Source organism: Leptolyngbya subtilissima AS-A7, assembly GCF_039962255.1.
Lineage (GTDB): Bacteria > Cyanobacteriota > Cyanobacteriia > Phormidesmidales > Phormidesmidaceae > Nodosilinea.
On record NZ_JAMPKY010000001.1, the window covers coordinates 56678 to 111311 of the forward strand.

The 54634-nt window shown below is 54.9% G+C and carries 67 protein-coding genes, 1 tRNA gene and 1 other annotated feature (2 of these 69 cut by a window edge); of the genes, 44 read left to right on the plus strand and 24 right to left on the minus strand.

Features of this window, described 5'->3' with window-relative positions; all coding sequences use genetic code 11:
- Together ldpA and ndhN are read right to left on the minus strand one after the other, a co-directional pair.
- Positions 1-921, minus strand: the 5' portion of a protein-coding gene (ldpA, locus tag NC979_RS00270; RefSeq protein ID WP_190522660.1) for a circadian clock protein LdpA. The gene continues 396 nt to the left of window position 1, outside the view; only the first 921 of its 1317 coding nucleotides appear in the window; it begins with the start codon at positions 919-921; its stop codon lies beyond the left edge, outside the window.
- 72 nt (positions 922-993) lie between these two features.
- Positions 994-1461 (minus strand): NAD(P)H-quinone oxidoreductase subunit N, encoded by a 468-nt coding sequence (gene ndhN / locus NC979_RS00275; protein ID WP_190522662.1) that lies wholly within the window; start codon positions 1459-1461, stop codon positions 994-996.
- Between the two features lie 468 nt (positions 1462-1929).
- Here ndhN and rplC point away from each other — a divergent pair, with 468 nt between their 5' ends.
- The 21 genes from rplC to infA all read left to right on the plus strand — a co-directional run bounded on the left by rplC (position 1930) and on the right by infA (position 13092).
- Positions 1930-2565, plus strand: coding sequence for a 50S ribosomal protein L3 (gene rplC, locus NC979_RS00280; protein ID WP_190522664.1), 636 nt, complete (start codon positions 1930-1932; stop codon positions 2563-2565).
- 78 nt (positions 2566-2643) lie between these two features.
- Positions 2644-3276, plus strand: a complete 633-nt coding sequence (gene rplD / locus NC979_RS00285) for a 50S ribosomal protein L4 (RefSeq protein WP_190522666.1) — start codon at positions 2644-2646, stop codon at positions 3274-3276.
- A complete protein-coding gene (locus NC979_RS00290; protein ID WP_313887162.1) occupies positions 3269-3574 on the plus strand; it encodes a 50S ribosomal protein L23 in 306 nt (101 codons plus the stop codon). The genes rplD and NC979_RS00290 overlap by 8 nt, the downstream gene beginning before the upstream one ends.
- A gap of 53 nt (positions 3575-3627) precedes the next feature.
- A complete protein-coding gene (rplB, locus tag NC979_RS00295; protein WP_190522668.1) occupies positions 3628-4491 on the plus strand; it encodes a 50S ribosomal protein L2 in 864 nt (287 codons plus the stop codon).
- 48 nt (positions 4492-4539) lie between these two features.
- Positions 4540-4818: a 30S ribosomal protein S19 gene (rpsS, locus tag NC979_RS00300; protein ID WP_190522670.1), complete on the plus strand. Its 279-nt coding sequence runs from the start codon at positions 4540-4542 to the stop codon at positions 4816-4818.
- Between the two features lie 24 nt (positions 4819-4842).
- Positions 4843-5199 (plus strand): 50S ribosomal protein L22, encoded by a 357-nt coding sequence (gene rplV, locus NC979_RS00305; RefSeq protein WP_190522672.1) that lies wholly within the window; start codon positions 4843-4845, stop codon positions 5197-5199.
- 66 nt (positions 5200-5265) lie between these two features.
- The gene (gene rpsC, locus NC979_RS00310) at positions 5266-6000 is read left to right on the plus strand and encodes a 30S ribosomal protein S3 (RefSeq protein WP_190522674.1); all 735 of its coding nucleotides are present in this window, start codon (positions 5266-5268) and stop codon (positions 5998-6000) included.
- A 55-nt stretch (positions 6001-6055) separates the two neighbouring features.
- On the plus strand, positions 6056-6475 hold the full coding sequence (gene rplP, locus NC979_RS00315) for a 50S ribosomal protein L16 (protein ID WP_190522676.1): 420 nt from the start codon (positions 6056-6058) through the stop codon (positions 6473-6475).
- A gap of 4 nt (positions 6476-6479) precedes the next feature.
- Positions 6480-6752: a 50S ribosomal protein L29 gene (rpmC, locus tag NC979_RS00320; RefSeq protein WP_190522678.1), complete on the plus strand. Its 273-nt coding sequence runs from the start codon at positions 6480-6482 to the stop codon at positions 6750-6752.
- Between the two features lie 16 nt (positions 6753-6768).
- Positions 6769-7020, plus strand: coding sequence for a 30S ribosomal protein S17 (gene rpsQ / locus NC979_RS00325; RefSeq protein WP_190522681.1), 252 nt, complete (start codon positions 6769-6771; stop codon positions 7018-7020).
- 8 nt (positions 7021-7028) lie between these two features.
- A complete protein-coding gene (gene rplN, locus NC979_RS00330) occupies positions 7029-7394 on the plus strand; it encodes a 50S ribosomal protein L14 (protein ID WP_073609625.1) in 366 nt (121 codons plus the stop codon).
- Positions 7394-7741 carry a 50S ribosomal protein L24 gene (rplX, locus tag NC979_RS00335; RefSeq protein ID WP_199308986.1) on the plus strand — a complete coding sequence of 116 codons (348 nt, stop codon included), beginning with the start codon at positions 7394-7396 and terminating at the stop codon, positions 7739-7741. Before rplN ends, rplX begins: the two co-directional genes overlap by 1 nt.
- Before the next feature lie 64 nt (positions 7742-7805).
- Positions 7806-8351 carry a 50S ribosomal protein L5 gene (gene rplE / locus NC979_RS00340; protein ID WP_190522683.1) on the plus strand — a complete coding sequence of 182 codons (546 nt, stop codon included), beginning with the start codon at positions 7806-7808 and terminating at the stop codon, positions 8349-8351.
- A gap of 26 nt (positions 8352-8377) precedes the next feature.
- Positions 8378-8779: a 30S ribosomal protein S8 gene (gene rpsH, locus NC979_RS00345; RefSeq protein WP_190522685.1), complete on the plus strand. Its 402-nt coding sequence runs from the start codon at positions 8378-8380 to the stop codon at positions 8777-8779.
- 81 nt (positions 8780-8860) lie between these two features.
- Entirely contained in the window at positions 8861-9400 is a 540-nt protein-coding gene (rplF, locus tag NC979_RS00350; RefSeq protein WP_190522687.1) for a 50S ribosomal protein L6, read from the plus strand.
- Between the two features lie 3 nt (positions 9401-9403).
- Positions 9404-9763 carry a 50S ribosomal protein L18 gene (gene rplR / locus NC979_RS00355; protein WP_190522689.1) on the plus strand — a complete coding sequence of 120 codons (360 nt, stop codon included), beginning with the start codon at positions 9404-9406 and terminating at the stop codon, positions 9761-9763.
- 66 nt (positions 9764-9829) lie between these two features.
- A complete protein-coding gene (gene rpsE / locus NC979_RS00360) occupies positions 9830-10351 on the plus strand; it encodes a 30S ribosomal protein S5 (protein ID WP_073609619.1) in 522 nt (173 codons plus the stop codon).
- 36 nt (positions 10352-10387) lie between these two features.
- On the plus strand, positions 10388-10834 hold the full coding sequence (rplO, locus tag NC979_RS00365; RefSeq protein ID WP_190522691.1) for a 50S ribosomal protein L15: 447 nt from the start codon (positions 10388-10390) through the stop codon (positions 10832-10834).
- A 153-nt stretch (positions 10835-10987) separates the two neighbouring features.
- The gene (secY, locus tag NC979_RS00370) at positions 10988-12256 is read left to right on the plus strand and encodes a preprotein translocase subunit SecY (RefSeq protein ID WP_313887163.1); all 1269 of its coding nucleotides are present in this window, start codon (positions 10988-10990) and stop codon (positions 12254-12256) included.
- Complete coding sequence (locus NC979_RS00375) at positions 12256-12810, plus strand: adenylate kinase (RefSeq protein WP_190522693.1); 555 nt, start codon at positions 12256-12258, stop codon at positions 12808-12810. Before secY ends, NC979_RS00375 begins: the two co-directional genes overlap by 1 nt.
- A 57-nt stretch (positions 12811-12867) precedes the next feature.
- Positions 12868-13092, plus strand: a complete 225-nt coding sequence (gene infA, locus NC979_RS00380) for a translation initiation factor IF-1 (RefSeq protein WP_017297627.1) — start codon at positions 12868-12870, stop codon at positions 13090-13092.
- A gap of 5 nt (positions 13093-13097) precedes the next feature.
- Here infA and NC979_RS00385 read toward each other — a convergent pair whose 3' ends face one another.
- Both NC979_RS00385 and NC979_RS00390 read right to left on the minus strand, forming a co-directional pair.
- Entirely contained in the window at positions 13098-14141 is a 1044-nt protein-coding gene (locus tag NC979_RS00385; protein ID WP_190522695.1) for an N-acetyltransferase DgcN family protein, read from the minus strand.
- On the minus strand, positions 14122-15207 hold the full coding sequence (locus NC979_RS00390; RefSeq protein WP_242024164.1) for a dipeptide epimerase: 1086 nt from the start codon (positions 15205-15207) through the stop codon (positions 14122-14124). The genes NC979_RS00385 and NC979_RS00390 overlap by 20 nt, the downstream gene beginning before the upstream one ends.
- A 197-nt stretch (positions 15208-15404) precedes the next feature.
- Between NC979_RS00390 and NC979_RS00395 the strand changes: the two genes are divergently transcribed.
- The 8 genes from NC979_RS00395 (at position 15405) to NC979_RS00430 (ending at position 21475) form a co-directional block, all read left to right on the plus strand.
- Positions 15405-16064, plus strand: coding sequence for a CHRD domain-containing protein (locus NC979_RS00395; protein ID WP_190522697.1), 660 nt, complete (start codon positions 15405-15407; stop codon positions 16062-16064).
- A gap of 159 nt (positions 16065-16223) precedes the next feature.
- Positions 16224-16805, plus strand: coding sequence for a sigma-70 family RNA polymerase sigma factor (locus NC979_RS00400; RefSeq protein ID WP_190522699.1), 582 nt, complete (start codon positions 16224-16226; stop codon positions 16803-16805).
- A 4-nt stretch (positions 16806-16809) separates the two neighbouring features.
- Entirely contained in the window at positions 16810-17580 is a 771-nt protein-coding gene (locus NC979_RS00405) for an anti-sigma factor (protein WP_190522701.1), read from the plus strand.
- Positions 17581-17655: 75 nt separating this feature from the next.
- On the plus strand, positions 17656-19092 hold the full coding sequence (locus tag NC979_RS00410) for a pyridoxal phosphate-dependent decarboxylase family protein (RefSeq protein ID WP_190522703.1): 1437 nt from the start codon (positions 17656-17658) through the stop codon (positions 19090-19092).
- Positions 19093-19541: 449 nt separating this feature from the next.
- Positions 19542-20189 carry a DUF3386 domain-containing protein gene (locus NC979_RS00415; RefSeq protein WP_190522705.1) on the plus strand — a complete coding sequence of 216 codons (648 nt, stop codon included), beginning with the start codon at positions 19542-19544 and terminating at the stop codon, positions 20187-20189.
- A 112-nt stretch (positions 20190-20301) separates the two neighbouring features.
- Positions 20302-20835: a TrmH family RNA methyltransferase gene (locus NC979_RS00420; protein ID WP_190522708.1), complete on the plus strand. Its 534-nt coding sequence runs from the start codon at positions 20302-20304 to the stop codon at positions 20833-20835.
- A gap of 30 nt (positions 20836-20865) precedes the next feature.
- Positions 20866-21150 carry a 2TM domain-containing protein gene (locus tag NC979_RS00425; RefSeq protein WP_190522710.1) on the plus strand — a complete coding sequence of 95 codons (285 nt, stop codon included), beginning with the start codon at positions 20866-20868 and terminating at the stop codon, positions 21148-21150.
- 16 nt (positions 21151-21166) lie between these two features.
- Positions 21167-21475 carry a DUF3181 family protein gene (locus NC979_RS00430; RefSeq protein WP_073609609.1) on the plus strand — a complete coding sequence of 103 codons (309 nt, stop codon included), beginning with the start codon at positions 21167-21169 and terminating at the stop codon, positions 21473-21475.
- Here NC979_RS00430 and NC979_RS00435 read toward each other — a convergent pair whose 3' ends face one another.
- Together NC979_RS00435 and NC979_RS00440 are read right to left on the minus strand one after the other, a co-directional pair.
- Positions 21476-22420 (minus strand): hypothetical protein, encoded by a 945-nt coding sequence (locus tag NC979_RS00435; protein ID WP_190522712.1) that lies wholly within the window; start codon positions 22418-22420, stop codon positions 21476-21478.
- 124 nt (positions 22421-22544) lie between these two features.
- The gene (locus tag NC979_RS00440; RefSeq protein ID WP_190522714.1) at positions 22545-22952 is read right to left on the minus strand and encodes a DUF6713 family protein; all 408 of its coding nucleotides are present in this window, start codon (positions 22950-22952) and stop codon (positions 22545-22547) included.
- A gap of 210 nt (positions 22953-23162) precedes the next feature.
- Here NC979_RS00440 and NC979_RS00445 point away from each other — a divergent pair, with 210 nt between their 5' ends.
- A complete protein-coding gene (locus NC979_RS00445) occupies positions 23163-23861 on the plus strand; it encodes a response regulator transcription factor (protein ID WP_190522716.1) in 699 nt (232 codons plus the stop codon).
- Positions 23862-23882: 21 nt separating this feature from the next.
- Here NC979_RS00445 and chrA read toward each other — a convergent pair whose 3' ends face one another.
- A complete protein-coding gene (gene chrA / locus NC979_RS00450) occupies positions 23883-25157 on the minus strand; it encodes a chromate efflux transporter (RefSeq protein ID WP_190522718.1) in 1275 nt (424 codons plus the stop codon).
- A 470-nt stretch (positions 25158-25627) separates the two neighbouring features.
- On the opposite strand from chrA, the gene NC979_RS00460 reads away from it, so the two are divergent.
- Positions 25628-26353 (plus strand): M15 family metallopeptidase, encoded by a 726-nt coding sequence (locus NC979_RS00460; RefSeq protein WP_190522720.1) that lies wholly within the window; start codon positions 25628-25630, stop codon positions 26351-26353.
- A 168-nt stretch (positions 26354-26521) separates the two neighbouring features.
- Positions 26522-27280, plus strand: a complete 759-nt coding sequence (locus NC979_RS00465) for a pre-peptidase C-terminal domain-containing protein (protein ID WP_190522722.1) — start codon at positions 26522-26524, stop codon at positions 27278-27280.
- Between the two features lie 103 nt (positions 27281-27383).
- On the opposite strand, the gene NC979_RS00470 is transcribed toward NC979_RS00465, so the two are convergent.
- Positions 27384-28634: an FIST signal transduction protein gene (locus tag NC979_RS00470; RefSeq protein WP_190522724.1), complete on the minus strand. Its 1251-nt coding sequence runs from the start codon at positions 28632-28634 to the stop codon at positions 27384-27386.
- A 338-nt stretch (positions 28635-28972) separates the two neighbouring features.
- Between NC979_RS00470 and NC979_RS00475 the strand changes: the two genes are divergently transcribed.
- Together NC979_RS00475 and NC979_RS00480 are read left to right on the plus strand one after the other, a co-directional pair.
- Positions 28973-29200, plus strand: a complete 228-nt coding sequence (locus tag NC979_RS00475; RefSeq protein ID WP_190522726.1) for a Calvin cycle protein CP12 — start codon at positions 28973-28975, stop codon at positions 29198-29200.
- 135 nt (positions 29201-29335) lie between these two features.
- Entirely contained in the window at positions 29336-29689 is a 354-nt protein-coding gene (locus tag NC979_RS00480) for a Spx/MgsR family RNA polymerase-binding regulatory protein (protein ID WP_190522728.1), read from the plus strand.
- 157 nt (positions 29690-29846) lie between these two features.
- On the opposite strand, the gene NC979_RS00485 is transcribed toward NC979_RS00480, so the two are convergent.
- Positions 29847-30029, minus strand: a complete 183-nt coding sequence (locus NC979_RS00485) for a CsbD family protein (protein ID WP_190522730.1) — start codon at positions 30027-30029, stop codon at positions 29847-29849.
- A gap of 236 nt (positions 30030-30265) precedes the next feature.
- Here NC979_RS00485 and NC979_RS00490 point away from each other — a divergent pair, with 236 nt between their 5' ends.
- On the plus strand, positions 30266-32293 hold the full coding sequence (locus tag NC979_RS00490) for a hypothetical protein (RefSeq protein ID WP_190522732.1): 2028 nt from the start codon (positions 30266-30268) through the stop codon (positions 32291-32293).
- A gap of 414 nt (positions 32294-32707) precedes the next feature.
- Positions 32708-34045 (plus strand): DUF3747 domain-containing protein, encoded by a 1338-nt coding sequence (locus NC979_RS00495; protein WP_190522734.1) that lies wholly within the window; start codon positions 32708-32710, stop codon positions 34043-34045.
- A 78-nt stretch (positions 34046-34123) separates the two neighbouring features.
- Here the strand turns inward: NC979_RS00495 and NC979_RS00500 are convergent, their stop codons facing one another.
- Positions 34124-34984 (minus strand): methyltransferase domain-containing protein, encoded by an 861-nt coding sequence (locus tag NC979_RS00500; RefSeq protein WP_190522737.1) that lies wholly within the window; start codon positions 34982-34984, stop codon positions 34124-34126.
- Positions 34985-35116: 132 nt separating this feature from the next.
- Between NC979_RS00500 and NC979_RS00505 the strand changes: the two genes are divergently transcribed.
- On the plus strand, positions 35117-36451 hold the full coding sequence (locus NC979_RS00505) for a TrkH family potassium uptake protein (RefSeq protein WP_190524374.1): 1335 nt from the start codon (positions 35117-35119) through the stop codon (positions 36449-36451).
- Between the two features lie 4 nt (positions 36452-36455).
- Here NC979_RS00505 and NC979_RS00510 read toward each other — a convergent pair whose 3' ends face one another.
- The 9 genes from NC979_RS00510 to rplS all read right to left on the minus strand — a co-directional run bounded on the left by NC979_RS00510 (position 36456) and on the right by rplS (position 41020).
- The gene (locus NC979_RS00510) at positions 36456-36665 is read right to left on the minus strand and encodes a hypothetical protein (RefSeq protein WP_190524567.1); all 210 of its coding nucleotides are present in this window, start codon (positions 36663-36665) and stop codon (positions 36456-36458) included.
- A gap of 177 nt (positions 36666-36842) precedes the next feature.
- Complete coding sequence (gene rplL, locus NC979_RS00515) at positions 36843-37250, minus strand: 50S ribosomal protein L7/L12 (RefSeq protein ID WP_190522738.1); 408 nt, start codon at positions 37248-37250, stop codon at positions 36843-36845.
- A 61-nt stretch (positions 37251-37311) separates the two neighbouring features.
- Positions 37312-37872, minus strand: coding sequence for a 50S ribosomal protein L10 (gene rplJ / locus NC979_RS00520; protein WP_190522740.1), 561 nt, complete (start codon positions 37870-37872; stop codon positions 37312-37314).
- Between the two features lie 67 nt (positions 37873-37939).
- Positions 37940-38097: a sequence feature (ribosomal protein L10 leader region), on the minus strand.
- Between the two features lie 54 nt (positions 38098-38151).
- Positions 38152-38865, minus strand: coding sequence for a 50S ribosomal protein L1 (gene rplA / locus NC979_RS00525; protein WP_190522742.1), 714 nt, complete (start codon positions 38863-38865; stop codon positions 38152-38154).
- Between the two features lie 92 nt (positions 38866-38957).
- Positions 38958-39383: a 50S ribosomal protein L11 gene (gene rplK / locus NC979_RS00530; RefSeq protein WP_190522744.1), complete on the minus strand. Its 426-nt coding sequence runs from the start codon at positions 39381-39383 to the stop codon at positions 38958-38960.
- A gap of 3 nt (positions 39384-39386) precedes the next feature.
- Positions 39387-40085 carry a transcription termination/antitermination protein NusG gene (gene nusG, locus NC979_RS00535; RefSeq protein ID WP_190522746.1) on the minus strand — a complete coding sequence of 233 codons (699 nt, stop codon included), beginning with the start codon at positions 40083-40085 and terminating at the stop codon, positions 39387-39389.
- The gene (gene secE, locus NC979_RS00540; RefSeq protein WP_190522747.1) at positions 40085-40330 is read right to left on the minus strand and encodes a preprotein translocase subunit SecE; all 246 of its coding nucleotides are present in this window, start codon (positions 40328-40330) and stop codon (positions 40085-40087) included. Before secE ends, nusG begins: the two co-directional genes overlap by 1 nt.
- A 204-nt stretch (positions 40331-40534) precedes the next feature.
- Positions 40535-40607, minus strand: a tRNA-Trp gene (locus NC979_RS00545).
- Positions 40608-40654: 47 nt separating this feature from the next.
- On the minus strand, positions 40655-41020 hold the full coding sequence (rplS, locus tag NC979_RS00550; protein WP_073609590.1) for a 50S ribosomal protein L19: 366 nt from the start codon (positions 41018-41020) through the stop codon (positions 40655-40657).
- Between the two features lie 200 nt (positions 41021-41220).
- On the opposite strand from rplS, the gene NC979_RS00555 reads away from it, so the two are divergent.
- The 5 genes from NC979_RS00555 to NC979_RS00575 all read left to right on the plus strand — a co-directional run bounded on the left by NC979_RS00555 (position 41221) and on the right by NC979_RS00575 (position 48439).
- Positions 41221-43467, plus strand: coding sequence for a GAF domain-containing sensor histidine kinase (locus NC979_RS00555; protein WP_242024165.1), 2247 nt, complete (start codon positions 41221-41223; stop codon positions 43465-43467).
- Between the two features lie 59 nt (positions 43468-43526).
- Positions 43527-44189 (plus strand): DUF2301 domain-containing membrane protein, encoded by a 663-nt coding sequence (locus tag NC979_RS00560; RefSeq protein WP_190522749.1) that lies wholly within the window; start codon positions 43527-43529, stop codon positions 44187-44189.
- Between the two features lie 499 nt (positions 44190-44688).
- Positions 44689-44862: a hypothetical protein gene (locus tag NC979_RS00565; protein WP_199308988.1), complete on the plus strand. Its 174-nt coding sequence runs from the start codon at positions 44689-44691 to the stop codon at positions 44860-44862.
- Positions 44863-45706: 844 nt separating this feature from the next.
- Positions 45707-46951: a glycosyltransferase family 4 protein gene (locus NC979_RS00570; RefSeq protein ID WP_190522751.1), complete on the plus strand. Its 1245-nt coding sequence runs from the start codon at positions 45707-45709 to the stop codon at positions 46949-46951.
- A 111-nt stretch (positions 46952-47062) separates the two neighbouring features.
- Positions 47063-48439: a cytochrome P450 gene (locus NC979_RS00575; protein ID WP_190522753.1), complete on the plus strand. Its 1377-nt coding sequence runs from the start codon at positions 47063-47065 to the stop codon at positions 48437-48439.
- Here NC979_RS00575 and NC979_RS00580 read toward each other — a convergent pair.
- Together NC979_RS00580 and trpS are read right to left on the minus strand one after the other, a co-directional pair.
- Complete coding sequence (locus NC979_RS00580) at positions 48425-49348, minus strand: methylenetetrahydrofolate reductase (protein ID WP_278002595.1); 924 nt, start codon at positions 49346-49348, stop codon at positions 48425-48427. The genes NC979_RS00575 and NC979_RS00580 overlap by 15 nt on opposite strands.
- A 60-nt stretch (positions 49349-49408) precedes the next feature.
- On the minus strand, positions 49409-50419 hold the full coding sequence (trpS, locus tag NC979_RS00585; RefSeq protein ID WP_190522756.1) for a tryptophan--tRNA ligase: 1011 nt from the start codon (positions 50417-50419) through the stop codon (positions 49409-49411).
- Between the two features lie 182 nt (positions 50420-50601).
- Here trpS and NC979_RS00590 point away from each other — a divergent pair, with 182 nt between their 5' ends.
- Positions 50602-50898 carry a hypothetical protein gene (locus NC979_RS00590; RefSeq protein ID WP_190522758.1) on the plus strand — a complete coding sequence of 99 codons (297 nt, stop codon included), beginning with the start codon at positions 50602-50604 and terminating at the stop codon, positions 50896-50898.
- A 148-nt stretch (positions 50899-51046) separates the two neighbouring features.
- Here the strand turns inward: NC979_RS00590 and NC979_RS00595 are convergent, their stop codons facing one another.
- Both NC979_RS00595 and NC979_RS00600 read right to left on the minus strand, forming a co-directional pair.
- The gene (locus NC979_RS00595; protein WP_190522760.1) at positions 51047-51547 is read right to left on the minus strand and encodes a hypothetical protein; all 501 of its coding nucleotides are present in this window, start codon (positions 51545-51547) and stop codon (positions 51047-51049) included.
- A 59-nt stretch (positions 51548-51606) separates the two neighbouring features.
- Entirely contained in the window at positions 51607-52554 is a 948-nt protein-coding gene (locus tag NC979_RS00600; RefSeq protein ID WP_190522762.1) for an alpha/beta fold hydrolase, read from the minus strand.
- A gap of 459 nt (positions 52555-53013) precedes the next feature.
- Between NC979_RS00600 and NC979_RS00605 the strand changes: the two genes are divergently transcribed.
- On the plus strand, positions 53014-53562 hold the full coding sequence (locus tag NC979_RS00605; RefSeq protein ID WP_190522766.1) for an O-acetyl-ADP-ribose deacetylase: 549 nt from the start codon (positions 53014-53016) through the stop codon (positions 53560-53562).
- Between the two features lie 53 nt (positions 53563-53615).
- On the opposite strand, the gene NC979_RS00610 is transcribed toward NC979_RS00605, so the two are convergent.
- Positions 53616-54634, minus strand: the 3' portion of a protein-coding gene (locus tag NC979_RS00610) for an acetate/propionate family kinase (RefSeq protein ID WP_190522768.1). It continues 187 nt past the right edge of the window; only the last 1019 of its 1206 coding nucleotides appear in the window; its start codon lies off the right edge, out of view — the gene reads right to left on this strand; it ends in the stop codon at positions 53616-53618.

The window sequence follows — 54634 nt, forward strand, 5'->3', positions numbered from 1 at the left end:
CTTATCTACAGTGTAGCCATTGGTACCGCCAGCGGGTTGCACATAGCCCGGTAGCCCTGCATCGAGAATCTTTTGGGCCAGACGAATGGCGGCGTGGGTTGTGCCTTTACCCAAGTCACCGCTCATGGGTCGACCATCGGTTTGCCAGATCAGGGGCACCTCTAACGGTGCCATCAGCTGATAGAGGTGCCATAGATACGGCACCACTTGGTCGTGGTCTGGGCAGCTAATGGAGACTAGCTTGAGGTGAGGTCGCCAGGATTGCAGCCGCTGCCAGAGCTGTGCGAACTGAGCGTGATGCCCAGTTTGAGTGTGAATTTCTACGGCGTCAATTTTGGCCAGTTGCTCACTAGAAAAGGCTTCTGGCCGAGCTAGATAAGATTGGGCTTCAATATTATTAATTGGGCAAACGGTGATACAGCGACCACAGCCATAGCAGAGGTTCGCAGCCACTCCCCCTTGCGTAGGGGCCTGAAACTGAATGGCGGCAGTAGGACAGATGGGTTCGCAGGGGCGATCGCACTCGGGTGGGCAGTGCGCTGCGTTGAAGTGAGCCTTGCGAAAGTGGGGGTCTTCACTGTCATTGAGGCTCACCATGAGCCAGGGCAATCCAGGAATCAGATGGTTGTAACGCTCTGAAGATGCTTCGCTGTCGTTCAAATACTCTGCCAAGCGCACAGCATCCGCCAGTCCCTGGCGGGCAGCGGTCACCACCGCCCCATCAGCGGCTACGTCGATGCAATCTACTCCCGCTAGGGCATAGAGCATCACCAATCGCCGCACCGTCGGCATGTCTTGGTAGCTGGCACCGCAAATTAGCTTCACCCACTGCCCCATCTGTAGCGATCGATGGGGAAACGGTAGGTGGCTTTCTAAACAAAGAGCCCCTGGTACAGCTCCAGAGGCGGTTTCAATGTCCATGGGGGCTTGGGTTTTAGCGGGGATAACCCGGCTCTTTGAGGGCCAGCCTCAGATCTTAGACTGGCATTGGGTTTAAATCAGGTTGGCCAAAGGCTCCCAGCTAAAGGAGCGATCGCCCCCCATTTCGACTACCACCTTTACCCGGGGCTCAAGGGTTGGCAGGCTAACCAAATAGGCTAGCTCCTGTCGCGACAAAATATGCCCCTCAATCAGCCATAGCACCATGCCTTTAGCCTTAGCCGACATGGTATCTAGACGATACGTAAGTACAGGGGGAATAAAATAGGTGTAGCCTACCGCTGCACCGCTGCCCAAAGTTTTCTTACCCAAGTGAGGCGGGCGCACCCCGTGAATAGCGGTGAGATAAGATGACAGATCCCCTAAGCCACGGGCCGTGAGGTTCATCGTTTCATAACCGGTGGCCTTCAACCGGCGCTCGTAGCGACCTTCAAATCCTCCCTCCAGGGGCATGCGCACGGCGATCGCGCCATTGCTCTCCAGATCCTTAATAAAGGGCTTACCCGTTGTCAGCAGCGCCATAATTATCCTCGGCCATTGGCTATCAGGTGTTATTGTACTGCGTTCATGCAGAGAGTAAACCTAGCTAGCCAGAAGCGTTTATCTGGTTGATCTGTCTGTGCGCAGGTAAGTCAGCAGCCAAACTTTAGAACTTTTCTGAAAATGGTTATAGACATGTGCTGACAAGGGGTGTACTATGGTAAATCGCCGACAAAAAAGGATACTGAGTAGTCCAGCGGGTTACCCAAGTCCTGGCATTTGACTGTTCTGATGCCCTAACACCAAGGTGTTTGCGGTTCTGGCTCAAAGGTCAGCTGTGTCAGAGTAAGTCAACTTTCTTTTGAATCGTGACCGGTTTAGGCCGGCAGCGCTTACCCCCGATGAACTTTTCGGTTTGGGGTGTTCAAAAGTTGATGTCGTTGATGCGCAAAGCTCTTCCATTTAGGGAGTCCTGCGCATTTCGTAGTGTGTTAGTAGGGAGACAGGACTGTGGCAGTCGGTATTCTCGGCAAAAAGCTGGGCATGACCCAAGTATTCGATGAGGCAGGCAATGCTATCCCCGTCACGGTGGTGCAGGCCGGTCCTTGCGTTGTTACTCAGATAAAGACCTCAGATACCGATGGCTATGCAGCTATCCAACTAGGTTTTGATGAAGTGACCGAAAAGAAGCTCAACAAGCCTGAGTTGGGCCATCTGGCTCGCTCTAGCAGCGCTCCTTTGCGTCACTTGAAAGAATATCGGGTTGATGCCGCCGATGGTTTTGAGTTAGGGCAGACCGTAACTGCCGAAACTTTTAGCCAGGGCCAACTGGTGGATGTCACCGGCAAGAGCATGGGGCGCGGTTTCGCGGGCTATCAAAAGCGCCACAACTTCCGCCGTGGTCCGATGGCTCACGGTTCCAAGAACCACCGCCTACCTGGTTCTACTGGCGCAGGTACGACTCCTGGTCGTGTTTATCCTGGCAAGCGGATGGCTGGTCAAATGGGCAACGCCCGGGTGACCATTCGCAAGTTGGAGGTGGTGCGGGTAGATGGCGATCGCAACATCCTGCTGATCAAAGGTGCTATTCCTGGTAAGCCCGGTGGGTTGTTGAGTATTGCTCCAGCCCAATGGGTAAATGCCTAATTCTTCCAGGGTTGCAGCAAGCGGTTTAAGTCTTTGACTTTCGGGCATCCAAAGCTTTTTAAGAGATAGGTTCAGACAATGGTTGAGTGCGTCGTAAAAAACTGGGAGGGCCAAGAGGCGGGTACGGCATCCTTAGATCTTCAGGTTGCCAAAGAAGAGTCTGCCTCTCATATTGTTCACCGCGCTCTAGTGCGTCAGATGAACAACGCCCGTCAAGGCACGGTTTCTACTAAGACCCGTGCTGAAGTCAGAGGTGGTGGCCGTAAGCCCTGGCGTCAAAAGGGTACCGGTCGGGCCCGAGCTGGTTCTAACCGTTCTCCTCTCTGGCGCGGCGGCGGTGTCATTTTTGGCCCTAAGCCTCGCGACTACAGTGTCAAGATGAACCGCAAAGAGCGGCGGTTAGCTTTACGCACCGTCCTCCAGAGCCGGATCGATGATCTGGTGGTGGTGCAAGGGTTTGAGGATAAATTCTCTCGCCCCAAAACCCGCGAGCTGCTCGATGCCATTGCTCGCTGGGGTATTGATCCCAATGCCAAGATTCTCTTGATCATTGCCGAACGACAAGAACTGGTCTACCTCTCGGCTCGCAACCTTGAGAATGTCAAGCTGATTACTGCTGCCAATCTCAACATCCACGATCTGCTGAACGCCGACTACCTTGTCATTACATCCCCTGCCTTAGAGGCTATCCAGGAGGTTTACAGTGATTAACGCCGACAATACTCCGTCTTTGGCTGATCTCATCCGTCGGCCCCTGATTACCGAAAAGGCCACCCTGCTGCTCGAGAACAACCAGTACGTCTTTGAAGTCGATCCTCGTGCTAACAAGCTGCAGATCAAGGCAGCGATCGAGGAATTATTTGAAGTCAGGGTCGTGTCGGTCAATACCTACAACCCTCCCAAGAAGAAACGTCGGATGGGGCGTTTTGTAGGCCATCGTCCTCATTACAAGCGTTCTGTGGTCACTCTGGCCCCTGGGAACACCATTCCTCTCTTCCCTGATCTCTAGGGATCAAGTTTTCACCGTCTTAACCTTTAGCCGTGTAGCCAGCAAGTATTCCCATGGGCATCCGTTCCTATCGACCTTATACCCCTGGTACTCGTGAGCGAACCGTTTCTGAGTTTGCCGAGATTACCCGCAGCGAGCCTGAAAAGTCTCTAACTCACTCCACCCATCGTCCCAAGGGGCGTAACAACCGAGGGGTAATTACCTGTCGCCATCGGGGTGGCGGTCATAAGCGCTTGTATCGCGTCATCGATTTCCATCGCAATAAGCTGGGCGTGCTTGCCAAGGTCGCTTCTATTGAGTACGACCCTAACCGTAATGCACGTATTTCCCTGCTTCATTACGAAGATGGCGAAAAGCGCTACATTCTCTGTCCTGCTGGACTAACGGTAGGAGCAACCGTGGTGGCTGGTCCTGATGCGCCTTTAGAAGTGGGCAATGCTCTGCCTCTCTACAAAATCCCCCTGGGCACAACGGTGCACAACGTCGAGATGCAGGCTGGGAAAGGCGGGCAAATGGTGCGCTCTGCTGGCACTGGTGCCCAAGTTGTAGCTAAAGAAGGTGACTATGTCACGCTTAAGCTGCCTTCAACTGAGGTTCGCCTAGTGCGTCGTGAGTGCTACGCCACTATTGGTCAGGTCGGCAATGCCGATATCCGCAACGTCAGCCTTGGTAAGGCGGGCCGTAAGCGCTGGCTAGGTCGCCGTCCTGAGGTGCGCGGTAGTGTGATGAACCCGGTTGATCACCCCCATGGTGGTGGTGAGGGTCGAGCGCCTATTGGCCGTTCTGGTCCTGTAACCCCTTGGGGTAAACCAGCCCTGGGCTACAAAACTCGCAAGAAAAATAAGGATAGCGACAAGTACGTGGTACGTCGTCGTCGTCGTGTATCTAAGCGGGGTCGTGGCGGTCGTAACGCTTAGTTGGCAATTTGTTGGCTGTTTCTTGATTGTTGTTAGGGCTGAAGCATCATGTCTCGCTCATTAAAAAAAGGGCCGTTCGTGGCCGACCACCTGCTTTCTAAGATCGAAGCCCTAAACACCAGGGGTGATAAGCAAGTGATCAAGACCTGGTCGCGGGCGTCTACGATTCTGCCCCAGATGATTGGTCATACGATCGCGGTGCACAACGGTCGCCAGCATGTGCCGGTTTATGTGACTGAACAGATGGTGGGCCATAAGCTGGGTGAATTTGCCCCCACGCGAACCTTTCGCGGCCACGCCAAGACCGATAAAAAAGCTCGTCGTTAGGTATTAGGTAGAGGAACTGGAAAAATGGCTGTGGATACCTCAGAGCAGGTTAAGGCGGTAGCTCGCTATGTACGCATGTCGCCCCGTAAGGTGCGTCGGGTGCTCGACCAGATTCGCGGCAAGAGCTATCGGGATGCGTTGATCATCCTAGAGTTTATGCCCTACAAAGCGTGCGAACCCATCATTAAAGTGTTGCGTTCTGCTGTAGCTAATGCCGAGCACAACAATGGTCTTGACCCAACGGGTTTGGTGGTGAGCGAGGCATTTGCTGATGCAGGTCCAGCTCTAAAGCGGTTTCGCCCGCGAGCCCAAGGTCGGGCTTATCAAATTCGCAAGCCGACCTGCCACATCACTATTGCTGTAGCTCCAGCTGCTGAATAGCTTGTTGTATTGATTCCATTGTCCAAACACCAGTTGTTCAAAAACCAATTTCCAGAGGGTTAGTTCGTGGGACACAAGATTCATCCAACCGGGTTTCGCCTTGGCATAGTTCAAGAGCACCGCTCTCGCTGGTTTGCAGAGGGCACTCGTTACCCTGATTTGCTTCAGGAAGACTATCGCATTCGCGAGTATGTTCAGAAGACTTTGAACAATGCTGGTATTGCCGATATTCGCATTGAGCGCAAGGCTGACCAAATTGATCTTGAGTTGCGGACTGCTCGTCCTGGGGTCGTTGTAGGTCGTGGCGGAGCAGGCATTGAGTCTCTGCGAGTAGGTGTGCAGAAGTTGCTCAAGGACTCGAACCGCCAAATTCGCGTCAATGTTGTGGAAGTGAACCGTGTAGACGCCGATGCTGCTCTTGTGGCTGAATACATTATTCAGCAGCTAGAGCGCCGGGTTTCTTTTCGTCGGGTGGTACGCCAAGCTATTCAGCGTGCCCAGCGCGCTGGGGTGGAAGGTATCAAAATTCAGGTTAGTGGTCGTTTGAACGGTGCAGAAATCGCCCGTACCGAGTGGACTCGGGAAGGTCGGGTGCCTCTCCATACCCTACGGGCTGATGTTGACTACGCTTACACCACTGCCCAAACTACCTACGGCATTTTGGGTGTCAAGGTTTGGATCTTTAAGGGCGAGATTATCCCCGGTCAAGAGGAAGCTCCAGCTGCTTCCCCCAATGCTCAGCCTCGTCGCCGTCAGCCCCGTCGTCGTCAGCAGTTTGATGACCGCTCTAATGAAGATTAGGCTGTTCTCGCGTTTGTTTGATTGATTTTACCTGTGACTTCAAGAGTGCCGATCCATGCTAAGTCCAAAACGAACTAAATTTCGCAAGCAGCACCGCGGGCGTATGCGCGGAATGGCTCAGCGAGGCAGCGACATCAACTTTGGTGATTTTGCCCTTCAGGCAACCGAGCCTTGCTGGCTAACTGCTCGTCAGATTGAGGCAGCTCGTCGAGCTATGACCCGCTATGTACGGCGAGGCGGCAAAATCTGGATTCGCGTCTTTCCTGACAAGCCTGTGACCATGCGTGCCGCAGAAACCCGGATGGGTTCTGGTAAGGGTAATCCTGAGTTTTGGGTAGCTGTGGTGAAACCTGGTCGGATCGTTTTTGAGATTGCTGGGGTACCTGAAGCCACTGCCCGGGAAGCGATGCGACTAGCCGCGTTCAAGCTACCGTTCAAGACTAAGTTCATCGCCCGCGAAAGCAAGGAGGCGTAGGCCAATGGCATTAACCAAGATTCAAGAGGCGCGCAGCCTGAGCGATGAAGAGCTGCTGAATGCGATCGCTGAAACCAAGCGCGAGCTATTTCAACTGCGGTTTCAAAAAGCTACTCGCCAACTCGATAAGCAGGTGCATCAGTTTAAGCACCTCCGTCATCGTCTGTCTCAGCTTATGACGGTTCAGCGGGAGCGCCAGCTAATTGCCCTAGAGGCAGAGGTAGAGGCCCAAGCCACCGCCGTGGCAGCAGCCACAACAGAATCGGTAACAGCGTAGGGAATAGGTGAATTAGATGGCGGTTAAAGAACGAGTGGGAATGGTCGTTAGCAACAAGATGGATAAAACCGTCGTGGTTGCTGTGGAAAGCCGCACCTCCCATCCTAAGTACGGCAAGATTGTGGTGCGGACAAAGCGCTATAAGGCCCATGACGAAGAGAATACGTGCCAGGAAGGCGATCAGGTGCGAATTCTTGAAACCCGTCCCCTGAGCCGGACCAAGCGTTGGACGGTGGCTGACATTGTTAATCGTGCGGCAGACGCATAGGGGGAATTGTGATTCAGCAGGAATCGTACTTAAATGTGGCCGATAACAGCGGTGCCCGAAAGCTCATGTGCATTCGCGTACTGGGTGGTAATCGCCGCTATGCCGGAGTGGGCGATGTAATCATTGCCGTGGTTAAAGATGCACTGCCAAACATGGCCGTGAAAAAATCGGATGTGGTCCGGGCTGTAGTGGTTCGCACTAAGAAGGGCTTGCGCCGCAGTAGCGGTATGAGCATTCGTTTTGACGACAACGCGGCCGTGATTATTAACCAAGACGGAAATCCCAAAGGCACTCGCGTATTTGGGCCGGTAGCCCGTGAGCTGCGCGACAAAAACTTCACCAAGATTGTGTCGCTGGCACCGGAGGTTCTGTAATGGCAACAACATCAAAGCAGCCCGTGCGCCATAAGGTGCATGTGCGTAAGGGAGACACTGTTCAAGTGATTGCTGGACGCGATCGCGGCAAGGTAGGTGAGGTGCTTACCGTGATTACTAAGACCAGCCAGGTGGTCGTGCAGGGCGTAAATATCCGCACCAAACACGTTAAGCCTCAGCAGGAAGGGGAATCGGGCCAGATTGTGACCCAAGAGGCTCCTATTCACAGCTCCAACGTCATGCTCTACTCCGAAAAGGAGAAAGTGGCCAGCCGAGTTGCCTACACCTTTACCGATGACGGACGTAAGGTGCGGATGCTGAAAAAGACCGGTGAAATCATTGATTAAGGCTTTTAGTCTTACGTTCATCCTCTAGTCCTGACCAAGCCCAGGAAAGCGATAGAAACGACCCATGACCGACCAGTTAAAGACCATATACAAAGACACCGTTGTACCTAAGCTGATGGAACAGTTTAAGTACGACAACATTCACCAAGTCCCTAAGGTTGTTAAGGTGACCGTCAACCGGGGTCTAGGTGAAGCGTCTCAGAATGCCAAAGCGCTGGAGTCCTCTCTGAGCGAACTGGCTTTAATCACCGGTCAGCGTCCGGTGGTAACCCGCGCCAAAAAGGCGATCGCAGGGTTCAAAATTCGTCAAGGCATGCCCGTGGGGGTTATGGTCACCCTACGTTCTGACCGCATGTACGCCTTTCTAAATCGCCTCATCAACCTGACCCTGCCCCGCATTCGTGACTTTCGCGGCATTAGCCCTAAGAGCTTCGACGGACGCGGCAACTACACCCTGGGTCTGCGAGAGCAGTTAATTTTTCCTGAAATTGACTACGACAGCATCGATCAAATTCGCGGTATGGATATCACCATTGTGACTACCGCCAGCACCGATGAAGAAGGCCGAGCGCTACTCAAGGAATTGGGTATGCCGTTCCGTGACAACTAACACAGGTTTATACGCGTACTAGAACTATGGCTGCTAACGACACAATTGCGGATATGTTGACTCGCATCAGAAATGCGAATCTGGCGCGGCACCAAACTGTAGGTATTCCTTCTACCCGGATGACCCGGAGTATTGCAAAGGTGCTTAAGGAAGAAGGGTTCATCACGGATTACTCTGAAACTACTGTTGAAGAGCGTCCTCAACTGGTGCTCGCCCTCAAGTACAAGGGCAAGACTCGTCAGCCCATCATTCGCAACCTTACTCGCGTTAGCAAGCCCGGTTTGCGCGTGTATTCCAATCGAAAAGAGCTACCTCGGGTGCTGGGGGGTATTGGCATTGCAATCGTTTCTACCTCTAGCGGCATCATGACTGACCGCGATGCCCGTCGTCAGGGTATTGGTGGTGAAGTGCTTTGCTATGTCTGGTAAGTAGCTGAACAGCAATGCTGTTAGCTAATGGCTAGTCATCAAGGGCGTTATCGAGTGCTAAGGATTTAGGAGTTTTGCATCATGTCACGTATTGGCAAACGGCCAATCCCAGTCCCGGCTAAAGTGTCAATCGTAATTGACGGTCAGGACATTCAGGTTAAAGGGCCTAAGGGCGAGCTGTCTCGTACCCTACCTAGCGGAGTAATGGTGGTTCAGGATGGGGAAACCGTTCTGGTCAACCGCAAAGATGATTCTCGTCTAGCCCGCGAGCGTCACGGTCTTTGCCGCACCCTAGTGGCTAACATGGTTGAGGGAGTTTCGAACGGCTACCAAAAGCGCCTAGAGATTCAGGGTATTGGTTATCGGGCTCAGGTGCAGGGCCGCAACTTGAACCTCAGCCTCGGGTACAGCCACCCTGTTATATTTGAGCCCCCCGCCGGCATTGATTTTGTTGTTGAGAACAACACCAATGTCATCATTAGCGGCATTGACAAAGAATTAGTAGGCAATATTGCCGCAAGCATTCGGGCGAGCCGCCCCCCTGAACCCTATAAGGGTAAAGGTGTGCGCTACGCCGGTGAGCAGGTCAGACGTAAGGCCGGTAAGTCAGGGAAGAAATAAGCCATGAAAGCAAGTCGTAAAGAATTAACCCGTCGCCGCCACGTCCGCATTCGCCGCCGTGTGTTTGGCACCTCTGAGCGGCCTCGGTTAGCCGTGTTCCGCTCAAACCAGCATATCTACGCTCAGATCATCGACGATACTGCTCACCATACTTTAGTGGCTGCCTCAACTGTTGAACCTGATGTTTTGAAGGATGAGTCGGGAGCTACTCAGGACTCGGCTGCTGTAGTCGGTAAGCTAGTTGCTGAGCGCGCGCTAAAGGCTGGGATTACTCAAGTAGTTTTTGACCGAGGCGGTAAGTTGTATCACGGACGAGTAGCGGCTTTGGCTGAAGCGGCCCGTGAAGCAGGCTTGAGCTTGTAGGCCAAGAGTGATTGTTGGATAGAAAGCACCTAATTTTGCTTGATGTAAACAAGGCTGGGGAAAGGCATGGCAAACCGTCGCAAAGAAGCGCGTACTAAAGAAAAGAAGACCGACTGGCAGGAACGCGTTGTTCAAATTCGTCGTGTGACCAAGGTGGTGAAGGGAGGCAAAAAACTTAGCTTCCGCGCCATTGTGGTTGTCGGCAATGAGAAAGGCCAAGTCGGCGTTGGCGTTGGTAAGGCAGGCGATGTTATTGGCGCTGTCAAGAAAGGTGTAGCCGATGGCAAAAAGCATCTAGTAGATGTGCCTTTGACTCGTTCCTACTCCATTCCTCATCCCTCCAATGGGATTGGCGGTGGTGCCAAGGTGTTTATGCGCCCTGCTGCTCCTGGTACTGGGGTAATTGCTGGTGGTGCCGTACGCACGGTGCTTGAATTAGCTGGAGTACGGAACGTCTTGGCTAAGCAGCTAGGCTCTAACAACCCTCTCAATAATGCTCGAGCTGCGGCAGACGCTTTAGCTTCTCTGCGCACCTTTGCTGACGTGGCTGAAGAACGGGATATCCCGGTTGAGAGCCTGTACATTTAATTCATTTCGGTATCGCTGTTTTTATTTTCCTCAGCCATGAGAATCAACGACGCACAACCACAAGTCGGCTCTAAGCGCCGCCGTCGCCGCGTCGGTCGCGGTATTTCTGCTGGCCAGGGCGCGAGCTGTGGCTTCGGCATGCGAGGTCAAAAGTCTCGTTCGGGTAGCGGTACCCGGCCTGGCTTTGAGGGTGGACAAATGCCCCTCTACCGACGCATTCCTAAGCTCAAGCACTTCCCTCTAGTCAATCAGAAAGAGTACACAATCATCAACGTTAAAGGCCTGTCTGACCTGGCAGCAGGGACTGAGGTATCGCTTGAGTCTCTGCTCGAAGCAGGTATATTGACCACCAATGACGGTCCTTTGAAGGTGCTGGGTCATGGTGAAATTGGTGTAGCTCTAAACGTTAGAGCGGCAGCTTTTACCCAGTCTGCCAAAGAGAAAATTGAGCAGGCTGGCGGTACATGGGAAGTTGTTGCATAGCGAGATGGCTCGCTCATCCTTTAGACTAAAGTCAGGGAAAGTAACCGTAGATTCTGCGGTTACTTATTGCCGTCAATGTATTGCTAAATGTAGGCCTGAGGTACATGCATGGTCGTAAGTCGGGGTAAAAATCCAAGCGCGCAGGAGACATTTATGCAAATGGCCCAGGCCGCTGGCCTGCGAAGCCGTTTGCTGGTAACCCTAGGGCTTCTGGTATTAGTTAGACTAGGGATTTTTATTCCGGTACCAGGTATTGATCGCCAAGCTTTTGGTGCTTCTATCCAGTCGGGCAGCTTGGCTGGCTTTGTAGGCTTCTTAGATATCTTTGTGGGGGGTGGTTTGTCCGCTCTGGGTATCTTTGCTCTAGGAATCCTGCCCTTCATCAATGCTTCGATCATTATGCAGCTGTTGACGGCAGCTCTGCCTCAGCTGGAAGATCTGCAGAAGAACGAAGGGGAAGCTGGTCGTCGCAAAATCTCCCAAATTACTCGCTACGTAGCTCTGGGCTGGGCGATTTTGCAGAGTACTTTGCTGGCCTCCTTCTTGCTCTATCAATTTGCGGAAGTTCCTGGTCCTGCGTTTGTAGCTCAGACGGTAATTGCTCTGACAGCCGGATCAATGTTTGTGATGTGGGTAGGTGAGTTAATCACTGAGCGTGGTATTGGCAACGGTGCTTCGTTGCTGATTTTTCTAAACATTGTTTCTACTCTTCCTCGGTCGTTAGGTCAAACAATTGAGCTGGCGCAGAGCGGCGATCGCGGTCTAGTGGGCGGCATTATTATTCTGATGCTGGCCTTTCTGGCAATGATTGTGGGCATCGTCTTTGTGCAGGAGGGGACTCGCCGCATTCCCATTATTTCTGCTCGCCGCCAAGTGGGTCGCAAGCTCTACTTGGAGCAGAGCAATTACTTACCCCTGCGGCTTAACCAGGGCGGAGTAATGCCGATTATTTTCGCCTCTGCGGTGCTGGTGCTGCCGATTTCGCTGACTCAGTACATCACTAACCCTGGTTTCAGTCAGTTCGTCAACAACTATCTGAATCCAACATCGCTGTTCTACGTTTCGCTGTACCTGGTTCTTATTCTCTTCTTTAGCTATTTCTATTCGTCTCTGGTTATGAACCCCGACGATGTATCGCGAAACCTGAAGAAGATGGGAGCTAGCATCCCTGGTATTCGTCCCGGCAAAGCAACCACTGAGTACATCAGCCGTATTCTAAATCGCCTGACTTTTCTCGGTGCTGTTTTTCTGGGTATGGTAGCGGTTGTGCCCAGTGCGGTAGAGAGTTTGACGCGGGTTCAAACCTTCCGGGGTTTTGGAGCCACTTCTCTATTGATTCTGGTTGGTGTTGCCATTGACACTGCTAAGCAGATTCAGACCTACGTAATCTCCCAACGCTACGAAGGGATGGTGAAGCAGTAGTGACTCGACTTATTTTTCTAGGTCCGCCGGGAGCGGGTAAGGGCACTCAAGCTTTGCTGCTGGCTAAGGACTGCAAAGTTCCTCATATTTCTACCGGGGATATTCTACGGTCGGCAGTGGCAGCGGGTAGCGAGCTGGGCCAAAAAGCAGAACAGTATATGAGTGCCGGGGAATTGGTGCCTGACGAGCTGATACTGGATTTAATTCAGGAACGGTTGGGTCAAGACGATACTCAAGCGGGTTGGCTGCTGGACGGTTTTCCTCGCAATGTCCCCCAGGCTGAGTTTTTGCAGAAGCTGCTAGAGCAGATTGAGCAGCCTGTTGACTTTGTGGTGAACCTGGATGTTGAGGACGATGTGATTGTTGCTCGCCTGCTGCAGCGAGGGCGTGACGACGATGAAGAGTCGGTGATTCTCAATCGGCTTCAGGTATACCGTGAGCAAACCGAGCCACTAATTGATTTCTATCGCAGTCGCCAGCAGTTGGTATCGGTGGATGGTAATCAAACCATGGACGTAGTTCATGCTGACCTGAAGCGCCTAGTGATCGAGTAGTTACTGGGGTTATGCTAGAGTTCAGCCTGTTGATTGTGTAATGAGGGAGAGTTCAGCTTGTCTAAGCAAGACCTAATTGAAATGGAGGGCACCATTACTGAATCGTTGCCGAACGCGATGTTTCGGGTTGATTTGGATAATGGATTTAACGTATTAGCCCACATTTCTGGGAAAATTCGTCGTAATTACATCAAGATTTTGCCGGGCGATCGCGTCAAGGTAGAGCTAACCCCCTACGACCTCACCAAGGGGCGCATTACCTATCGTCTTCGCAAGAAGTAGCCTGACTAAGCCAAGATGGGTGTCAATAGTTTGTCGGCCCCTGTGCGGAAAATGTCTGCACAGGGGAGTTCTGTTTGGGCTTCGACCAGCTGAATGGCTTCCTCGGCAGTTGCTGCGGTTAAGTGACCCGTGTTGAGGGCGATCGCGACTACCTTCGCCGGGTAAAACGCTCCTGCCGCTGTTGTCACCTGTTCGTAGAGGGCAATCACACTGGGTAGATCCGGGATTTTCACTTGGGGGAAATTATGGATATGGTTTTGCCCAGCTCGGTGTACCAGCACTAAGTGGGTGGGTTGGGTGCCCCGCAGCAGAGGCAGTGTGGCGGTCGAGGCTGGATTGAGTAGCGATCCCTGCCCTTCTACAAAGACGAAGTCATGATGGGGACCATGGCGCATAAGCTGCTGTTCGACGGCTCCTGAAGCGTAATCAACCCGGATGGCATCTAACGGCACACCGTCGTCCCCTAGCATGAGATTGGTTTGGCCCGTGGCGATTACTTTAGATCGTAACCCTCGCTGAAGGCAGGCGCGGTGTAGCTCTAGGGTTGCCGACATTTTGCCCACGGACATATCGGTACCTACGGTCAGAATGCGCTTGCAGTTTAGCTGGCTGGCTTGCCCACTTCCCACAGTTAGGCCTTCCGGCTCCTGGCGTACGTCCCAAATCCACTGGTGGTTTCTCAGCCAGGGCTGGAGTGCTGGGTGGGTGGCCATGGGTGTATGGAGGCCGTTGACAATACTTAGCCCTGCCTTGACCGCCTGCTCAATTTCTTGAAACCAGGCATCGGGCAGCTTGCCGCCGGAGGGGGCAATACCAATAGCCAGCACATCTGGGGTGTAGGCCAGGGCCTCGGCTAGCGATGCAACTATGGGGATGGGCTTGTCGATGCCGGTGAGGTCATGGAGCGATCGCCCCGCCGCCTGGTAATCGATCACCGCCACAATCGGCGATTGGCTAAAGCGCAGCAGGGCCAGGCCGGTCTTACCCATGGTGCTCTGGGTGCCCTCGTGCATAAGTAGGGCAATGCGACTATCGGGCTTGAGGTGCATAGCTAAGTCCAAGACCAGGATTGGTGGAGGGAAGTAGGTGTCCGTTAGCTAGGGTAAGGCCGCTGAAGGGGTCGTCCCGTAGATTTAGGTGACTATCAAGGTCGAGGTAGTCGGCTAAGGGGGAGAGCTGAGCCATGGCCCCATTCGCCAGGCTGCTGTCGGAGTAGCAGCCAAACATGACCTGAAGCCCACAGGCCCGCGCCGTGTGAATCATCCGCAGGGCTTCAGTCAGTCCCCCGGCTTTCATCAACTTAATGTTAATGCCATCGACTAAGTTCGCTAGGCGAGGAATATCTGAACTGTTGAAGCAGCTCTCATCTACAAAAATCGGCAATGGCGAGTCCTGCTTGAGCTGGGCCAAATCGGCATCCTGGCTCACGGGTAGAGGTTGCTCTAGGTGAGTGACGCGGCGATCGCCCAGCCAATTCGCCATTTGTTTGGCTTCCTCTAAACTCCAGCCGCCGTTAGCATCAACGCTGAGGCTAACGGCGGTGGGGATATGGTCATAGACGGCCTGAAACATGGCTTGGTCAGCTTCGATGCCGTGGGGACTACCAAGCTTCACCTTAAGGGCGCGGGCGGAAGTCTGCTGTAGCCAATCCTGCGATCGCTGCCGGGCGGCCTCAGGTGATGAAATGCCAACAGTAACTGACGTCGGCTGAATGCGTCCTAAATCTAGCCCTAGCAGTCGCCAAATGGGCTGCCTGACAAACTTGCCGCACCAGTCCCACAAAGCTACGTCGAGGGCGGCGCGGGTAGCTGAATGGAGAGATAACGTTGCAATGGCCGACTCAATGGCCTGGCGGTCCAGCGGATGGTGGAAGGCTACGACTGTCTGTAAGCGAACTATATCAGCCTGCAAGATGGCCAATGTTTGCTGGTGAGTGCCAATGGAAAACGGAGCTGCTTCCCCCCAGCCTTCTATGCCCTCGGCGCTGAGCTTCAGCCAGAGATTAGTTGATTGGGCCGTGGTGCCGCGACTGATGGTGAGCGGTACACGTTTGTGAACAGTAAACGGCTGATAGGTGATTTCCATAGAGGGGTAGCTAGCTTGGGGGCAGTACATGGCAGCACCGCAGGTTAACGCTGAAGCCGGACAATGCTCTTACGGAGCTGCTATCAGTCCAGCTGTTGTGCCACTAATTGTTCAGCTAGCTGAGTTTTCATGCAATGCTACCGCATCCAATTTGTAGAGAGCTGCGTACCAGGTATGAGTCTCGACCAAAGAGACTTTTAGCCGTTTGTTGAGTGGAATGAAGCATTATGTTGAGAGAACGAAAGCATTGGCGCAATAGCTTAATTGCCCTAGCCACCTGCCTGTTTGTAACCGTACTGTACTCCCCTATGCTGGGTCGGGTGATGGCTCAGTCGCCGTTGGGAACCCCCGCAACCGTATCAGTAACTCCTTGGTCTAGTGCCCCCAATGACACCTTTGCCCTAGGAGAACAGATTGACGCAAACCTAGCGGCGGCGACAGCTCCCCTACTAGCTCAGGGCTTCGATGAGCCCATCGTTACCTATGTAGCCATGCTCAGCGGTCAGAATGTTGTACCCAAAGCGGCTAAAACCGAGGCTCGTGGCGTGGTTGGGGCTGCCCTGTCTGGCAACCGCCTAGTAGTGCGCGGCAGCTTTCGGGAGTTGAGCAGTACCCCGCGCGACTATGCTACCGATCCGCTCGATCCGCCCAATCCTAATATCACCTCGGCGTTCCACGTTCACCGAGGGAGCTCTAGTGAAAATGGGCCATTTCAGTACGCTCTAGATGTAACCATGAATCCTAACGGCCGCGGGGGCAGCGCCATGGGCGACTACACCCTCACGCCTGAACAGCTTCAGGCGCTGCAAAACGGCACGCTGTATGTCGACTTTCACACCACTCGCTACCGGGCTGGTGAACTGCGGGGCATTTTAATGCCTGCTTAGGCGATCGCTACATACTCTATATCCCGTTGGGTGGTGGCTGAGCGCCAGCCCTACTCGACGGGATGGCAGTAGACCCGAACCATGGCATTGTATAAAGCAATGATTGCGGTACGATCCTCCAGTCACAAGACGGGTCTGGTGTCTGAGCATCCGATGTATATGGATTTTGATCGACTGACCTCGACTGAAGCTGAAGCGCCCCCGGATGCAGACCTTTGGTTAGCTTTAAAGGCGGGGCAAACTGACGCCCTTGGCCCTCTATACGATCGCCACGGTGGACTGGTCTACGGCATTGCTCTCAAAGTATTGGGCCATACCCAGGAAGCTGAAGACCTAACCCAAGACATTTTTGCCAAGCTACAGTCGACAGCCTATAACCCCCAGCGAGGCTCGTTGCGCACGTTCTTGGCCATACTGACGCGATCGCGCGCCATTGACCGCCTGCGATCGCGTCAGGTGGCTCGGGCGGCGGTGGAACGCCTTCAGTCTACTCAGATAACGCCCCCAGCTCAGACCCCAGAGCAGGCTGTAGTCCAGGCCGAGCGTACCCAAGACATCCAGACTGCTCTGGCCCAGCTGTCTGAGAGTCAGCAAGAGATTTTGCGCCTAGCCTACTACGAAGGGCTATCCCAGGCCGCCATTGCCGAACAGCTCGATACCCCCTTGGGCACCGTCAAATCTCATTCTCGTCGAGGCCTGCTGAGGCTACGACAAATTCTCCAAGAGCATTGGGGTAACTAGCACTATGACTGGGTCGATTTCATCAGAACAATTGCAGCAGTTGCTGGCGGGCTACGTCCTCTACGACCTCAGCCCCGACGAGTCGGTTACCCTGGCAAATTTGCTGGCGGCCAACCCCGATCTACAGCTGGATATCGACCAGCTGCAGCAGGCGCTGGAAGTGGCCTACGATGGTGATCCTGTCAGCCCGCCGGCCCATCTGAGAATGGCTCTGCTACAAACCGCTGCCCAGCCAGTTGAGTCTGGGGCTGAAACGGTGAGTGCTCCGGTTGCGTCACCGGGGCTGCGACCTCGTCGCTGGGGACGAATTTGGGGGGCAGCGGCAGCAGCGCTAATTGCTGGCCTCAGTTTGAGCAACCTGATGCTTTGGCGCACGCTACAGCTTGAGCGCGCCAGCCAGCCAGACGAAACCTTAACGATTGCCCTGGGTCCTTCTAAGGATAGTGCGACGGCGGGACAGGCTCAGGTGGTGATCAACCCCAGTACCCTGGCGGGCTCCCTCACGGTAGAGAATCTGCCTCCTCTGGAGCCCGGCGCTGTTTACGTGCTGTGGACGGTGGTGGATCCCAGTGCTACAGCCACCGTGGATCAAAAAAACGCTATTCTCACCACCGTGTTCACTGTGGATGAGCAGGGCCAGGTGTCGCAACCTATTGATCTGCCGCCGGTATACCGCCGCGATCGCGGTCTTGTGCGGGCCGTAGCCATTACCAAAGAGAGCGCCACCGCTCCTCAGGCCCACCTGTCGCCCCCGCTGCTAATTCAGCCCTTGTAGAAACCCAGGGTTTCCCTAGCATGGGATAGAGCATTGGCGAGATAATTGAGCCATAGTTCCCGCGAGAGGTGTGTGTTGGCTCCATCGGTTTTGCCTGCTACTGCGTTTATCGATCCACAAGGCCACAACCGAGCGGCCATCGCAGCAATTTTGCAGCGGGTGGTCGAGCAAATTCTTGACTATTCCACAGGGGCAGGCAGCCACGACCCTCTGCCCTCAATTAAGGAAATTGAGTTTAGCGGTATTCCAGTTCAACCCACGGCGATCGCCCCCCTGCTGTCATCCCTGGGCGACCTCATGGCCCAGTCGATGAACCCAGCCCACCCCGGTTATATGGGCCACATGGACCCCTTGCCCAGCACCGCTTCTATTGTGGGCGACTGGGCGGCGGCAGCCTTGAACAACAACATGCTGAGCGTGGAGATGTCGCCGGCCCTATCGCGTCTAGAGCCGCTGCTGCTGGCCGAATTGGCCCAGATGTTTGGGCTTGGGGAGCGAGCTGGGGGGCTGCTAGCCAGCGGCGGCAGCCTGGCTAACCTGCAGGCGCTCACCGTAGCTCGCAACGTAAAACTGGACTGTTTACGGCAGGGATTGGCCGGGGGGCCGCCGCCAGTGATCTTGGCCTCGGAGATGGCTCACACCTCGATTCAAAAGGCGGCGATGGTGCTGGGGCTGGGGCTGGAGGGGGTGGTGCTGGTACCTGCGAACGCCAATGCTCAGATGGACGTCAATGCCCTAGAGGAGAAAATTCAGGGGGCAATCGCCCGAGGGCAGCGGCCCTTTGCGGTAGTAGGCACGGCGGGCACCACCGTTACCGGCAACATTGACCCATTACCCGAAATTGCCCGCATTGCCCAAACCCACGGGCTGTGGTTCCATGTGGATGCGGCTTACGGAGGGGCGATCGCCTTTTCGCCTCAGCACCGGCATCGACTAATGGGCATTGAACAGGCTGATTCGGTGACGTTTAACCCCCAAAAATGGCTGTACGTCACTAAGACCTGTGCCTCGGTGCTATTTCGCGATCTGGGGTTGCTGCACAGTCACTTTCGCGTGTCGGCACCCTACATGAATACTGAGCCTGATTGGGTAAACCTAGGGGAACTGACGGTGCAGGGAACCCGCCATGCCGACGTGCTCAAACTGTGGCTCACGCTCCAGCATCTGGGCCAGGCGGGCTGCGCCGAACTGATCGAGGCCAGTTATGCCCTCAGCAATCACTTTGTCACCCAGGTGCGCCAGCGGCCCTACCTGGAACTAGCCAGCGAGCCTGAGATGAATCTAATCTGCTTTCGCGGCTGCCCTCCTGCGCTGCCACCAGCCCAGTGGGACGCCTGGAACGCTAATTTGCAGGACTACCTGCTGAAGCAGCGCCAGATCTTTTTGTCGGTGCCTAACTTTCGGGGGCAGCGATGGTTGAAGGCGGTGCTGCTCAACCCGTTTACTACGGCGGCTGAGGTGAGCCACCTATTTGAGGCTATAGATCAGTACGCCAGTAGCGCTGCCGGTTGAGGGGCGCGATCGCCCGTTTATCACCAAAACAAGTTATCCACAGACTGCCAAAAAACTGTGGATAACTCAAAGCTTTTGCAATATAAGAAAACAAGTGATCCTAAAAGCCCTGACTGTGCAGGGTTTTAGCGGATGCCTTAAAACTGAGGCTCACGAGCAGCCTGTGGAAAACTGGAACTAAATTGAGCTTCTAGAAACCGATCTGCCGCAGCTTTTCTGGAGCAGCACAGGTCTGAATGAATTATGGGCTCCTTATCCTAAAGAGGCGACCCCGTTAGCACTGTAAACCACAATACATTAATACATTTCTTCGCAATTGGCAGCTGACCCTGCCTATTACTTAAGACCAGGCCAAGCCCAGGGGAGCTTAGAATCGCTATGCTAAAGAAGCTCCAGCACAGCGGCAGGGCGCTGCTTGTGCACCAAACATGAATCGGGAGAATTTTTTAATGGTTGGAACTCAGCTTGCAGCACGGGACTTGTTTCGCGCTGCCTATGAAAATCGCTACACCTGGGGTGCAGCTTTCCCTGGTTATACCGCTGATGTGACGTTTACCCACAACGACCAGACTTACAGTGGCCAGGTTAAGGTCAGCGCCGACCTTAAGCTTGAGGTGAGCGGCATTGCCGATGAGGCTGCTCAAAAAATGGTGCACGGTCAGCTGTTTGAGGTCTCGATTCACCGGGTGCGGCGTGAGTTTGAAGACAGCCACGGCAACAACACCTTTAGCTATGGCGAAACCCTAGCCGACGGTTCGGTAGAGATTTTGATGGGTGGCAAAGCCGAGGGCGATCGCTACCAGCTCAAAGGCAACGAAGTGTCGATGGTGCACCGCCACATCCATGGCGTCGTGGTAACCATTCACACCTATAGCAGCCACGACACCGGGTCCGGCTACCTGTCGCACCGCTACGACTCGGTCTACCACGACCCCAAAACTGGTGAGCAAAAGGGCGGCCTCAGCGATTTTGAGGACGAATATACCGAAGTTGGCGGCTACTACATTCTCTCTCGCCGCTCTATCGAAACCGGGGTTGACGATGACACCGATAAGCAGGAATTTGTGTTTTCTAACATTGCTCTAATCGCGGCCTAAGGGCTGCGGTCATCTAGTTGACGATGGCACCTCACCCGTTCTGTCTAGACAGGACGGGTTTTTTCGAGTTTTTTTATTGATTTCAGACGCGTGCGTCATTATTTATGAATCTATGGTGCTACTCCAAACTCAGTACCCAAATTTGCCCCGTCACCCGTTGGTGGTATGCGCCGCTTTGGTCGAAAACCCCATGAATTTGGGCATGCTGTGCCGCACCGCCGAAGCCTTTCGACTAGAGGCTCTGGTGCTGAGCGAGTTAGCACTAACTCAAAATCGCCAGTTTCGCCAAGTCGCGGTGGCGACTCACCAGTGGCAGCCCGTGGTGGCCTGCGCAGCGGAGCAGTTGCCCCAGTGGCTAGCTGACCGGCGGCGGCAGGGCTATAGCCCCATTGCCCTAGATCTTCAGCCCCAGGCGACGCCCCTGGCTAAGATGCAGTTTCCTCAACGCATGGTGCTGGTTTTGGGACGCGAGCTGACAGGCATTCCATCCGTGGTGGCGGCAGCCTGCGATCAGGCAGTGGTGATTCCGCAGTATGGGGTGGTGCAGTCGCTCAATGTGCAGACGGCGGCGGCTTTAGCGATCTACGCCTACATTTGCCAGTGGGGAATGCCTCCCCCGCCTTTAGCCCCAACGCCTTTAGAATGAAGGGTGTAGCGTAATTGTGATGTTGAGCCTATGCCACCCCGTTGGCCCCGTAAACCCACCCGAGAAGATCCTGCCTACCGCAAGTTAGAGGACCGCATTAACTTTGCGGTGCATGTGGCGGCGTTTACTGCCGTTAACTCTGGGCTGTGGTTTTTTAATACTCTCAACCCTGAATGGGCGCCTTGGGCAAATAAGGTAACCCTGACTTGGTTGCCGGTTTTAGTAGCTAATGCTGTCTATATTTTTGCGATCGCAGACTACTCCCCTGTGCCCCTAGCGTCCACTGCTGACCCTGACCCCAACACAGAGCCCTAGATGGAGAACCCAAGCTATGTCTGATGCCTCTACTGCCCGCGCCATAGAATCCTTAGCCGCCACCATCGGCGATAAGGTGTATCTCGATGTGGCCAAGTGGCACCTATATCTGGGCGACGCCAAACTGCACACGCCTCTGGCCGAAAAGCTTTATCCCCTGGTTGCTGGCGATAAGGTGACCGAATCTGCCGTCGCAGATATTTTGACCAGCACGTCGGTGGCCATTGGCGGTGGGCAAAAAACCGTCACCCTGGCCGATTTAATTCCGGCTGCTGGCAAAGCCGATCTGCTAGAGGCGATCGCCGATTACCAGCGCGACCTGTAGCTAACGCCTGTCGGGGCGATAGGCAGGGTGCTCTGGGGGAAGATCGTCCTCAGGCCACAGCTCCATGGCATCCACATCGATGGTGGGCACCTTGTCATCGCGCAGGTTGGGGCCGGAGGGCAGCCCAGCGGTAACGTCGGTGACGGCCTCGCGCAGCTGGTTGCGCAAGCCACGTGTGCGCTTCTTAACGCTGCCCAGCAGGCCGCCTAACTTATCCTGGGCCTCGGCTTGGAGTTTTTGGCGGCGATCTTGAGCTTCGGCTCCCAACTTGTGGCGACCTTCCTGAAACTGTTCATTCACCTGATCGCGCATGGTCTGGGTGCCCTTGACGGCAGCATCCCAGCTGCGACGCGGGTCGGGCAGTTTGTCTAGGGGAATGCGATCGAAGGGCGATTGGGCGGTGGGGGCGGGCTGTCGAGGCAGCTGCACCCCTGCTTGAATCAGGACTGGAGCGCTCAGGGCAGTGTCCTCCGCCATCATGCGACGGCGGCCGGTGCTGATGACGGCCACTGGGGCCAGGGCATAGAGGCCAGCCGGCAATGGGCTAGTTTCTGCCGGGACGAATAGGTATTGCAGGATGTTGCCGGTAGCGGGGTCGAAGCGGTAGTCGGTGAGTTGGCCGATGCGATCGCCGTGATCTGACCACAGCTCAATCTCTCCCAAGGGCAAGCAGTCTTGCAGGTGCTCATCAATTGCCTCGATTCGTGCCCCGGCTTTTACCACCACTCCATCGCGCCCAACGGAGCCAATCTGAGACCACAGGAACCGACGGCTTTGGCGGTTCAACAGGCCGCCAGCGCTACAGCCAATGCCCTTAACCTGGTGAGTGCGCCCATTGACCCAAATTTCGGCAATGGGGCCAAACTCCTCGGCGGTGTCGAGGTTAATGGCTAGGCGGTTGAGCAACTCACTCTTCAGCATGCTCTGGGGAAATGACCCGTCCATAATCAGCACTCCTATGATCGCTAGCCCAAGCCAAATGCGTCTTTGACTTGGATAAGATCTTTACCTAATGGTAGTCGATCAAAATTTGCGCTTGAAAACTCGTTTGAGAGCGAGTCGGTACTGGCTACTTCGTCTCTTGAGGGACTGTTTGTAGGGTTCGTTGAGAAGCAATGAAAACAGTCAGCAGGTACAGCAGCCCCAACACGCCGCCGCCATAGATTAATCCGCGAGAGAGATCAGAATCGAAGGTATAGAGAATACTGTGCTCAAGCCGTTTGTGCAGCCCGGCATGAATAGCGAGGAAGAGCGCCACGGCAATGCGCGACCAGCGACAAACAGCAGGAGCTTCATGATTGGTTAACCACAGCAGCCCCGCCACCAGGGGAATGTGAACCAGCACAAAGGCCACTTCGGCGATCGCGTCGGGCAGGCGATTGAGAATAAACAGGAGTCGCCACTCGGCTTGGGTCATGGCGTCGAGTTCGTGGGCCATGAGGGTGGCAAAGCCCAGGTAAAACAGCAGGTTTTCCATTTTGAGTTACCGTTTGGTTGGGTCAACGATTTAAGACAGTAGGATAGCCGTCTCGGCTGTCCAGGGTTTAGGCAGAATGCTTGGCCTCCAAAGCCTGGACCTGATAAATTCTGATTCTTAAGCGTCTTGTTGTCTTCTGGGGCGTGAACTGATTCCGCCCCGACAATTCCGAGTTAGAGTGAGCAGTGATAGGTCATCTGGGGCGATGTTATGTCTGAGCAAACCGGGAATATCTTACTGGTAGACGATGAGCCAGGTCTGCGCGAGGCGGTACAAGCCTATTTAGAAGACAGCGGCTTTACGGTGCGATCGGCCAGCAATGCTAAGGAAGGCTGGGATCTGCTGCAACAGGAGACGCCGGATGTCCTAATCTCGGACATCATGATGCCCCAAGTTGACGGTTACGCCTTTTTGGCCCAGGTGCGCGATGATATTCGCTTTAAGGGGCTACCGGTGCTGTTTTTGACAGCGCGGGGCATGACCAGCGATCGCATTCAAGGCTACAACGCGGGCTGCGACGCCTATCTTTCTAAACCCTTCGACCCCGAAGAACTAGTAGCGGTAGTCAGCAATCTAATGGGTCGCCGCGCCGCCCAAACCCTCGATGCCGGCGATGTGCCCGACATTGCTGTCATGGCTCGCCAGATTGAGGAAATCAAGGCCATGCTGACCCAGAAAGGCGGTATTGCCAAGGTAGCCTCCGACATTCGCATTGACCTTACCCCCCGCGAACAGAGCGTGCTCGACTTGGTAGCCGAGGGGCTGATGAACAAAGAAATTGCCAGCCGCTTGGAGACTAGCGTGCGCAACGTTGAAAAGTATGTCAGCCGTCTGTTTAGCAAAACCGGCACCAACAGCCGCACAGAGCTGGTGCGCTTCGCCTTAGAACACGGCATGGTGACAACTTAGGGGCGGGAGTAAGCAGGTGCTTTAAGTTAGAGCCCCTGCAGTTAAGCCAATTAATGCCCCAGTGGGCACCAGTTGCCAGGTAGGGCGGCGGAACTGCACCAAGGCAATGAGGGCAGCAAGGCCTATGGCGATCGCAACAGCCGTGCGGGGCAGGGTGTCTTGCTGCAGAGCGGCGACGGACAGGGGAATGGCAGCGGCGGCGATCGCCCCCAACACCGCTGGCATCACTCCCTTGAGAAAGCTTTTCACCCAGGGGTTTCGTCGCAGCCGCACCAGAAACGGTGAGGCAAACATGATGAATAAAAACGACGGGGTAAAGATTGCGATCGTGGCGACCAGCGCCCCCAGTGCCCCGGCTACCTTATAGCCTACAAAAGCGGCGGTGATCACCACCGGGCCGGGGGTGAGTTCGCCCAGAGCAACCCCGTCAATGAACTGGTTAGGGGTCATCCAGCCAAAGTCATCCACCACTGCCGTCTCTAGCAGAGGAATAATCACCAGGCCGCCGCCAAAGATAAAGGCCCCGGTCTTGAGAAAGAAGGTTGAGAGGGGGACGAAGTAGTCTTGAATGCGATCAAGACCCCAGAAGCTAGAAACCGCGACAGGGTCGGCGGGAAGATTCGCTAGCAGATTGGGAATATCCTGGGTGATAGGCAGCAGGGGGGCGAGCCAGGCACTCGTGCGGGGTGATGGCCCAGCGGGCGGTGGGGCGGTGGGGCGATAGATGATGAGTCCGGCCAGACCCGCTAGCAAAAAGAGCAGCAGAATATTGACGCGAAAGATGAGGGAGACAAGGAGGACAGTGAGGGCGATCGCCACCCCCTGCCAGTCTTTAATCGCCTTCTTGCCTAGCTTCCAGCAGAAGCCAAAAATGATGGCGATCACCACGGGCGAAATGCCCAAAAACAAGTCCTTAATTTGGGGTACCCCCTGGAACTTGAAGTAGGCCCACGACAGGGTGAGCACAATCAAAAACGCCGGCAAAATGAAGCAAACGCCCGCTACCAGCGCCCCCAGCTGTCCCGCTCGCAAGTACCCGATATAAATGCCGGTTTGGGTTGAGGCGGGGCCGGGCAGCATTTCGCAGATTGCTACCCCTTCAAGAAACTGCTCTTCTTTGAGCCAGCCGCGCCGCACCACTGCCTCATCGTGAATCATGGCAATGTGGGCTTGGGGACCGCCAAAGCCGATCGCTCCTAGCCTTAGAAAGAGGCGGGCTAGCTCGCTTAGCCGAGCCGATAAACTCTCCTGAACCGGTTCTACGGCTGGGAAATCTAATTCTGGCGGCTGGCTCATGGGGCAAAACAATAATGCTGAAGCCACTGTATCGAAATTCGATAATTAGCCCCTATATCGAGCACTACATTCGCGAAGCTGAATCCTCATACAGTTCGCCGAAAAGCTCTTTGACCTTTTGCTTGGCGTCTTCTAGCCGCCGCTTGCCCAGTTCATCAGCCGAGTAAAGTTGTCGGTTCTAGGGTTTATCTCTTGCTTTTGCGGACGCCAGGTTAGCCTACGCTCTAGACGACGGAGCATGGGGTAAAGGGTTCCTGCGCCGAGGTTGTAACCGTAATAGCTCGGCTCCTCGATAAGGCCAAGACCAAAAATTGGCTTCTGCGCCGCTTGGTGAAGAATAAGCAGGCGAATTAGGCTGGAGTACAAGCTCACGTCCATCTCTATGGAGGCATTAATGCTTTGAGGGACGAGCACTCCCTGATGATGGCATTAGGCTAACTATTGACACTTTTTAAGCTGGGGAAAAACACATGAAACCCTACCAGGCCATCCCAATCTGCGATCGCAGTGAACCGCTAGTGCCCATCCCCTGCGATCGCTTTCCCCTAGTAGATCCTCACGTCTATCAATCGCTAGGAGCCCCCTACGGTAACCAGTCACCCTACTCCCTCAGAGCAGGCGTACTCGCCGCCCTAACCGAAGCTCAGGATCAGCTCCAGTGGCAGCGTTCGGGTTGGCACATACAAATTTTTGACGCCTTTCGCCCTCTGGCGGTGCAGCGGTTTATGGTGGAGCACACTTTCACAGAGCGGGTACAAGCTCGGGGATGGATGACTGAGGCTCTAACCCCTGCCCAGCGCGACGAGGTGATGGCGGAGGTGGCCCAGTTTTGGGCCATGCCCAGCGATGACCCAGCCACGCCGCCGCCCCACAGCACTGGGGCCGCGCTAGACGTGACGCTGATCGATGCTACTGGGAGCGTGGTCGATATGGGCTCGCCCATTGATGAGGTATCGCTGCGATCGCACCCCAACCATTTTGCCGACCGCACGAACCCGGCTGAGCAAACCTTCCACGCCCACCGCACCCTGCTCAACCAGGTGATGGAGTCAGCGGGGTTTCGTCGCCACCCCAACGAGTGGTGGCACTTTTCGCTCGGCGATCAGCTCTGGGCCTGGCTGCGGCGGCAAGAAACCGGCAGCGACAAGTTTTTGGCCCACTATGGGCGAGCCTCGGTAGACTTGTGGGTACAGTGAAACCAGCGGATGCGGCAGTACCTAGAGGAGTCAGCAGCGATGAGGGTGACAAAAGTTAGGTCTTGGTTATGCTGGTCAACGGTTGTTCTGTTAGCAACGCTGGCTGCTGCCCCAGCCCACGGCCAATCCACGGCCGTTCTGCAGAATGCTTTGCGGTTAACGGTCTGCTTGAATGACTGGGATAGCGCGATCGCCTATACCAGCCAGCTCGAACAATCTGACCTGCCCGTCAAAACCCTTGCCGAGCTGGCGACGTTTCGTCGCCAAATGCAGCTATTTCGCCAAAACCAAACTGTGGTCAGCCCTATCGATGGCTGTGAACCCGTGCTCGCTGGGTTTGGCCTACCCGGATACAGCGGTCGGCCCCTAGATTTTGATCGAGGAGTGTATTCCAGCGTGGGCCGTGGTGCCCCTGTCGTTGCCGCCGACCAGACCCTGCGCCAGTACGAGGCGCTTTGGCAGAGCGGGTTGGGCGTTACCGCCGACACTCCCCTTGATCCTCTAGCTGAGGCCCAGCGCGTCAACACCCGCAGCGGCAGCGGCGTCACCACCGGGGCTGTCAGTCGTCGGGTTGACATCTACGCCTTTCTGGGTGCTCAGGGAGACAGTGCCAACCTCGATTTAACCGTTATTCAGCAGCGCCGTGGGTTGCTCTACACCGACGATGCTGCCCAGTTGTTCTTATTCGACGCCGCCGGCCGTCTGCTGTCTGCCGGCCGCACTACCGCTGGTCAGCAACCTTACTTGGCTACCACACCTCTGCCCGCTACCGGGGTTTACTATGCTGCCGTCACCACTCCTCAACACCAGCCTGTTCTTGACGAAGGAGGGTTTATCACTGGTTGGCAGGGCATTGGTACCAGCGCCATTACATACACAATAACCATCGACGGTCTAACCCCTTCCCCAGAGCTGGGCCTGCGGTAGAGGGGGAATAGGTGAAGTGAGGAAGGTAGGGAGATAGAGAATCTGGGAAATTTCCATTCTCTTCATCTTCCTCACTTCCTTATCCCCTATCTTCTCCCTGCCCTTACGGCTGCCGACAAATCCCAAACACTGATGTAAACCCGTGCAGAAACGTCGTCTGCCCAACGGGGCCGATCTCGCCGCCGCAGAAAAAGCCTCCTATGGGGAGCCCGGGCAAATATTGGGCAAACAGACCTGAGTCAAAGTTGGCTTGGTTATAGAGCCCGGCACCGCGTCCTACACAGGCAAACATCAGCGCTCCGGCGGGGGCGATCGCTACGGGAGCCTGCTGCTGATAGTGCTGCAATAGGGTTTCGAGATCGGTGGCGGAGGTGTGGGCATCGCGTAGGTGAAACTGCACTCGCTGCCCAGGGCGCAGCCGGTCGCCCACCGCGATCGCGCCCATTTTGGGGTCAACCCCCAGCAGCGTGCGAATCAAAAAGTCGCCTGGGTTGAGGCTGAGCTTAAAGCTGTCCTGGGCCATGCCGATAAAGAGAGAACTTTGGGCCAGTTGGCGATCGCCCTCAGATAGGGTTTCAAACAGCTCTTGCAGCAGTTCTAGGGGCGGGCGCGCCGAGTCGCCGTCCTCTGAGTCGCTCAAAGACAGCAGAATGTTGCGCTCGGCCTTATCCACCCGATAGACAGGGCCGATGGGGCGACAGCCCTGGGCCACAATGGTGTCGAGCACAATTGGCCCCGCCAGGGCTACTCCAACCGCGCCTTCGCTGTGCAGGGTGCGATCGCAAAATAGCCCACTGTGGCGATTGAACCCGTCAACGCTAGCCAGACCGCCAATCTTCACGCCGCTGGGGTAGGCAAAATCAAGCCCCTGCAGCAGGTCGGTCACCTTGGATGAAAAGGGGTCAGCCATCAAAATAAACTGGGGGTTGGCCTCTGGTGCGACCCCCATCAGCTCAGACCAGGCATTGGGTGGGCTATCGAGATCTGGCAGGTCATCGCTCGACAGATGAAAGCTCCGCACCGTTACCCCTGGCAGCCGCGCCAGCGTCAGACTAAGCGCTGGAGTGTCCTCTAGTTCTTGGGGATGGCCTTGGTCATCCATGCCGACAATACCGCCGCCGCTGCATCCCACCAGAGCGGGTATGGGCAATAGGTCGTGGAGCAGGGGCAGCAGGCGAGCAAATTCGCTGGTAAACGACGACGAAATGAACACAATGCCCAGATCAGGGGGCCCCGTCAGTCGGTGCTTAAGCTGCTCTACCACGTCCTTCACGGCCCCCTCAAGGGAGGGACGGGCCGATACCGCATTGGCCCACTCTATGGGCGGAAGGTCTAGCTGGGGAATGTCGGTCATTGGGTAGCCCCCTCCTTGGGTTGGTTCCAGTCTAGATCGGATTGCTCCTCCCCCTGAGTAAATTGACCTGGGCTCAGAATGTTCAACGATTACCCCTGCCACTGTGGAGATGTGTACAATGGGTAATGAGTACTTATACTGACCTCGTCTGGGCCAACCGGGGAGTCTGTCAAGGGCGTAACCCTGCCTCTATGGGGTAGAGTTTTCACCGCCAGAGCCTCTGAATCGGTGCAGTATACTGAGCCTGGAGTTGGGATCTGACAATCTAAAGCCATAGTTTGCCTCTGCTGACCAGGCCACAGGCCCCCGCTAGTTGTTTACAAACGGTAAGAAAGGACATGAGCGAGAACATCAAAGAGCGCATTGAAAAAGAAATTGAAGGTGCCCGGGCCGCCTGTGATGCCAGCGGCGGCAGCTCCCAGGAGTGCGCCGCTGCTTGGGATGCCGTAGAAGAGCTTCAGGCGGAAGCCTCTCACCAGCGCGACAAAGGCACTGATAAAAACTCTCTAGAAGTCTACTGTGACAACAACCCCGAAGCCGACGAGTGCCGAGTGTACGACACCTAGGCTAGTGGGCTGCCTCACGAGAGGTTAAAGCGCTGCAAAAACGTCTCGATCGCCGGGGCGTTTTTGCGTTTTAACCACCGCTTTTGCCTGTTGTCCTTGCTTGTACTTGAACCTATCCCTCAACCGATCGCTGCTATGACGCTGACAGTCTATGGCATTCCCACCTGTAGCACCTGCAAAAAAGCCCTGCAATGGTTAGATAGCCGCGCCATTGCCTACGACTTTGTCAACACTAAAGAACACCCTCCCAGCCAAGCCACGATAGCGGCTTGGGTAGATAGCCTAGGCAGCAAGCCCATGCGCAATACCTCGGGGCAGTCCTACCGGGCGTTGGGAGACGACAAGCAGACCTGGGGTGATCTTGATTGGGTCAACGCCTTCACCAACGATGCCATGCTGCTAAAACGTCCTCTGTTTGTCAAAGATGGCCAGGCGGTACTGGTTGGGTTTCGGGCGACCGAGACCGAGCTGAACGACCTGCTTGGCTAAACACCCTAAGCCAAAAGCGCCGATGCATAGGGCTGAGAATGATGCGAAACGCGCTAGGGAGTCGTTGGTTAGCACCGCTCTCCGTAATCAAAAGCTCCGACCCTCTATGGATCGGAGCTTGTAAGATTAGATGTCCCTGAGCAGAGCTGCTAGGGCATTAGTCAATGGCGCGCTTGACGTTGTCTTTTGCGTCTTCTACACCGTGGCGCACATCAGACTCAGCCTGCTTTGCCTTACCTTCGGCTTGAGCTTGGCGATCGCCTGTCACCTTGCCAGCACCTTCCTGGAGCTTGCCTTCAACATCTTTAGCGGCGGCCTTGGCTCTATCTTCAATAGACATAATGTAATTATCTCCTAAGAGGTTACCTTTGTAGCTTAGGGCGAGGCGAGGGAAGCCCCCTCTGTAGAGAGGCAGAAGGTAGTCTCTCCCAAATTGTAGGTATTGCTACGGTTCATCCCTGAATGTTTGCTGGGGTAACAGTGTAGGTTTGCCTCTAGGGAGTATCCTGAAGCATCATGGGAGGCCTGTCTCCCAAAACAGACTTTAAACTCAGGACTTAAACTGGGGCTTGAACTATGGAGTATTGGGAATTTCTGCTGCAAAAGGAGGGTGACCAGAGCTGGTTGCCCCTCGATACATCCCAGGTAGAAATTCTGGAGGGCCGCTACCGAGTGATGGCCCATACTAGCCATACCAATACTCCGGTATATATTCAGATCGGCCAGCTGCTGCACGATTCGCAAAGCGATTCTGGGACGGCTCGTTTCGCGAATCGCGTGCCACCTCAGCGCCGTAGTCTGCGTCGTCAGAGCCAGATCAACGAAAATGGCCTGATGGTCGTCATGCCCTTTACTCGCCTAGGTGAGGGAACTTGGGATATTCAGTGCGCTAGCGCGATCGCCCCAGAGGCAAACCCGGAGGCTGCTAACGCCCCTTCACCTTGGCGCTATGCGGTGCAGCTGCAGGTGGTGGCCCAAGACTCTGCCGACGAGGGCGACTGGTTTGCCGACGACGGCAGTGCTGGCTTAGGCGCGATCGCCACCTCTCGCCAACCCTCAGCCGCTGGGTCAACATCGGCGGCCCCGGCGCCGGTCGTTGACCTTCAGACCGCAGCGGCGGCTATGGATGCGTTTCAAACCCAGCTGGCCAGCTCAGCTACAGCCCCCTTGCCCTACGGGCTATTGCTGCCCCACGCCGCGCTCTTGGGCAGTGCTGGCGAAAGCCTAGGGCTAACGGCGACGGTGACTGGCCCCTCTGACGGTGAGCCATGCCCGCCCCTGACCCTGGTGCTACGGCTATCGGACCCCCAGACCGCGGTCACTGTGGCTATGGCTCCGGTACCGCTGGCAGTGGCAATGTTGCCCAGCACCATGACACTGACTGTAACTGTGCCCGCTCAGCTGTCGACCCGGCTACTGCTAGGGGAAGTAGGACTCTTTGTCGAGACTGAGATAGCGGCCCTACAGCGATTTACGGTCACGGTGGATGTGGCCTCGCTGTTTGACTCGATCGCCAACCAGGCCGAAACCGAATCAGGTCTAGACGTTGTCTTTCCGGCCGAAGACCCAGATGAGGACCCAGCCTCTCCCCAACCCCCCACCCCCGAGCTCAAAACCTGGGATATTGTCGGCCGGGCGGCACCGCCTCGGCAGATGCCCATTCTCACCCTGCCCCGCAACAGTCCTGAGCTGCCGCCCAAAATCTACTACCCCTCTCCCCACGAGGCGGCCGCTCGTCAACCGTCGCTGCCCCTAGTGGGTCGCCCCCGCTCCGTTTCCTCGCCTCCCGGCGATCGCAGCCTTGATAATCTGAGCGCCCCCGCTACGCCGAGCCCAGAGCCGGTCCGGGGGTTAAGCTTACCGCCCATTGCTTCGCCGCCCCAGGCCGACGACCCCATTGCCGTCTTGACTGGGCAGGCATCTCCTAGTGCCACCCCTAAACCCCGTGACGCGGTACCCCAGTTGATTTCCCACGAGGCTATGGGGTTCAAAGACCTCAAGCTGCAGGACCGCTTCTGGAATCGGCTCAACGAGCTAGCCGTCAACCTTCAGCAGGAGGCGATCGAGCAGCGCCACGAGGTTGCCGCTGCCCCAGTGGAAACTCCGGTAGAAACCTCGTTTGAGCCGCCGCCGTTTGTCCCTTTTGCTGGAGAGGTGGTGATCTATGAAGACGAGGACCCTACTCTGCGTGATTTAGCCGCCGCCGCGGTGCCTGCCCCGGAGGCCGAGCCGCCAGAGACGGTGACCCCGCCCATGCCTACCCTAGAGCTGCCAGAGGGTGACCTGACTGCGGGTGAGCCAGTGGTCGTGACTCTGCGGGTGCCCTTTCATCCCAACCGCCTGTATCTCAAAGTGTGGATTACTGACCCTCAAACCCGCACCCTGGCCGACGAGCCGCGTCAGCTGCTCAATCTGCTGCCCAACGGCCAGGGGCAGCTTGAGGGTAATCTACAGCTAACGGCTCCCTTTGGCTGTCTGGAGGCGTGGTTTGAGGCCATTTCTGTGGATATGGTCACCCAGCAGGAAAGCTATAAAGCCTCGGTCAGTCGCGTGATCGCCCCTGCGGGACTCCCCCCGATCTCCCTAGACGAATTTCAGATTTAGAGACGTTCTCAACGGGCCTTCAGAAGAACACAGAACCGTAAGGTGAGGTTTTGCAACGAATCCTAAGTAATTCCCGCAAAAACTAGGGTCCTATAGCGGTGATAACTCTACAATAATGGCGGCTTTTCTAAGCTAAATCGTGAGTTGGTTTGCTGACTTAATTCGTTTGAATTGAGCTTGGAAGAGTTTGTTTGGTCGTGACCGTTGGCCGTGGTTGGCTTAGGTCTGAGCTTGAGGCCAGCGACCCAAGTGTAGGTCTGGGTGACTAAGATTCAGCCGTTGGATATTGGGTCGTCAGCTTGACTATCAGACGGTCTGATAAGTGGTTGAGGTTAAAGGTTTGGCCCTAATTGCCAGCGCTAAGGTAAAGAAACTATTTCCCCCATCACAAATCGCTATCTAGGACGGGTGACAATGAATTTTACGTCAATGTTGAAAGCGGCTGTGCTGACTGCAGCTACCCTCGGGGTAGTAGGCGGAGCAGGGCATGCCGTTGCTCCCACCTCCACTTCAGTTCAGCCCGCGGTGCGTGAGACCGGCACGCTGCTGACCCAGGCCTTTGGCAACATCGCTATCAATCAGGCCAATTTTTTGGTGGTTGCGGTACCGGGAAGCACTTCCCAGCCCTATCGACTCTATATTGTGGAGCAGCTGCAGCCCAATCCCCCCTGCTGGACGATTGCTAACCCTGGCGCCGAACCTACTCAAGTAAATGCCCTGTGGAATACCTTTGACTTTACGGGCGTCTGTCGCCTACAGCGCGATACCAATGGCTACGCTATCCGGTTGGCGGGGCAGGATCTGTCCGGGGTTCGGTTTGAGGTCAACCAGAAAGACGGTGATTTGCTGCTGCAGTTTGCTCCCAGCACCGTTTCTCGCGAGCGTATCACTATCGGTCGCGCCAACGGCATAAGCCCTACAGGCTTCACGCAGCTCGATCTCAACCCAGGCTGGTCACTGACTAAGCGCACCTTTAACGGGGCGATCGTTAGCTCGCACCTGGTGTACTTCACCAACGACTTGACCCTGGCGCAGCTTCAAGGCGGGCAAACTGGTGGTGGCACACCTCCTGTTACAACGCCGCCCGTGACGCCGCCCGCCGTGGCCTTTAACGATATTCGAGGCAACCGCTATGCTGCCGAGATCACCCGGGCGTCTAGCCTAGGAGTTATTGCCGGATTTTCTGAGGATGGCACCTTCCGGCCTACTGCGCCGCTGACCCGCGAGCAGGCGGTTTCTGTAATGATGGAAACCGCCCGGAAAGTTCTGCCAACTTCGACGCTGGCTAACCTACCCCAAGCGGTCTCTATCGCCCCCTTTTCTGACGTAGCTGCCAACCGTTGGAGTGCAGTCAAGATTCAGCAGGCCAAGCAGCTGGGCATCGTGACCGGGGACGCTGGCACCGGCAACTTCCGCCCAACCGACAATGTCTCTCGGGCCGAGCTGATGGCAATGACCTACAAGCTGGCCCTTGTGCGAGCCAACGCTAGCGCGGCGGGTAGTACGCCCGGCGTCAGCCCGGCACCAGCCACCGTAGGAATTATTCCTAACATCAGCAACCCGCCCACCTTCACCGACATCGGCGGTCACTGGGGCGAGGCTACGATTAAGCAGATGGCGGCCTTCTGTGCGATCGCAACCCCCCTCAACGAAACCGGAACCAGCTTTTCGCCCAACTCCAACGCGCTGCGTGACTACACCGCCGCCGTTGCCGTGCGGGCTATTGACTGTCCGGCTGCTCGACCCCAGTAGGTCAGCTAAGTCATAACTAGGCACTAACTTCAGGGTGAGTTCCAAACGGAACTCACCTTTTTTTTCGAGTTGTCTGGCTTAGCGCACCGCGCAAAGCAGCCCGTAGCGAATTAGGCCGTTATACAACCCCTGGCGCATCGGCCCCAGGGCCAGCGCCCCTTGGAGGGTGCCAGGCCCCGCCTGAATCAACCCTGCTAGGCCTTCAAGGCTGAGGGCCGAGGCAATCACCTCATCCCAAAAGGGAGCGACCGCTAGCGACCAGTCGGCGGCTTTTAGTTGGTCAAAGCCGCAGTTTTGGGCGATCGCCTCATAGTCAGGCAGAGAAATCACGTAAGGCAGGCCATAGACACGATAAATCCAGTCGAGCTGCCGCTGCTCTAGCCAGGTCAACGGCCCTCCCAGTGAATCCGTAGGGCGGTGGCACCAGGTGGCCATCAGCAGTTTGCCCCCTGGCTTCAGCACCCGGTAGCACTCCTGCAAAAATGCCACCTTGTCGGGCATGTGCTCCCCGCTCTCCATCGACCACACCAAGTCAAAGCTGTGGTCAGCAAAGGGAGCATTCAAAGCATCCGCGACCTGAAACGTTGCACAAGGAGCACCATCGCCGCTCAAACCCGCTGCTGTAGCCCGCTCTGTGGCTCGCTGGGCCTGCAATGGGCTGAGGGTAATGCCGGTCACTCGGGCCCCAAACCGGTTCGCCAATTCGAGGGCGCTGCCGCCAATGCCGCAGCCGCAGTCGAGAATAGTCTCCGCCTGGGTAATGCCCCCCCAGGTCAAACATTCGTCAATGAGATCAATTTGGGCTTGGCGACGATTTTTGCGCTGACGGCCATCGGCCCCGTAGTAGCCGTGGTGCATGTGCTCACCCCAGATCTGCTCCCACAGCCCAGAGGAGTCGTCATAGAACGTCTGAATCTTCTTGTACAGGGCATTGGTCATGACAACTCGACACCTAGAGAACAGCTTGGCTAGCCGGTTAAATCTTGCGGCATAGTGGTCGAGAGCGTCAACTCGTGAAAATATAGGGTTGCCTCTCTACTCCGTGTCTTGCGGAATGCCCAACCTATGCAGATGACGGTTCCGCGCACCATATGCCTTGGTTTTTTAGTATTAATTGCCATTGGTACAATTTTATTGGCGTTGCCCATATCTAGCACTCAGCAAGGCTGGGGTGACCCCCTGGTAGCCCTATTCACAGCCACCTCCGCTGTCTGCGTCACCGGGCTAGTTGTGGTCGATACGGGTACCTACTTTTCTGACTTTGGCGAAGCGACTATTCTCGCGCTAATTCAGGTCGGAGGGCTCGGCTACATGACCGTCAACACCTTTCTGCTGCTGCTGCTGGGGCGACGGTTGGGGCTGCGAGAACGACTCGCTATTCAGCAGTCCATGGATAACTCAGTGCTGGCAGGCGGTAAGCCTCTGATCCTCTCGATCATTGCCATGACGCTGTCCGTTGAACTGACGGGCTTGTTTTGCCTATATCCGATCTTTAGTCGAGACTACGGGCCTAGCTATGGGCTATGGCTCTCTATGTTCCATAGTGTCAGCGCCTTCAACAATGCGGGTTTTGGCCTGTTTAAAGACAACATTGTTGGCTATGCGCTCGATCCTTGGGTCAACGCGGTAATCACCGCCCTAGTCATCCTAGGTGGCATTGGTTACCAGGTGATTATGGAGTTCCTGTCATGGGCCCGCAATCGCCTGAACGGCAACCGCTGCCGTAACCCGTTTTCCCTCCACTTCAAAATTGTCACCAGCACTACCGCCGTACTTTTGGCCCTAGGCACCCTGGCATTTTTTCTGATTGAGTACCAAAACCCCGACACCCTGGGACCGGTGGCTCCCCAGCACAAGCTGCTGATGGCCTGGTTTCAGTCTGTTATAGCCCGCACCGCCGGATTTAACAGCATTGATATTGGTGCGATGGGCAACGCTTCACTGTTCATCATGATTGCTCTGATGTTTGTCGGCGCTAGCCCCGGCAGCACCGGCGGCGGCATTAAAACCACTACCCTGAGAATTTTGCTAGCCTGCACTCGTATGGCCCTTCAAGGCAAAGAGCAGGTTCTTCTGTTTCGGCGGCAGATTGCTACTATTCGCGTGCTGAAGGCGATCTCCGTGGTGGTGGGCTCGGGACTGGCGGTCGTCGCAGCTACGGCCCTAGTGTCTCTGACTAATCCAACCGTAGGCTTTATCGATATTCTCTTTGAGGCTGTGTCTGCATTTGCCACGGTGGGGCTGTCTACCGGCATTACCGCCGACCTCTCTGACGTTGGTAAGTACGTGATTGCTTTCACCATGTACTTGGGGCGGGTAGGCGTACTGCTGTTTATGGCGGCACTGCTTGGCGATCCTAAACCATCCTCTGTGCAGTATCCCGAAGAAGAGTTGCTGATTGGCTAATCTCTCAGGCAGGACGGGGATAGATAGCAAAAAGGGGAGCCGTTGACTCCCCCGGATGAGTATTTGTATGGTCTGATGGCGATCGCCCCCCTAGGCGCTTACGCAAAGTTTGCTGTCGTTTTTGCAGCTGGCGCTGGCGGGCGGCACCGCCTCGCCCTTTGTCATTGCGACCCAGCTTACGGGGCGACTCCCATCGTTTCAGGCGCTGCGCCATGGCTAACTCCCATTAACTATTTGACTATCTTCCCAATGCTATCCTTCTCTGTCGGGGATGGGTAGCCAGAGGGGCTATTTGAGGTGAGGAAACCATCCTTAACTAACTACAGAAAAAGCTCCCCGTGAGACCACAGGGAGCTTTCTAACGTTTTAGCCTCAGTGGCAAAACGTCAGGCTACTTGATAGCAACCTTGCCGCCGGCTTCTTCGAGCTGCTTCTTGGCATCTTCGGCGTCGTCTTTGGTGGTGGCTTCCTTGACGGCCTTGGGAGCGGCTTCCACCAGTTCCTTGGCTTCCTTCAGACCCAGACCGGTCAGGCTGCGCACAACCTTAAGAACGGCGATCTTCTTGTCAGCGGGGACTTCTTCGAGAACGACGTCAAATTCAGTCTTCTCTTCTTCAGGCTCGGCAGCAGCGGCACCACCGCCACCCATCATGCCGGGGGCCATCATCATCATGCCGCCGCCAGCGGAGGCAGAGGCGTCAACACCAAAGGCTTCCTCAATTTGCTTGACCAGCTCGGAAGCTTCTAGCAGAGAAAGGGTCTTTAGCTGTTCGAGAATTTCATCGGTTTTAGCAGACATAGTTACCGGTTAACTCCTGGTTGAAAACAATTAAACACAGACAAAATCGTGAGAGATGAGCCTAGGCTGCATCTTTCTCGGAGACTGCCTTGATAGCACGGACCAGAGATGCGGGCACCTCTTTGACACCCACCGCTAGTTTGGTCGGTACTGCGTTGACGCCCACGGCCACCCGAGTCGGCATCGCCTTGATTGCTCCAGCCAGACGAGCCATAAGCTCTTCCTTGGTGGGCAGTTCGGTGATGGCCTTAATCTGGTCTTCGTTCAGGGCCTGACCTTCCATGACACCGCCACGCAGGGTGGTTTTTTTGGTGTCTTTTTGGAATGCCTGGTATTCCTTGATTGCCCCGCCAAAGTCTTCTTTAACTAGCACAAAGGCCGAAGAATCTTTGAGGAACTCAGTGATGGGTTGCCAGTTTTCGTTGCCGTCAACGGCGATCCGCATCAGCGTGTTTTTGGCAATCTTACACTCGGCACCCTTGGGGCGTAGCCGGTTGCGTAGGTCGCTGATTTCCGATACCGTCAGACCTTTGTAATCAATCACAAAGGCTAGCTGGGCATCGTCTAGCAGGGCCTGAATTTCGGCCACCAGCTCTTTCTTATTCGCTAGGGTTCTCCCCATATCGATCTCACCTCCTTTAAGTTGGGGATTGGGAACTTAATTACCCGATCCAGATTTAGATTTAGCCCTTAGTAAAACAAAACCCCGACAGCTCTGCCGGGGTAGACCAACAACCCAAAGTGCTCAGCTTGGGCAAGAGCACCGTAGTCATTTACGTCAACCTCGGCAGGGTTTATGCAACGCTGGGCGGCTACCTGCTGTCTCCGGTCGTCTATGCAATTGTGAGGGGTTGTGTCAGTGGGCGTAACTCCTGGTTGGCTGGGGTAAAACTTGTTGGGCCTAGACCGCGTCGGACATCTTGAAGTCGCGCAGGGCATTCACATCGAGACGGATGGAGGGACCCATGGTGGAGGCGATCGCTACGGTTCTCCAGTAGCGGCCCTTGGCACCAGACGGACGATTGCGGTCAACGGTCTCTTGCAGCGCTTTGAGGTTGACCAGCAAATCTTCAGCGCTAAAGTCGGCCTTGCCAAACATAACATGGACGATGCCTGTTTTGTCGGCGCGAAACTCTAACTTACCTGCTTTGAACTCATCAATTGCTTTAGCCAAGTCAAAGGTTACGGTGCCGCCCTTGGGGGAGGGCATCAGGCCACGGGGACCGAGTTGACGACCAAGCTTGGCTACCTGAGGCATCACGTCGGGGGTAGCAATCAGAACGTCGAAGTCCATCATGCCCTTCTGAATTTCGTCGATGAGCTCTTCAGATCCCGCCAAGTCAGCTCCAGCAGCGGTGGCCTCAGCCACTTTTTCGCCCTTAGCAATGACGGCGACTCGAATGGTTTGCCCCGTGCCCTTGGGCAAAATGACCGTAGTACGCAGCTGCTGGTCGGTGTACTTGGGGTCAATACCCAAGCGAATGTGGGCCTCGGCCGACTCAACAAACTTAGCGGTAGCGGTTTCTTTTAGCAGCTCTAGAGCCTCTATGGGTTCATAGAGACGGTCTTCTACTTTGGCCTGGGCTTCGCGCAGGCGCTTGGATACTTTAGGCATGGTGGTCTCCTTGGGGTCAAACGAAGCAATGCCTCTTCCCCGTAGTGTGAATAAGTGAAACTTGGTTACAGCCAATAGCCTAGGGCAATGGCTTAGTCAGAAATGGTAACACCCATGTTGCGGGCGGTACCCTCGACAATGTTCATGGCTGCCTCAATGTCGTTGGCGTTAAGGTCAGGCATTTTAGTCTCGGCAATTTCTTTGAGCTGAGCCCGGGTAATGGAACCCACTTTCTTGGTGCGGGGCTCGCCCGAACCACGCTCAATGCCCGCTGCTTTTTTAATTAGTACTGAGGCTGGCGGCGTCTTGAGAATAAAGGTAAAGCTGCGATCTTCAAAGACCGAGATCTCAACCGGTATCACCAGACCCACTTTCTCCTGGGTACGGGCGTTGTACTCTTTGCAGAACGCCATGATGTTAACCCCGTGCTGACCCAAAGCTGGGCCGACGGGGGGAGCTGGGTTGGCCTTGCCAGCAGGAAGTGCCAGCTTAATTAGCGCTACAACTTTCTTAGCCATTAATTAACTCTCTTTCTCCACTTGATTAAATTCCAGCTCCACTGGGGTGTCGCGCCCAAAAATCGACAGCAAAGCTTTCAGCTTACTGCGCTCGGGGCTGACTTCCACCACCTCGCCTTCAAAGTCTTTGAAGGGACCCGAGAGCACGGTAATTTTGTCTCCCGGAGCCATGTCGACTTTGATCACCGGCTTTTGCTCTTCGGTGCGCTTGAAGATGCGCTTCACCTCGCTCATGCCTAATGGCATGGGCTTGACGTGGCCGCGACCGCGACCGTAGGCCCGGCGCTGCTCAGCCCCGACAAAATTGATGACGTGAGGGGTGTTTTTAACCACCGACCAGGCTTCGTCATCCATATACATCCGCACCAGCACGTAGCCTGGGAAGACTTTCTCGTCAATGTTTTGACGACTGCCATCTTTGCGGAGCTTAACCGCTGGCGTTTGAGGAATCTCAACCTGGAAAATTCGGTTCATCACATCGAGAGTGCCAATGCGCTGCTCGAGGTTGAGCTTGACGCGCTTTTCGCAGCCAGAGGCCACCTGGACGGCATACCACCGAGCTTTACGTTGGTAGAAGCGGGCCGCTTCACCTTCGTTGCCTTCTTCGGTAGATTGCTCAGCTCTTTCTGCTGAAGGTTCAGCCCCTAGATCGTCGTCCAAAGGAGCATCATCGTAGTCGAAGTCTTCTTCAGTTACCGCCATTAGAATACTTGCCCCGAAACCCACCCAAACAGTCGGTCAACTAGATAGATCAGCGTTGCGGAAAGGCTAACCATGAGGATAACGGCGGCAGACTCACTGATGAGCTGCTGTCTACTAGGCCAAACAACTTTTCCCAGTTCTTCCTTGGTGCCCTGCAAGAAGGTCACCACACTAAAGCCCTGCTCGGCAACCTGAGGGTCTGCAGCCTTACCCTTAGACTCTATTGCGGTGTCTTTTTTAACCACTGGCTTGGCTCCTGTTGGCGCTTATCCACACTGAACTAACGGGAAAACACGGACCGGCAAACCGGCTTAGCTAACCTGAGAAAACATTAGACCGAAGGGCTAATGGCTCCTGGTTTTATCACGAGTTGGGGGCAGTGACAGATCCCGCTGCTCTAGCGGGCCCTAGGGTCTAAGAGCTTTGGGAAATGTCTCTGCCTTACTCAGCGCGCCCTGGAGGACTCGAACCCCCGACATCGGGTTTTGGAGACCCGCGTTCTACCAACTGAACTAAGGACGCATGAAACCAGGTGCCACTTTAGCACCACTGCCCAACTTTACTCAATTCTAGTTGATTGGGCGATCAAAACGCTGCTTCAAGCGGGTAGCTTTGCCCACGCGATCGCGCAGGTAGTAGAGCTTGGCCCGACGAGCTTTACCCCGGCGCAGCACAGCAATGCTGGCTACCTTAGGGGCATGGACGAGAAAAACTCGCTCAACGCCGACCCCCTGAAAAATCTTTCGCACCGTAATGGAGCGATTGATACCGCCATTGCGCATGGCGATAACGGTGCCCTCATAGGGCTGAATCCGCTCTTTGCCACCCTCTTGAATGCGCACGCCAACTCGGATAGTGTCGCCGACGTAGATGGTGGGAAGGTCGGTCTTTAGCTGCTCCGCCTCAATCGAGCGGATGATTTCCTCTGCGTTCATAGGGCCTGCAAATGTGCACAGTCTACGATTATAGACCATGGGCGGCGCTAAGCAAACAGCTTAGGCAATGTTTTTCGGCAATGGATTTTTGTGGGGGCGAGCTGGGTATTCTCTGGCGGCTCTGGGCATAGTGTTTGTAGAGCATGCGCCGCTTTTTGCCAAGGTTGTTGTTACCTAAATCTTCCTAAGCCCCCACGGTTATGTCTACTCTGCCCCTCGACCCCTTGCCTCAGGAAGATCGACCTCAATCTGAGGTCGCCGATGCCGCCTTTGGGGAGGTGCTCGATGCGATCGCAACGCCGCTCTGGATAACGGATGCTGGCGATCGCTGGTGCTTTCACAACCGAGCCTGTACTGCTCTGCTAGGGGGCGATCGATTGGCTAGTAACGACCGGCAGCAGGGTGTGGAGATACTGCCGCCGGGGGTCGGCCAACCAGTGCTAGCTGCGGGCCAGCGGGCCTTGGCCAGTGGCGATGAGCAAACTGCTGTGGTGGAGATCGCCGATGCGGCGGGGGAGCACCGTCGGCTGCTGGCGACGGTAAAACGATTTGGGGCTGCTGACAGGGAACCTCAGCTGATGGTGAGTCTACAAGATATGACTCCTCTCCATGAGGTGGAGCAGACCTTACAGCGGCAGTCGGAGCGAGATCGGCTGCTGGGAGCGATCGCTCAGCACTTGCTGCGATCGCTCAACTCTGAAGACTTGCTGCAAACGACGGTGAACGAGGTGCGTCGCTTTTTGGGCATCGATCGAGTGCTGTTCTATAGCTTTGACCCTGACTACAACGGGGTAGTGGCTGAGTCGGCCAGTAGCACCATGGCCAATGCGGTCACAGCTCAGACCGATCTCAACTTTATTCCGGCGGATCTGATGCGCTACCGCCAGGGCGAGATGGAGGTGCTCGACGACATGGCCTCGGCTCATCTGCCACCGGACTATCTGGCCAAGTTCGCCCAGGCCCAGGTCAAGGCCTGCCTGGTGATGCCAATTGTGCAGGGGGATGCTCTCTACGGCCTGGTGTGTGCCCTCAACAGTGGCCCCCGTCCTTGGGCTGCTTGGGAAGTGGAGACCCTGCGAGAGGTGGCAACCCAGGTGGGCGGTGCCATTAAGCAGGCCCGTCTCTACAACCAGGTGCAGCGGCTGAATACTGACCTGGAGCAGCAGGTGGCCCAGCGAACCGAGGAATTGCAAACCGCCCTTGAGTTTGAGGCGACCCTTAAACGGATTACCGACCGGGTGCGCGACAGCCTAGACGTCAATCAGATTATGCTGACGGCGGTGAAAGAGCTGACCGAGGCCCTAGAGGTGAAGGGGTCGAATACATCGCTCTATGATCTGGAGCAGGGCACCTCGACGATCTATTACGAGTACAACAGCTCTAGCCCGTCGTACCAAGGTCGAGTTGCTCAAATGGAGGCCTTTCCGGAGGTGTACCATCAGCTGCTGGACGGGCAGTATTTTCAGTTTTGCTCGGTGGAGCCGAACCCGGTGCGGGGCTATGTGGCCATGCTGGCCTGCCCGGTGGTGGATGATCGGGGCGTGCTGGGCGATCTTTGGCTGATTAACGATCGCGACTACGGCTTTAACGACATTGAGATTCGCCTGGTGCAGCAGGTGGCTAACCAATGTGCGATCGCCATTCGCCAGGCTCGACTTTACCAGGCGGCTCAGTCGCAGGTGGCCGAGCTAGAGCGGCTCAACACCCTCAAAGACGACTTTCTCAGCACCGTTTCTCACGAGTTGCGCACCCCGGTGACCAGCATGCGGGTGGCACTGCAACTGCTAGGGGTCACCCTAAATCAAGAATTTGACCTCACTGCCGATCTGCAAAAACCTAAGGCGGAGCGAACCCGCATTGGCCGCTACTACAGTATTTTGCAGGAGGAGTGTGAGCGCGAAATTAGCCTGATCAACGATCTGCTCGACCTTCAGCGCCTGGATGTGGGTAATCATCCCATTCAGCCCGAGCCAATTTTGCTAGAACCCTGGCTCGCAGGCTGGATTGACAGCTTTGTGACCCGCGCTAAGAGCCGCGATCAAACCTTGAGGTTAATAGCAACTTCGACCCTGCCAGTGCTGTACAGCGATCTGGCCAGCCTAGAGCGAGTGCTGGCTGAATTGCTAAACAACGCCTGCAAATATACCCCACCGGGGGAATCTATTACGCTAGAGGTTTTGCCTAACCCAGCGGCTCCTAGCGAACAGGTGTGCATTGCCCTTACCAACAGTGGAGTGACGATTCCGGCAGAGGAAATGACCCGGATCTTTGACAAATTTTATCGGGTGCCTAGCGCTGACCCCTGGAAGCAGGGGGGAACAGGTCTAGGTCTGGCTTTGGTGAAAAAGCTGGTCGCCCATCTGGGGGGCGATATCGCGGTTACTAGTGATCCTGGGCAAACCTGTTTTACCATCACCCTGCCCACGCAACCGGCGCTCACTCGATAGGCTTTAACTCGATAAGATAGAGACACGAGTCAACCGTAGTCTCTACTGGATAAACGCCAATGGACAGCGCTGCAAACGAGATCCCTTCGCCGGCGATCTACACCGGGCAATTTGGCGACTACACGATTACTCAGGGCGATCGCCGAGGGGTCGTGCTCTATCGTACGGGCTTGGTGGTGGCAGCTTTAGCCTTTGGCCTGGGTACGGTTCTGGCTCTGGGGTTCAACCAAAATCTCACCCTGGTGCAATCTATCAGCCTGCTCTACACGCTATTTTGGCTAGGCTTGGGGCTGAGCTTGGCCACAATTCATATCTACTTAGTGCCGCTGCACCGGGCGCTGCAAGGGGCTTGGCTGGTGGGTGGGCTAGCGTCGCTGGTGCTCTCCCACGGAATTGACGGCCCCTTGGCTCAAACGGTGGTGGAAACTCCTGCGGTATTGTGGGGTCTGGGTTTTACCTTCGTAGCGCTGACCGGCATCTTCTTTAAGGAAGCCTTTTGCTTTGACCGTGTAGAGACTAAGCTGCTCACGCCCTTGGTGCCACTGCTGCTGCTGGGTCACCTGTTTGGCATGCTGCCGCTGGTGGCCGAGCAAACCCTGCTAGCAGGCTGGGCAATTTTGTTTTTGGTATTTGCGCTGCGCAAAGCTGTGCAGCCCATTGTGCCCGACATTGGCGATAAATCGGTTTTCGCCTATCTAAAACAGCAGCGCTCAAACGCCTAAGCTTCGAGGCTTACGCTCTGTTGACAATACTGGCTTAGGGGTAGAGTGACTGGTTTACCTCCGCATTTATACTGGGGATATGCCTGTGCTAGCCCTATGACCTACTGAGATGTTATGCCGACGGGCAGTGATGGTCTTTGAGTCTCATTTCGCCAGCACCTATTTCCTCTGAGGCAATATGAGCAACACTCCTGTTCCTGCAGTCGCCGCACCCTTTACGCAACCCAATTCGCAAAGGTCAAATCGCTCTGGCCAAAAAAAGACACCTGATTCAAGCCCAGCGTCTCTAAGCGATGAGCCGTGGGTCAAGGCCTTGTTTGGTTTTAGCCAAGCTGTTGCGACTAAGCCGAAAGGGGTGCAGCGCCAGGCCTTCAGCATTCCAGAAACAGTAACCGGCTCGGAAAGAGCGTCCATTACAAGGCCGCGCCGTTCTCAAACCGATCTGACGGTTGGTGAGACTACAGCAGCGCTCTATTCTCTGGGGGATTTGGCGCCTCAGTTGGCGAACCCACTGTCCCCGTTACGCGATCGCGATCGTCAAGCACTGGCAGAAATTTTTGATCACGAGCACATGGTCGCCGTCGAGGCCGATATTCTGACTCGCCTTAGCTACTTAGTGCCCGAACCCTCGTGGGACATAGAACCTTACGAGTTCTTACGAGAGTTCTTGTAGCTTTGATCTAAGTACTAACAATCCTTAGGCTGTAGCAAGATGCCGATACAGCTGTATCGGTAATTGCGGGCCTAGAGGATATCGTCTGTGCTGGTAAAACTTGGCGTGTAGCGATCGCTTTAGGAAATTAAAGTAGACGTTTAATCAGTCTTTTGAAACTGTTTTTCTAAAAAGTGTCAATCCACCTAAAGGTAGATTTACGCTTTTGGCTGGCTCTATATTTAGGTCGTTATAGTACAAAAAAATACGCGGTCAACAAACTCGCTGGACTCATGTCCTAAATTCAAATTTGACTTGATTACAAAAGTCTTAGAAATTTGTGATGGCTTTTCATGCCTGCAAGTTAATTTTCTTTTTTAACTTTGAATAAATTTATACTTTTGAAGTTTATCTGAAGCTTTCTCAGATCTTACCTTCTTTCAAAGCAGAAGCACTTGGCTATAGATAGACTATACCTGTGAGCTAGTGTTTGTTTACTAACTTATTGTGGTGAATAGCTAAGACTTGCCTTTTAGCTTCGTGCTCTCCTGATCGGCTTAGAATCTCAATGCTCTAGCTTGCAAAGTTTTCCTCATAAATGTTCCTAAAAAAACAATAGCAGCAAAATATGAATTTTAGGGCGTTGTTCTTTAGAGGGAACCATCGGATTGACAACACCGTCTTTTTCCTAAACAGAAATTTCTAAGAGCTAGCTTATCATTTATTCACTACAAGTCGCACTCCTTGCTTGTAGGCGGTTGGCTTGTGTAGCTATTTATTACTCAAGGATTTTTGGATTTCACACAGTGTTTTGTGTGGTTAACCTCTCAAAGCTATAGTCGTAAATTTAGTAAATTGATTAATTATGTCTACCTTAGCCCAAGTCCGTTTGGTGATTCTTCAGTATGCCGGTGATTTTCAGGAGGCTTATAACCTACTTGCTGAGTCAGGTAAGCAAGAATATTTCAGCCATCAATATACTATAAATAGTTCTATTGAAATAGGTCGCCGGATTGATGAGGTTATCCATGTCTGCTGTAAAACCAGTTCTGAATATAGCGAACTTTTAGAGCCTGGCCTTAGAGCTGTGGGTGGTAACCTTGATCCTTACAAAGAGCCAAAACGGTTGTTGAAATTACTTCAAGAGCAAAAGCCTACCCATCTGGTGGTTCATTTCCCGTTGGTCGCTGCGTTCAAGTGGGCCAAGCAAAATAATGTGAAAGTTATAGGCCTGTTTGCCGATTCTTTTCAAGGAAGCGGGTTACCGGCAAAGCTTCGCAATTTTCGCCTGTCAAGCACGTTGAATAACGAAGCTATTGACTTAGTCGCTAACCATGGTTTGAGCGCATGTCATTCCCTAAAACATATTGGTGTTAAGCCCAGTAAAATTATCCCTTGGGACTTCCCCTACGAGATTACTCCTAAAGACTTTGCGCCAAAAAAACTCGGGAAGGCAGCTATCGACAATAAAAACATTGTCTATGTCGGCCGCATCGTTCAGACAAAGGGAGTGAGTGACGCTTTGAATGCCTTAGTAGAGTTGAAGCAGTCTGGTATCACTCCCAACTTGACCTTGATTGGTAAAGGAGACCTTGACTGGTTCAAAGCCGAAATTGATCGTCTAGGGTTGAATGACCAGGTGACGTTAGCAGGTGGTTTATCTCACGATCAGGTGCTAGCAAAAATGCGTTGGGCTGATGTTGTGCTGGTTCCTAGCCGCCATGCCTATCCTGAGGGCTTGCCCCTGACCATTTACGAAGCTTTGACCGTTAGAACGCCCCTAATTGTTTCTGACCACCCGATGTTTTTAGGAAAGTTTGAGCTAGGACGAGATGTATTGATGTTTCCTGAAAAAGATGTAGCTGCACTGGCTCGCTGTATTGAAACTCTGCTGACCAATGCAGAGCTGTACCAGACGCTATCTTTAAACTCTGCTGATGCCTGGTCTAGGTTGCAGCTGCCGGTCAAGTGGCATCGGCTGATCGAGCAGTGGATCAGCGATACACCCGACAGTCGCCGATGGTTGTCTAAGCACAGCTTGGAGCAATGCTCGTATCAACATCAACAGCTTAGCTCCAGTCGTTTACAGCCAGTTTTGACCAGTTCTTAGTGAGGGTAAATTGATCCTGCGGTGGTGGAGCGGGTATGCCTTTGGGATGGTCTAGCATTGAAGAGGTTGGATGAATGCTTGCCGCCTCAATGCCCTGTACGTCTTTTCAGCATGCCTACTCTTCCTGGCTCTAATACCCCCTTTTGGCAGCGCGCACCCAAGCTCATTCTGCGCCCGCTAGATTATTTTGAAGACAACTACCGGCGTTACGGACCGGTGTTTCAGGTGGGGGAGAAGCCGCCTTCAATCTATGTGGCTGATCCGGCAGTGATTCAGGCTATTTTTCAGGCCGATGCGGCTCAGTTTCACATTCCGTCCCAGAGTCCGGGGAGTGGGCTGACTTTTTTGCTGGGCAACCAGTCGCTGCTGTTGCTGGATGGAGAGCGTCACCGCCGCCACCGTCGCTTGCTGATGCCACCGTTCCATGGCGATCGCATGCGCGCCTACGGCGACGTAATCTGCACTTTGACAAAACAGGCCATGGCCAGCTGGCAGTCGGGTACGGCGTTTAATGTGCGAGCTGCCATGCAGGACATCACCCTCAGAGTGATCTTAAAAGCTGTGTTTGGTCTGGGTGACGGCGATCGCTACGATCGCCTGCGGCAGCTGCTCAGCACGCTTTTAGAAGGGTTGGGCACTCCCTTCAGCGCTTTCTTTATTTTCTTTCCAGGGCTGCAGAAAGATTGGGGGCCGATGAGTCCCTGGGGAAGGTTTGTGCGGATCAAAGCTGAGATTGACGCTCTGATCTATGCCGAGATTAGCGATCGCCGCCAGCAACCCTATCCCGATGGCACCGACATTCTCTCGATGATGATCAGCGCTCGCGATGCCCAAGGTGAACCCCTGAGCGACGGCGAACTCCATGACGAGCTGATGACGCTGTTGGTGGCGGGCCACGAAACCACCGCGTCTGCTTTGGCCTGGGCGCTGTACTGGGTGCACTGGCTGCCCGAGGTGAATGAGCGTTTAGGCCAAGAGCTAGATGCCGTGGGCCCATCCTCCGACCCTCTGGCTGATGCCAGCTTGCCCTACCTCACCGCGGTTTGCCAGGAGACCCTGCGCATTTATCCCGTCGCCCCCACCACGGGTATTCGCATTCTCAACCAACCGATGACCGTGGCGGGCTACGAATTTCCGGCTGGGGTGGTGCTGTTTCCAAACATTTACCTGCTGCACCACCGAGAGGATCTTTACCCTGAGCCCAAGGCGTTTAGACCCGATCGATTCTTGGAGCGGCAGTATTCACCCTACGAGTATGTTCCCTTTGGGGGCGGTCACCGCAGCTGCATTGGCTCGGCCTTTGCGCTGATGGAAATGAAGCTAGTGCTGGCGACAATTCTGCGCCACTGGGAGCTGGAGTTACCCGAGGGGCTGCGACGTCCGCTCAAACCCGTGCGCCGTGGCCTAACCCTAGCTCCGCCCGGAAATTTGCAGCTGGTGCCCGTCGCCCAGCGTGTGGCTCAGCGTCAGGCGCTACCGCTCGGCTAAGGCCGCATCGACGGGGGCCACTCCCCCCTGGTCGAGGATTTGAGGAATTAAATCTTCTCGACGCACGGCCATCAGGTGGACCCCCTGACAAATTTGCTGAGCGGCTTGCACCTGCTCGGCGGCGATCTTAACCCCCTCTTGCAGCGGGTCGGCGGCGGCGGCGAGGCGATCGACAGTAGCTTGGGGAATGTTGACCCCAGGCACATTGCGGTTGATGAAATTGGCGTTTTTAGCCGACTTCAGCAGAAAAATTCCGGCGAGCACGGGGCGGTTATAGCCGGACGCCACCTGGTCCATAAACTTGGCTAGGCGATCGAAATCGGTGATCAGCTGGCTTTGAAAGAACTGTGCCCCGGCCTTGACCTTGGCCTCAAACCGCCGCTGCAACCCCGACCAACTAGTTGATTGTGGGTCGATCGCAGCTCCAGCAAACAGATCAAGCGCGCCATCGGTGAGGGGCTTGTCGTTGCTGTCTACGCCAAAGTTGAGTTTTTCGAGCAGTTTGAGCAGCCGCACCGACTCTAGGTCAAACACCGATCGCGCTTCGGGATGGTCACCGGCTTTAACCGGGTCGCCCGTGAGAGCCAGAATGTTGCGCAGCCCAAGGGCGTGAACCCCCATGAGGTCGGCTTGGAGGGCAATGCGGTTGCGATCGCGGCAGGCTACCTGACACACTGCTTCAATCCCCTGCTGCTGGAGCAGCAGCGACGCTGCCCACGACGACATGCGCATTACCGCTCGGCTGCCGTCGGTGACATTGACGGCGTGCACTCGACCCTTGAGCATTTGGCCCATGGCCAACATGTGCTCTGGGTTGCCCCCCTTGGGTGGCATGACCTCTGCCGTCACCAAAAACTGGCCGGCTTGGGCCGCCGTGCGCAACCGATAACCCAGGGGTGCAGAAGCCAAACCATCCTCCTTTGGATCTGTACGAACAGGGTGATTGAATTGATCAGTATATCTTGCCTGCTACAGCGGTTTAGAGTAGCCTAAGGCGTCTTTTACCCGTGCCAGGGTAGCATTGGCCACCTCGCCCGCCTTTTCGCGCCCGGTTCTGAGAATACTTTCTAGATAAGGGCGATCGCCCATCAGCTCGTTAAATCGATTCTGAATTGGCTCTAGGGCTGCCACTGCCGTGTCGGCCAGCAGCGGCTTAAACTGGCCCCAACCCATCTCTTTGCACTCTGCTGCCACCGCTGCTTTAGTCTGGCCTGACAGCAGCATATACAGCGTCAGCAGGTTGTTGCACTCGGGCCGGGCTGGGTCATCAAACCACAGCCCCCGCTCGGGGTCAGTTTTAGCCCGCTTAATCTTTTTGACGATCGCATCGGTGGGATCAGTCAGATCGATGCGGCTCTGATCAGAAGGGTCTGACTTCGACATTTTCTTCGTTCCATCAGTCAGGCTCATCACCCTCGCACCCTCAGCGCGAATCATTGGTTCAGGCACCTTAAGCACCGGATTTTCTTCGCTGCCAAACTGAAAATTGAGTCGGGCGGCGATGTCGCGGGTAAGCTCTAGGTGCTGCTTTTGGTCTTCGCCGACAGGCACCAGGTCGGGGTCGTAGAGCAAAATGTCGGCGGCCTGTAGCACCGGATAGTCGAGCAGACCAATGCTGACGTTTTCCCCCTGCTTAATCGCCTTTTCCTTGAACTGAATCATGCGCTCTAGCCAGTTGAGCGGGGTGATGCAATTAAACAACCAGGCCAGTTCTGAGTGGGCCGATAGGTGCGACTGCACAAAGATAGTGGCTTTGTCGGGGTCAATGCCGCAGGCGATGTAGGTGGCTGCCACCTTGTAGGTATCTTCCGCCAGCCGCTTAGGGTCGTGGGGCACCGTAATGGCGTGGAGGTCGGCCATAAACAAAAAGGCGTCGTATTCTTCTTGCAGGTCAACCCAGTTGCGAATTGCCCCTAGATAATTGCCCAGGTGGAGGTTGCCCGTTGGCTGAATGCCTGAAAGAATGCGCTGTTTGGCCATAGGTCTATGGAGTGTAGCTACGTAAAAGGATTGGCATAACGCCAGCGGGCGAACCCCCTATGAATTTACCCCAATCTCTGCCCGCCGCAGTAGCCAGCAACTGACCAATAGTCAGGCTTTCCTTGTCGGGAAAGGTTAAGTTGCTTAGATTTGTAACATGCAATCATAAATCCATAACTCCTATGACGCTCCCCACCGACCTGTCGACCCGTCTACAAACTGCTATTGGCTTGGCTAAAGAAGTGCAGCAGCATCCCGAAGCCCACCAGGCTTTTCAAGAGGTGGTCGGAGACCTCAAAACCGAAAGCCCCGTTGCCGCCGAATTGCTAGAGCAGCTTTGGCGAGAGTACATTGGCACCCAGCGTTCTTCGCTGTTTTGGGAACAGCTGTCTGAGGTCGAGAAAAACCTTTCCGATCGCCTCAGCGAGAGCCACATTCAGCTCAAGCAAAACTACCTGCGACTGATGCAGGAGCAGTAAGAAAGCGCAATTTAATATGAAACTTTCGTAGGATGGGCACTGGGTTTGCCCATCCTACGTTTAGCTACAACTACTTGCTGCGAACAGCGCCAAGGTCTTCAAGTTTTGCTACGAGAACCAGGCAAGCTAGGCAACGGCTCAACCTCGTCTATGTCTCGATTTTTTTGCCTTGGTCTTTGTGCTCAGGTTGCTCGGCTAAAAGGCTGTCTCGCAGGGTCAGATATTGTTTGCCCTTTTCCGTGAGTTCTACCTGTTGCTTGAGTTCACCTGATTTGGGCATTTTATCAAGGTCTACTTTCAGGTTGATAAAGCCTAAGCTAGACAGCCGTTTTAGTTCTGTTGTGAACTTAGTAGTGCCTTCGTAGGATGTAGACTCGTCGTCATTATTAAGTTGTTGTAAATGATTTAGCTCATCTTCAGAAACCAGGCTAGTTAGCAATAATTGGATAGACTCAACATAGGGTTGTTCGGCTTCTTCAATTTCAAAGGGGCCGATTTTAGCTTTTTGAATATTTTGGTTTGAGATTTGCTCCAATAAGTTAAACAGAGGTTTGTAAAACAATATCAAGACGACGGTGATCAGCAGCGGCCAAGAGAATAAGATTGGTCCTAGTACTGATACCCAATCAAAAAGAGAAGGGTTACTCACGTAGCATTATCTCCATAGCTGCTAGGATTAAGAAAATACTTGTAGATTAATTAGCTCGCTCATTCAGCGGGCAAAGTGCTGACATTTGCATCTGAGGCTGCACTGGTATTAAGCTGGGGCAAAAATTTGCGAATTAAGCCAATGGTGACCCCGGGTAGCTCTAGCTGAGGGGTCAGTCCAGCGTCATCGAGCTGATAAAAAATTTGAATCGCTTGGGGATTAATCGCCATAAGACGGCGACCGATATCTGGGCCAGTGAACTCAGATTTTTTGCCCCAAATAATTGCCGTGGGCACCGTGAGTTGACTGATGTATTGCGACAGGTCAAAACACAGGTCGCCTCGCACAAAAGCCAGGGCTGCATACTCAGCATTCTCCTGCTGGGCTGATTGCAAATATGCCTCAACAATTTCTGGAGAAACTCGCTCTGGCTGAGCAAACTGCCGCTGCTCTAAAAAACTGCGAATGCCAAAACTGTTCGCTACCCCGGTGTTGTAGAGTAGCTGACTCAGGATTGGCAAACTGACAAATTGAGCAAATTGGGCGAACCCGCTGAGGCGGTAGTCTTGGCCAAACTCGGCTAGCCCAGCTAGGGTGGTAACGATTAGCGATTTGAACAAGTCAGGTCGATCAATAGCCGCACGCACCGTAAAAGCAGCCGTCAGTGCTGAGGCAATGACAGTGGTCGGCCCGTCACAGGTCTGCTCTAAAAACTCGGTAATGATCGCAATGTAGTCGTCTACTTGATAGTCTCGCACCGGATGATCTGAGCGGCCCCAGCCGATTAAATCTGGGGCTAACACTCGATAGTCTGCGGCAAAAGCGGGATACACCTTAGACCATTCGTAGGCTGAAGAACCACCCCCAAAACCGTGGAGAAAGACCAGGGTCTCTTTGGCCTCTGGCCGATTTGGTTCTTCCCAAGGCTGGCCCTCGGGAGTGTAGTAAACCATGCGGCCATACCGGGTTGTGATGGAGCGACTAGAAAAACCGGGTGGAACAAACATGATATTACTCTTCAAAAATGAGCGGAACCTGGAGCTAGTAGACGGCCACGCTAAAGGTGGCAAACTAGGTTGGGCATACGGTTCACGGTTTCAGGTTCAAGACAATCCGTAAGCCGTATACCTGAAACCGTAAACCTAAGTTACTAGATCCTGTCATAATCAGCTTGGCAAGCGCTAGCACTGACTGGCGGAAATATGACAACCCTTGCTGGAAGTTTCGGGTGCTTGTTGCCAAGTTTTAAAAGTAGTTAGCTTATACCTTAAGATGAAATATTAAATAATTAATTCAGTAATTGTTATCAACCAATAGTTGTATGCTTCGTTCGCGTAGGGTATGAAATAACTTGTTATTGGAGAGATGTGGGCAGCGGGCTAGGGATGTTTTAGTGTAGAGATAACCTGAGTTTTATTTATTACTGAAATCAGGATTGAATCGATGCCAGTGAGGATACTTTGCTTATGGCTACCCCTGATGTGTGGGACCAAATGCTTGTGCTGCAAGGCGACATTACGCGCCAGCATGTCGATGCGATCGCCAATGCTGCCAATGAGTCGCTGCTAGGCGGTGGCGGGGTAGATGGGGCGATTCATCGAGCCGCCGGGCCAGAACTGTTGACTGAGTGTCGTCAGCTGGGCGGCTGTCCGACTGGGCAGGCCAAAATCACTCGAGGCTATCACTTACCGGCCCGGTGGGTCATTCACACGGTGGGGCCGGTGTGGCGTGGGGGGCACCACAACGAGGATGAGCTATTGGCAAGCTGCTACCGCTACAGCCTTGCCCTCGCAAGCGAGCGTGACCTTCGCACCCTAGCGTTTCCCGCTATTAGCACTGGGGTCTATGGTTTTCCGCTAGAGCGGGCGGCGCAGATTGCGATCGCAACCGTAAAAGCAGCGCTAGAGCAGACATCTTCTCTCAAGCAGGTCAGGTTTGTCTGCTTTAGCGATCGCGCTCACCAGGTCTATCAGTCGGTGCTAACCAAGAGCAAAAACAGCTCTACAGTCGGCTAGCAAGCTCTGGAGCTGTTTCACTCAGGCTGCGCTGCTGCTGATGCTCAGGTAGCTTATTGCAGAAGATCATGGCAGGCCTGGGCGATCGCCCACTCTTCCTGGGTATGCACCACCAGCACCCGCACCGCCGAATCCGCCGCCGCAATATCCTGGTCATCCTTGGTTCTGCTGAGGTCAGGCTTTAGCCGCAGCCCCAGAAACTCAAACGGCTCGCAGGCCTGCTGCCATAGCGGGGGGCTGTTTTCGCCCATGCCGGCAGTAAACACTACCCCATCTAGCCCTCCCAGACTGGCAATCATCGCCCCCATCTCGCGCCGCAGGCGGTGGGTAAACACCTCAATCGCTAGCTTGGCCTGAGCATCGCCTTGCTCCATGGCCTCCGCTACAGCGCGCATGTCATTGGAGCGGCCCGACAGTCCCTTTAGCCCAGATTCTTTGTTTAATAGCTGGTCGAGTTGGTCAGCGGTGTAGCCCTCTTGCCGCATCAAATAGATCAGAATGCCAGGATCAACGCTGCCCGAGCGACTGCCCATCATCACGCCATCCAGCGGCGTAAACCCCATGGTCGTATCGACGCAGACGCCGTTTTTGACCGCCGCCAATGAGCAGCCGTTGCCCAGGTGGCAGGTGAGAATTTTCAGGCTGGCGATGTCTTGCCCCATTAGATCCGCCGCCCGCTGGGCCACGTACTGGTGGCTAATGCCGTGGAACCCGTAGCGACGAATGCCCTGCTCGACCCAGGCGTAGGGACCGGGATAGGTCGCTGCCGCCTCGGGCATGCGGGCATGAAACGCGGTATCGAACACTGCTACCTGGGGCACATCGCCCAAAATGCCCTCCAGCGCCTCGATGCCCTGCAGGTTGGCCGGGTTGTGAGCCGGGGCCAGCGGAATCAGCCGCTGAATTGCGGCTTTAACCTGATCGTCAATGCGCACGCTGTCGATGTACTCGCGCCCGCCGTGCACCACGCGATGGCCTACGGCGTCAATATCTGAAAGGCTTTCTAGCACCTGAGTTGGCCCCTCCACCAGGGTCTTCACCATCGCCTCCAGGCCCTCGGCTTTGTCGGCAA

Coding starts and splice junctions, on each gene's coding strand:
- ndhN (WP_190522662.1), bottom strand. CDS start 1,461: ATGGCGCTGCTGACAACGGGTAAGCCCTTTATTAAGGATCTGGAGAGC.
- rplD (WP_190522666.1), top strand. CDS start 2,644: ATGGTTGAGTGCGTCGTAAAAAACTGGGAGGGCCAAGAGGCGGGTACG.
- rplB (WP_190522668.1), top strand. CDS start 3,628: ATGGGCATCCGTTCCTATCGACCTTATACCCCTGGTACTCGTGAGCGA.
- rpsS (WP_190522670.1), top strand. CDS start 4,540: ATGTCTCGCTCATTAAAAAAAGGGCCGTTCGTGGCCGACCACCTGCTT.
- rplV (WP_190522672.1), top strand. CDS start 4,843: ATGGCTGTGGATACCTCAGAGCAGGTTAAGGCGGTAGCTCGCTATGTA.
- rplP (WP_190522676.1), top strand. CDS start 6,056: ATGCTAAGTCCAAAACGAACTAAATTTCGCAAGCAGCACCGCGGGCGT.
- rpmC (WP_190522678.1), top strand. CDS start 6,480: ATGGCATTAACCAAGATTCAAGAGGCGCGCAGCCTGAGCGATGAAGAG.
- rpsQ (WP_190522681.1), top strand. CDS start 6,769: ATGGCGGTTAAAGAACGAGTGGGAATGGTCGTTAGCAACAAGATGGAT.
- rplX (WP_199308986.1), top strand. CDS start 7,394: ATGGCAACAACATCAAAGCAGCCCGTGCGCCATAAGGTGCATGTGCGT.
- rplE (WP_190522683.1), top strand. CDS start 7,806: ATGACCGACCAGTTAAAGACCATATACAAAGACACCGTTGTACCTAAG.
- rpsH (WP_190522685.1), top strand. CDS start 8,378: ATGGCTGCTAACGACACAATTGCGGATATGTTGACTCGCATCAGAAAT.
- rplF (WP_190522687.1), top strand. CDS start 8,861: ATGTCACGTATTGGCAAACGGCCAATCCCAGTCCCGGCTAAAGTGTCA.
- rplR (WP_190522689.1), top strand. CDS start 9,404: ATGAAAGCAAGTCGTAAAGAATTAACCCGTCGCCGCCACGTCCGCATT.
- rpsE (WP_073609619.1), top strand. CDS start 9,830: ATGGCAAACCGTCGCAAAGAAGCGCGTACTAAAGAAAAGAAGACCGAC.
- rplO (WP_190522691.1), top strand. CDS start 10,388: ATGAGAATCAACGACGCACAACCACAAGTCGGCTCTAAGCGCCGCCGT.
- secY (WP_313887163.1), top strand. CDS start 10,988: ATGCAAATGGCCCAGGCCGCTGGCCTGCGAAGCCGTTTGCTGGTAACC.
- NC979_RS00385 (WP_190522695.1), bottom strand. CDS start 14,141: ATGCACCTCAAGCCCGATAGTCGCATTGCCCTACTTATGCACGAGGGC.
- NC979_RS00390 (WP_242024164.1), bottom strand. CDS start 15,207: ATGTACTGCCCCCAAGCTAGCTACCCCTCTATGGAAATCACCTATCAG.
- NC979_RS00395 (WP_190522697.1), top strand. CDS start 15,405: ATGTTGAGAGAACGAAAGCATTGGCGCAATAGCTTAATTGCCCTAGCC.
- NC979_RS00400 (WP_190522699.1), top strand. CDS start 16,224: ATGGATTTTGATCGACTGACCTCGACTGAAGCTGAAGCGCCCCCGGAT.
- NC979_RS00405 (WP_190522701.1), top strand. CDS start 16,810: ATGACTGGGTCGATTTCATCAGAACAATTGCAGCAGTTGCTGGCGGGC.
- NC979_RS00415 (WP_190522705.1), top strand. CDS start 19,542: ATGGTTGGAACTCAGCTTGCAGCACGGGACTTGTTTCGCGCTGCCTAT.
- NC979_RS00420 (WP_190522708.1), top strand. CDS start 20,302: ATGGTGCTACTCCAAACTCAGTACCCAAATTTGCCCCGTCACCCGTTG.
- NC979_RS00425 (WP_190522710.1), top strand. CDS start 20,866: ATGCCACCCCGTTGGCCCCGTAAACCCACCCGAGAAGATCCTGCCTAC.
- NC979_RS00430 (WP_073609609.1), top strand. CDS start 21,167: ATGTCTGATGCCTCTACTGCCCGCGCCATAGAATCCTTAGCCGCCACC.
- NC979_RS00435 (WP_190522712.1), bottom strand. CDS start 22,420: ATGGACGGGTCATTTCCCCAGAGCATGCTGAAGAGTGAGTTGCTCAAC.
- NC979_RS00440 (WP_190522714.1), bottom strand. CDS start 22,952: ATGGAAAACCTGCTGTTTTACCTGGGCTTTGCCACCCTCATGGCCCAC.
- NC979_RS00445 (WP_190522716.1), top strand. CDS start 23,163: ATGTCTGAGCAAACCGGGAATATCTTACTGGTAGACGATGAGCCAGGT.
- chrA (WP_190522718.1), bottom strand. CDS start 25,157: ATGAGCCAGCCGCCAGAATTAGATTTCCCAGCCGTAGAACCGGTTCAG.
- NC979_RS00460 (WP_190522720.1), top strand. CDS start 25,628: ATGAAACCCTACCAGGCCATCCCAATCTGCGATCGCAGTGAACCGCTA.
- NC979_RS00470 (WP_190522724.1), bottom strand. CDS start 28,634: ATGACCGACATTCCCCAGCTAGACCTTCCGCCCATAGAGTGGGCCAAT.
- NC979_RS00475 (WP_190522726.1), top strand. CDS start 28,973: ATGAGCGAGAACATCAAAGAGCGCATTGAAAAAGAAATTGAAGGTGCC.
- NC979_RS00480 (WP_190522728.1), top strand. CDS start 29,336: ATGACGCTGACAGTCTATGGCATTCCCACCTGTAGCACCTGCAAAAAA.
- NC979_RS00485 (WP_190522730.1), bottom strand. CDS start 30,029: ATGTCTATTGAAGATAGAGCCAAGGCCGCCGCTAAAGATGTTGAAGGC.
- NC979_RS00490 (WP_190522732.1), top strand. CDS start 30,266: ATGGAGTATTGGGAATTTCTGCTGCAAAAGGAGGGTGACCAGAGCTGG.
- NC979_RS00495 (WP_190522734.1), top strand. CDS start 32,708: ATGAATTTTACGTCAATGTTGAAAGCGGCTGTGCTGACTGCAGCTACC.
- NC979_RS00500 (WP_190522737.1), bottom strand. CDS start 34,984: ATGACCAATGCCCTGTACAAGAAGATTCAGACGTTCTATGACGACTCC.
- NC979_RS00505 (WP_190524374.1), top strand. CDS start 35,117: ATGACGGTTCCGCGCACCATATGCCTTGGTTTTTTAGTATTAATTGCC.
- NC979_RS00510 (WP_190524567.1), bottom strand. CDS start 36,665: ATGGCGCAGCGCCTGAAACGATGGGAGTCGCCCCGTAAGCTGGGTCGC.
- rplL (WP_190522738.1), bottom strand. CDS start 37,250: ATGTCTGCTAAAACCGATGAAATTCTCGAACAGCTAAAGACCCTTTCT.
- rplJ (WP_190522740.1), bottom strand. CDS start 37,872: ATGGGGAGAACCCTAGCGAATAAGAAAGAGCTGGTGGCCGAAATTCAG.
- rplA (WP_190522742.1), bottom strand. CDS start 38,865: ATGCCTAAAGTATCCAAGCGCCTGCGCGAAGCCCAGGCCAAAGTAGAA.
- rplK (WP_190522744.1), bottom strand. CDS start 39,383: ATGGCTAAGAAAGTTGTAGCGCTAATTAAGCTGGCACTTCCTGCTGGC.
- nusG (WP_190522746.1), bottom strand. CDS start 40,085: ATGGCGGTAACTGAAGAAGACTTCGACTACGATGATGCTCCTTTGGAC.
- rplS (WP_073609590.1), bottom strand. CDS start 41,020: ATGAACGCAGAGGAAATCATCCGCTCGATTGAGGCGGAGCAGCTAAAG.
- NC979_RS00555 (WP_242024165.1), top strand. CDS start 41,221: ATGTCTACTCTGCCCCTCGACCCCTTGCCTCAGGAAGATCGACCTCAA.
- NC979_RS00560 (WP_190522749.1), top strand. CDS start 43,527: ATGGACAGCGCTGCAAACGAGATCCCTTCGCCGGCGATCTACACCGGG.
- NC979_RS00570 (WP_190522751.1), top strand. CDS start 45,707: ATGTCTACCTTAGCCCAAGTCCGTTTGGTGATTCTTCAGTATGCCGGT.
- NC979_RS00575 (WP_190522753.1), top strand. CDS start 47,063: ATGCCTACTCTTCCTGGCTCTAATACCCCCTTTTGGCAGCGCGCACCC.
- trpS (WP_190522756.1), bottom strand. CDS start 50,419: ATGGCCAAACAGCGCATTCTTTCAGGCATTCAGCCAACGGGCAACCTC.
- NC979_RS00590 (WP_190522758.1), top strand. CDS start 50,602: ATGACGCTCCCCACCGACCTGTCGACCCGTCTACAAACTGCTATTGGC.
- NC979_RS00600 (WP_190522762.1), bottom strand. CDS start 52,554: ATGTTTGTTCCACCCGGTTTTTCTAGTCGCTCCATCACAACCCGGTAT.
- NC979_RS00605 (WP_190522766.1), top strand. CDS start 53,014: ATGGCTACCCCTGATGTGTGGGACCAAATGCTTGTGCTGCAAGGCGAC.